The 55706-nt window shown below is 73.4% G+C and carries 48 protein-coding genes, 5 tRNA genes and 1 other RNA gene (1 of these 54 only partly in view); 25 read left to right on the forward strand and 29 right to left on the reverse strand.

The window, feature by feature from the left end:
• Positions 1-1462: the 5' portion of a glycosyltransferase family 2 protein gene (locus ACI2LW_RS12175; RefSeq protein ID WP_404731099.1), read on the reverse strand. Its footprint begins 533 nt before the window's first position; only the first 1462 of its 1995 coding nucleotides appear in the window; the start codon lies at positions 1460-1462; the stop codon falls past the left edge of the window.
• 611 nt (positions 1463-2073) lie between these two features.
• Here ACI2LW_RS12175 and ACI2LW_RS12180 point away from each other — a divergent pair.
• The 7 genes from ACI2LW_RS12180 (at position 2074) to ACI2LW_RS12210 (ending at position 11621) form a co-directional block, all read left to right on the forward strand.
• Positions 2074-2913 (forward strand): calcium-binding protein, encoded by an 840-nt coding sequence (locus ACI2LW_RS12180; RefSeq protein WP_404731100.1) that lies wholly within the window; start codon positions 2074-2076, stop codon positions 2911-2913.
• Between the two features lie 115 nt (positions 2914-3028).
• Positions 3029-3967: a DUF2797 domain-containing protein gene (locus ACI2LW_RS12185; protein ID WP_404731101.1), complete on the forward strand. Its 939-nt coding sequence runs from the start codon at positions 3029-3031 to the stop codon at positions 3965-3967.
• Between the two features lie 200 nt (positions 3968-4167).
• The gene (locus ACI2LW_RS12190; RefSeq protein ID WP_404731102.1) at positions 4168-5058 is read left to right on the forward strand and encodes an amidohydrolase family protein; all 891 of its coding nucleotides are present in this window, start codon (positions 4168-4170) and stop codon (positions 5056-5058) included.
• A 275-nt stretch (positions 5059-5333) separates the two neighbouring features.
• Positions 5334-6074, forward strand: coding sequence for a response regulator transcription factor (locus ACI2LW_RS12195; protein ID WP_404731103.1), 741 nt, complete (start codon positions 5334-5336; stop codon positions 6072-6074).
• On the forward strand, positions 6071-7873 hold the full coding sequence (locus ACI2LW_RS12200) for an ATP-binding protein (RefSeq protein WP_404731104.1): 1803 nt from the start codon (positions 6071-6073) through the stop codon (positions 7871-7873). Before ACI2LW_RS12195 ends, ACI2LW_RS12200 begins: the two co-directional genes overlap by 4 nt.
• Positions 7874-7887: 14 nt before the next feature.
• A complete protein-coding gene (locus ACI2LW_RS12205; RefSeq protein WP_404731105.1) occupies positions 7888-9300 on the forward strand; it encodes a glycosyltransferase in 1413 nt (470 codons plus the stop codon).
• Positions 9297-11621: a glycosyltransferase family 39 protein gene (locus ACI2LW_RS12210; RefSeq protein ID WP_404731106.1), complete on the forward strand. Its 2325-nt coding sequence runs from the start codon at positions 9297-9299 to the stop codon at positions 11619-11621. Before ACI2LW_RS12205 ends, ACI2LW_RS12210 begins: the two co-directional genes overlap by 4 nt.
• Positions 11622-11708: 87 nt before the next feature.
• On the opposite strand, the gene ACI2LW_RS12215 is transcribed toward ACI2LW_RS12210, so the two are convergent.
• Entirely contained in the window at positions 11709-12173 is a 465-nt protein-coding gene (locus ACI2LW_RS12215) for a PPOX class F420-dependent oxidoreductase (RefSeq protein ID WP_404731174.1), read from the reverse strand.
• Positions 12174-12249: 76 nt separating this feature from the next.
• Positions 12250-12606 (reverse strand): STAS domain-containing protein, encoded by a 357-nt coding sequence (locus ACI2LW_RS12220; RefSeq protein ID WP_404731107.1) that lies wholly within the window; start codon positions 12604-12606, stop codon positions 12250-12252.
• 226 nt (positions 12607-12832) lie between these two features.
• Here ACI2LW_RS12220 and ACI2LW_RS12225 point away from each other — a divergent pair, with 226 nt between their 5' ends.
• Positions 12833-13570 (forward strand): GAF and ANTAR domain-containing protein, encoded by a 738-nt coding sequence (locus ACI2LW_RS12225; protein WP_404731108.1) that lies wholly within the window; start codon positions 12833-12835, stop codon positions 13568-13570.
• A 75-nt stretch (positions 13571-13645) separates the two neighbouring features.
• Here the strand turns inward: ACI2LW_RS12225 and ACI2LW_RS12230 are convergent, their stop codons facing one another.
• The 3 genes from ACI2LW_RS12230 to ACI2LW_RS12240 all read right to left on the reverse strand — a co-directional run bounded on the left by ACI2LW_RS12230 (position 13646) and on the right by ACI2LW_RS12240 (position 17747).
• Complete coding sequence (locus tag ACI2LW_RS12230; RefSeq protein WP_404731109.1) at positions 13646-14467, reverse strand: YceI family protein; 822 nt, start codon at positions 14465-14467, stop codon at positions 13646-13648.
• A gap of 174 nt (positions 14468-14641) precedes the next feature.
• Positions 14642-17221 carry an MFS transporter gene (locus tag ACI2LW_RS12235; protein WP_404731110.1) on the reverse strand — a complete coding sequence of 860 codons (2580 nt, stop codon included), beginning with the start codon at positions 17219-17221 and terminating at the stop codon, positions 14642-14644.
• 13 nt (positions 17222-17234) lie between these two features.
• The gene (locus ACI2LW_RS12240) at positions 17235-17747 is read right to left on the reverse strand and encodes a MarR family winged helix-turn-helix transcriptional regulator (protein ID WP_404731111.1); all 513 of its coding nucleotides are present in this window, start codon (positions 17745-17747) and stop codon (positions 17235-17237) included.
• Between the two features lie 193 nt (positions 17748-17940).
• On the opposite strand from ACI2LW_RS12240, the gene ACI2LW_RS12245 reads away from it, so the two are divergent.
• Complete coding sequence (locus ACI2LW_RS12245) at positions 17941-18138, forward strand: hypothetical protein (protein WP_404731112.1); 198 nt, start codon at positions 17941-17943, stop codon at positions 18136-18138.
• A gap of 324 nt (positions 18139-18462) precedes the next feature.
• Here ACI2LW_RS12245 and ACI2LW_RS12250 read toward each other — a convergent pair whose 3' ends face one another.
• From ACI2LW_RS12250 to ACI2LW_RS12280, 7 genes are all read right to left on the reverse strand, one after another.
• Complete coding sequence (locus ACI2LW_RS12250) at positions 18463-19389, reverse strand: RNA polymerase sigma factor SigF (RefSeq protein ID WP_404731113.1); 927 nt, start codon at positions 19387-19389, stop codon at positions 18463-18465.
• A 247-nt stretch (positions 19390-19636) separates the two neighbouring features.
• Positions 19637-20509: an RNA polymerase sigma factor SigF gene (locus tag ACI2LW_RS12255; protein ID WP_404731114.1), complete on the reverse strand. Its 873-nt coding sequence runs from the start codon at positions 20507-20509 to the stop codon at positions 19637-19639.
• Between the two features lie 252 nt (positions 20510-20761).
• A complete protein-coding gene (locus tag ACI2LW_RS12260; protein WP_404731175.1) occupies positions 20762-21055 on the reverse strand; it encodes a Dabb family protein in 294 nt (97 codons plus the stop codon).
• Positions 21055-21231, reverse strand: a complete 177-nt coding sequence (locus ACI2LW_RS12265; RefSeq protein WP_404731115.1) for a hypothetical protein — start codon at positions 21229-21231, stop codon at positions 21055-21057. Before ACI2LW_RS12265 ends, ACI2LW_RS12260 begins: the two co-directional genes overlap by 1 nt.
• Positions 21232-21327: 96 nt before the next feature.
• Positions 21328-21412, reverse strand: a tRNA-Ser gene (locus tag ACI2LW_RS12270).
• 126 nt (positions 21413-21538) lie between these two features.
• Positions 21539-21970: a tRNA adenosine(34) deaminase TadA gene (gene tadA, locus ACI2LW_RS12275; RefSeq protein WP_404731176.1), complete on the reverse strand. Its 432-nt coding sequence runs from the start codon at positions 21968-21970 to the stop codon at positions 21539-21541.
• 245 nt (positions 21971-22215) lie between these two features.
• Positions 22216-22752, reverse strand: coding sequence for a hypothetical protein (locus tag ACI2LW_RS12280; protein WP_404731177.1), 537 nt, complete (start codon positions 22750-22752; stop codon positions 22216-22218).
• Between the two features lie 1055 nt (positions 22753-23807).
• On the opposite strand from ACI2LW_RS12280, the gene upp reads away from it, so the two are divergent.
• A complete protein-coding gene (gene upp / locus ACI2LW_RS12285) occupies positions 23808-24443 on the forward strand; it encodes a uracil phosphoribosyltransferase (RefSeq protein ID WP_404731116.1) in 636 nt (211 codons plus the stop codon).
• Between the two features lie 122 nt (positions 24444-24565).
• Here the strand turns inward: upp and ACI2LW_RS12290 are convergent, their stop codons facing one another.
• The 4 genes from ACI2LW_RS12290 to ACI2LW_RS12305 form a co-directional block, all read right to left on the reverse strand.
• Positions 24566-25213, reverse strand: coding sequence for a LytR C-terminal domain-containing protein (locus tag ACI2LW_RS12290; protein ID WP_404731178.1), 648 nt, complete (start codon positions 25211-25213; stop codon positions 24566-24568).
• 135 nt (positions 25214-25348) lie between these two features.
• On the reverse strand, positions 25349-25645 hold the full coding sequence (locus ACI2LW_RS12295) for a type II toxin-antitoxin system VapB family antitoxin (RefSeq protein WP_004943146.1): 297 nt from the start codon (positions 25643-25645) through the stop codon (positions 25349-25351).
• A 745-nt stretch (positions 25646-26390) separates the two neighbouring features.
• On the reverse strand, positions 26391-26753 hold the full coding sequence (locus tag ACI2LW_RS12300) for a hypothetical protein (protein ID WP_404731117.1): 363 nt from the start codon (positions 26751-26753) through the stop codon (positions 26391-26393).
• Positions 26754-26908: 155 nt separating this feature from the next.
• The gene (locus tag ACI2LW_RS12305; RefSeq protein WP_404731118.1) at positions 26909-27571 is read right to left on the reverse strand and encodes an HhH-GPD-type base excision DNA repair protein; all 663 of its coding nucleotides are present in this window, start codon (positions 27569-27571) and stop codon (positions 26909-26911) included.
• A gap of 115 nt (positions 27572-27686) precedes the next feature.
• On the opposite strand from ACI2LW_RS12305, the gene ACI2LW_RS12310 reads away from it, so the two are divergent.
• From ACI2LW_RS12310 to ACI2LW_RS12320, 3 genes are all read left to right on the forward strand, one after another.
• The gene (locus ACI2LW_RS12310; protein WP_404731119.1) at positions 27687-29909 is read left to right on the forward strand and encodes a penicillin acylase family protein; all 2223 of its coding nucleotides are present in this window, start codon (positions 27687-27689) and stop codon (positions 29907-29909) included.
• Positions 29910-30094: 185 nt separating this feature from the next.
• Positions 30095-30673 carry a GNAT family N-acetyltransferase gene (locus tag ACI2LW_RS12315; protein ID WP_404731120.1) on the forward strand — a complete coding sequence of 193 codons (579 nt, stop codon included), beginning with the start codon at positions 30095-30097 and terminating at the stop codon, positions 30671-30673.
• A 297-nt stretch (positions 30674-30970) separates the two neighbouring features.
• Positions 30971-33241: a copper resistance protein CopC gene (locus ACI2LW_RS12320; protein WP_404731121.1), complete on the forward strand. Its 2271-nt coding sequence runs from the start codon at positions 30971-30973 to the stop codon at positions 33239-33241.
• A gap of 156 nt (positions 33242-33397) precedes the next feature.
• Here the strand turns inward: ACI2LW_RS12320 and ACI2LW_RS12325 are convergent, their stop codons facing one another.
• Complete coding sequence (locus ACI2LW_RS12325; RefSeq protein ID WP_404731122.1) at positions 33398-34279, reverse strand: DUF72 domain-containing protein; 882 nt, start codon at positions 34277-34279, stop codon at positions 33398-33400.
• Between the two features lie 315 nt (positions 34280-34594).
• Between ACI2LW_RS12325 and ACI2LW_RS12330 the strand changes: the two genes are divergently transcribed.
• The 3 genes from ACI2LW_RS12330 (at position 34595) to ACI2LW_RS12340 (ending at position 37127) form a co-directional block, all read left to right on the forward strand.
• A complete protein-coding gene (locus tag ACI2LW_RS12330) occupies positions 34595-34807 on the forward strand; it encodes a hypothetical protein (protein ID WP_404731123.1) in 213 nt (70 codons plus the stop codon).
• A gap of 11 nt (positions 34808-34818) precedes the next feature.
• A complete protein-coding gene (locus ACI2LW_RS12335; RefSeq protein ID WP_404731124.1) occupies positions 34819-36060 on the forward strand; it encodes a hypothetical protein in 1242 nt (413 codons plus the stop codon).
• 182 nt (positions 36061-36242) lie between these two features.
• The gene (locus tag ACI2LW_RS12340) at positions 36243-37127 is read left to right on the forward strand and encodes a universal stress protein (protein WP_404731179.1); all 885 of its coding nucleotides are present in this window, start codon (positions 36243-36245) and stop codon (positions 37125-37127) included.
• Positions 37128-37266: 139 nt separating this feature from the next.
• On the opposite strand, the gene ACI2LW_RS12345 is transcribed toward ACI2LW_RS12340, so the two are convergent.
• Entirely contained in the window at positions 37267-38124 is an 858-nt protein-coding gene (locus ACI2LW_RS12345; RefSeq protein ID WP_404731125.1) for an aldo/keto reductase, read from the reverse strand.
• A gap of 74 nt (positions 38125-38198) precedes the next feature.
• Between ACI2LW_RS12345 and ACI2LW_RS12350 the strand changes: the two genes are divergently transcribed.
• Positions 38199-38861: a DNA-binding response regulator gene (locus tag ACI2LW_RS12350; protein WP_404731126.1), complete on the forward strand. Its 663-nt coding sequence runs from the start codon at positions 38199-38201 to the stop codon at positions 38859-38861.
• 403 nt (positions 38862-39264) lie between these two features.
• Here ACI2LW_RS12350 and ACI2LW_RS12355 read toward each other — a convergent pair whose 3' ends face one another.
• The 4 genes from ACI2LW_RS12355 to ACI2LW_RS12370 all read right to left on the reverse strand — a co-directional run bounded on the left by ACI2LW_RS12355 (position 39265) and on the right by ACI2LW_RS12370 (position 41223).
• Complete coding sequence (locus tag ACI2LW_RS12355) at positions 39265-39486, reverse strand: hypothetical protein (RefSeq protein WP_404731127.1); 222 nt, start codon at positions 39484-39486, stop codon at positions 39265-39267.
• Positions 39487-39673: 187 nt separating this feature from the next.
• Positions 39674-39758 (reverse strand) — tRNA-Ser (locus ACI2LW_RS12360).
• A 305-nt stretch (positions 39759-40063) separates the two neighbouring features.
• The gene (locus ACI2LW_RS12365; RefSeq protein ID WP_404731128.1) at positions 40064-40336 is read right to left on the reverse strand and encodes a hypothetical protein; all 273 of its coding nucleotides are present in this window, start codon (positions 40334-40336) and stop codon (positions 40064-40066) included.
• Between the two features lie 302 nt (positions 40337-40638).
• The gene (locus ACI2LW_RS12370) at positions 40639-41223 is read right to left on the reverse strand and encodes an AAA family ATPase (protein WP_404731129.1); all 585 of its coding nucleotides are present in this window, start codon (positions 41221-41223) and stop codon (positions 40639-40641) included.
• Between the two features lie 142 nt (positions 41224-41365).
• On the opposite strand from ACI2LW_RS12370, the gene ACI2LW_RS12375 reads away from it, so the two are divergent.
• Positions 41366-42037 carry a uracil-DNA glycosylase gene (locus ACI2LW_RS12375; RefSeq protein ID WP_404731130.1) on the forward strand — a complete coding sequence of 224 codons (672 nt, stop codon included), beginning with the start codon at positions 41366-41368 and terminating at the stop codon, positions 42035-42037.
• Between the two features lie 73 nt (positions 42038-42110).
• Here the strand turns inward: ACI2LW_RS12375 and ACI2LW_RS12380 are convergent, their stop codons facing one another.
• Complete coding sequence (locus ACI2LW_RS12380) at positions 42111-42431, reverse strand: hypothetical protein (protein WP_404731131.1); 321 nt, start codon at positions 42429-42431, stop codon at positions 42111-42113.
• Positions 42428-42598, reverse strand: a complete 171-nt coding sequence (locus tag ACI2LW_RS12385) for a hypothetical protein (RefSeq protein ID WP_404731132.1) — start codon at positions 42596-42598, stop codon at positions 42428-42430. Before ACI2LW_RS12385 ends, ACI2LW_RS12380 begins: the two co-directional genes overlap by 4 nt.
• A gap of 325 nt (positions 42599-42923) precedes the next feature.
• On the opposite strand from ACI2LW_RS12385, the gene ACI2LW_RS12390 reads away from it, so the two are divergent.
• Entirely contained in the window at positions 42924-43154 is a 231-nt protein-coding gene (locus tag ACI2LW_RS12390; RefSeq protein ID WP_404731133.1) for a GntR family transcriptional regulator, read from the forward strand.
• Positions 43155-43216: 62 nt separating this feature from the next.
• Here ACI2LW_RS12390 and ACI2LW_RS12395 read toward each other — a convergent pair whose 3' ends face one another.
• Complete coding sequence (locus ACI2LW_RS12395; protein ID WP_404731134.1) at positions 43217-44365, reverse strand: tyrosine-type recombinase/integrase; 1149 nt, start codon at positions 44363-44365, stop codon at positions 43217-43219.
• A gap of 290 nt (positions 44366-44655) precedes the next feature.
• On the opposite strand from ACI2LW_RS12395, the gene ffs reads away from it, so the two are divergent.
• The 6 genes from ffs to ACI2LW_RS12425 all read left to right on the forward strand — a co-directional run bounded on the left by ffs (position 44656) and on the right by ACI2LW_RS12425 (position 55139).
• An RNA gene (ffs, locus tag ACI2LW_RS12400) (signal recognition particle sRNA small type) lies at positions 44656-44754 on the forward strand.
• Between the two features lie 45 nt (positions 44755-44799).
• Positions 44800-47271: a DNA polymerase III subunit gamma and tau gene (locus tag ACI2LW_RS12405; protein ID WP_404731135.1), complete on the forward strand. Its 2472-nt coding sequence runs from the start codon at positions 44800-44802 to the stop codon at positions 47269-47271.
• 121 nt (positions 47272-47392) lie between these two features.
• On the forward strand, positions 47393-48649 hold the full coding sequence (purD, locus tag ACI2LW_RS12410; RefSeq protein ID WP_404731136.1) for a phosphoribosylamine--glycine ligase: 1257 nt from the start codon (positions 47393-47395) through the stop codon (positions 48647-48649).
• A 1101-nt stretch (positions 48650-49750) separates the two neighbouring features.
• A complete protein-coding gene (locus tag ACI2LW_RS12415; protein WP_404731180.1) occupies positions 49751-51940 on the forward strand; it encodes a hypothetical protein in 2190 nt (729 codons plus the stop codon).
• A gap of 358 nt (positions 51941-52298) precedes the next feature.
• Positions 52299-53816, forward strand: coding sequence for a N,N-dimethylformamidase beta subunit family domain-containing protein (locus ACI2LW_RS12420; protein ID WP_404731137.1), 1518 nt, complete (start codon positions 52299-52301; stop codon positions 53814-53816).
• 423 nt (positions 53817-54239) lie between these two features.
• Positions 54240-55139, forward strand: a complete 900-nt coding sequence (locus ACI2LW_RS12425; protein WP_404731138.1) for a phosphoribosylaminoimidazolesuccinocarboxamide synthase — start codon at positions 54240-54242, stop codon at positions 55137-55139.
• 47 nt (positions 55140-55186) lie between these two features.
• Here ACI2LW_RS12425 and ACI2LW_RS12430 read toward each other — a convergent pair.
• The 3 genes from ACI2LW_RS12430 to ACI2LW_RS12440 all read right to left on the reverse strand — a co-directional run bounded on the left by ACI2LW_RS12430 (position 55187) and on the right by ACI2LW_RS12440 (position 55638).
• A tRNA-Gly gene (locus ACI2LW_RS12430) sits at positions 55187-55262 on the reverse strand.
• A gap of 150 nt (positions 55263-55412) precedes the next feature.
• A tRNA-Gly gene (locus tag ACI2LW_RS12435) sits at positions 55413-55485 on the reverse strand.
• Between the two features lie 81 nt (positions 55486-55566).
• A tRNA-Gly gene (locus ACI2LW_RS12440) sits at positions 55567-55638 on the reverse strand.
• Positions 55639-55706 lie beyond the last annotated feature (68 nt).

Below are 55706 nucleotides of genomic sequence, written 5' to 3' on the forward strand. Positions count from 1 at the left end.
CCGTCACGATGGACTGCGGCGGTGTCCACTCGTCCCCGGGGCTCTTCACCCGGACCGTACGGCTGACACCCTGCGACCGTACGTCGAGGAAGAGGTTCCACCGTCCCCGGCCCAGAGGGGCGCCGGCCGCCGCCGTGGCCGGCGCGATGTCGGCGGTGAAGCCCGCGTTCGCGTAGCGGTCGTCGTCCGGGAGTCCGGCGACGGCGTGCACCCGCGTGGGCACGCGGACTTCCGGACGGTCGGCGTCGTAGCAGCGCAGCACCAGCTCGGTGGCCACGTCCTCGGTGGGTACGTTCTCGATGTAGGCGTGGCCGGTCAGCCGCAGCAAGCCGCCTTCCCGCCAGCTCGCCGACTCGGTCCGGTGGCGTACCGGCAGCCGGTCGGTGACGTCGAACGCGCTGTCCGGCACTCCCACCGCCGGGTCGCGGAAGAGCGGATGCGCCCAGTAGACCCGGCCCTTGTCGATGACGTGACCGCGCTCGGCGTCCTTGTCGATGTCGCGGATGACAGTGATCAGTTCCTCGAACCGGTCGGCTCGCAGCAGGTGCAGCAGCAGCCTGTCGCGCGGCTGGAGTTTCTCGATGACGGGATCGGTGACCCAGTTCTCCACCCAGTCACGTATCTCCGGGTAGATGCGCTCACGGATGTCCTCGTCGTCCTCCCGGAGGAGCAGCCACCACAGCGGGCCGCACAGCTCCCACTCGACATGCCGGCGCATGATCTGGTCGCGTCGCGGTCCGGGCTCCAGATGGCGGGCCACCGTCTCGAAGCACATCCGGGTGCCCTGGAGCCGGTGGCTCAGGTTCTGCGCGGTGAGGGTGAGGTTGTTTCCGTTCGCGCGGTCGCGGTGGTAATAGCAGTCGTAGTCCGCGACCACGGAAATACCGTTCGCATTGAGGTACGCGGCCGCGGTGAAAGGCTTGTCCTCGGTGTTGCGGAACGGCGGGAAACGAAGGTTGAGCTTTTCCAGCAGCGAGCGCCGGAACAACTTCCAGCAACCGAGGGTCCGGTAGGCGGCGGAAGAGAATATGTCCGTACGCGGCTGGGTGGTCTTGAAGACCGCGGTGGGTACGGGCCGGCCGCCCACCGACACCATTTTGCCCAGGACGATATCGGTGTTGTTCTCGTCCGCCATGGCCACCATGCGGCGCAGCGCGTCAGGGCCCAGGTAGTCGTCCGAGTCGAGGAAGAAGACGTAGTCGCCCTGGGCGAGGTCCAGGGCGACGTTGCGCGGGACGGCCGCGGTGCCCGAATTCTCCTGGTGGATAACGCGCATTGAGGGGCACATCGCGGCCAGCCGGTCGAGTTCCTCGCCCGTGCCGTCGGTCGATCCGTCGTTCACCGCGATGATCTCGAGCCGGTCCAGGCCGATGGTCTGCTCCATCGCCGAAGTGATGCAGTCGGTCAGCTCGGGCATCGCATTGTATGCGGGGACGATAACGCTGACTCGGGGGCGGGGCATCGATTTCCTCGGAACTAGGCGGCGGTGACACGCACTCGTCTCACTCACACAGCGGCACACCCGGCCGCCGGCACACCGGGTCCCGCGGAACGCCCGGGAGCGGTGGCCCGCAGGCGGCGCATGCCAATGATTCGACGAGTACGCAGAGTTGGATGCACAACAACCGCCGAAGGTTGCACGCGATATCGAACTGGCTCCTTTGACCGGCGCCGGTGCCCGCTCGTCGCCCGTCCGCACGCATTCCGTTTCCTGCCGCGTTTCGGCCGTTTTCCAGCGCGAACAGCTCGTGAGTTCCCAGTCCGGTGCAGGGGGGACGAGGAGCAAGCAGGGCCGCGACCCGGCGCCGGCCCGGCCGTCCGGCAGATGGACCGGCCTGGCCGTCCGGCAGGCGGACCGGGCGGCGGCCTGCCGGCGCGCCCGCGTCCCTGCCCGGAGGCGGTCGTACCGGCCGGTTGTGCCGGGGTGTCATGACGAGTTCAAAGAGATGCTGTTTTCCGTACAACCTTGCGAGGGTGGCGCGGGTCTCCGTGTGCGAGTCAACAGACTCCTCAGACCCTTGAGACCCACGTGACCCCCTTGAACGTGAGGTCGATCTCCACTTGGGGACCATCATGCGCATTCGTGCCAGCCTGGCCGCCGTGACCGTGTCCGGTGCCGTGGCCCTCACTGCCCTTGTCGCTCCCGCCGCGCAGGCGGTCGACAACCCGGCGGGTGCCGCCTCGAAGCTGTCGTCGATCGGGAACCTTCCCGCCGACGAGGCCGAGGGCGACACCACCATCACCAAAGTTACCGTCAACGCCAACAAGGACGTGGTCGTCGGCGTCGGCAAGAAGAGCTTCAACGTCTACGTGACGGCCACCGACCCGTCCGGCATCTACTCGGCCGGCGCCTACCTGTGGCACGGCACCAGCCTGGACGAGGACCACGTCGACGGCGTCCTCTTCACGGACGAAGACGCCACCTGCGACAACTGGAGCGCCACCTCCGCCACCTGCAAGATCACCATCACGGCCGAGGCCGGGACGGACCTGTACGACAGCGCGCTCAACGGCAAGTGGAACGTCTCCGCCTGGGCCGTCGGCAATGACGCCGACTACGTCCAGAAGGACCTCTACAAGAACCACTGGGTGAAGCGCGCCGCCAGCTTCAGTGGCTTCAACGCCGGCCCCGAGCCGGTGTCGAAGGGCAAGACCATCACCGTCACCGGCACCCTGAAGCGTGCCAGCTGGAGCTACCTGAAGTACTACGGCTACGGCAGCCAGTCCGTCCAGCTGCAGTTCAAGAAGGCCGGCAGCAGCACCTACAGCACCGTCAAGACGATCAAGAGCTCGTCGAGCGGTTACCTGAAGACCACGGTCACCGCCTCCGCGGACGGCACGTGGCGCTTCCACTACGCGGGCAACGGCACCTCGTCCGCCGCCGACGCCTACGACTACGTCGACGTGCGCTGACCAGCTGTTCCTCCCGGCGGCGGCCGTCCCCCTTCCGAAGTGACCCGGAAGCGCGGGGCGGCCGCCGTCGCCGTGTCCCGGCCGTTGTCAGTGGCGGCCCGTAGGGTCGGGAGGGATGGCTGCGGAATGGGAGTGCGCGGGGCTGCGGTGGGACCGGGGCGGGCCCGTGCTGGTCTGGCGGGGCGGGGCGGTGAGCCCGCTGCGGTGGGGGAAGCGGGTGGCCTTCCAGGTCGTGGAAGGGGGAGTGCGGACGTGCGTGGGGGCGCGGGGGAACGCCTGTCCGGGCCGGGCGGCGGTGCCGGGGCGGAGCACGGGGGCGCGGTGCGAGGAGTGCGCGCGGCTGGACCGCGCGCACTCGGTGGCCGCCGACACGATCGCGGACGACCCGCGGCCGTACCACGTGTACCTGGCCTGGTTCGGGCCCGGCATGGTCAAGGTGGGGATCACCGCGGTCGAGCGGGGCCCGGCGCGGCTGCTCGAACAGGGCGCCGTCTGCTTCAGCCTGCTCGGCGCCGGCCCGCTGATGGCCGCGCGCCGCACCGAGCAGCTGCTGCGCTCCGCACTCGGCGTCCCGGACCGGATCCCGTACTCCGCGAAGCGGGCCGTGCGGTCCGGGCTGCCCGCCTCGGCGGCGGAGCGGACGGCGGAGATCGCGGACGTGCACGCGCGGGCCGGCGCGCTCGGCGGCCTGCCGGAGTCGCTGGAGCGGCTGCCGTTCCGGCCCGTCGACCACGCCCAGGTGTTCGGGCTCGAGGGCCTGCCGGCCGCCGTGGGCGAGGTGAGCGAGCTGGTCGCGGGCGGGGTGGTCAGCGGTGAGCTGGTCGCGGCCGCCGGACCCGATCTGCACCTGGCGTCCGGGCCCGATCCGCATCTCGCGGCCGGGGACGGCGGGGCCGGCGCCGGTGCCGACGGGGTCGTCGTGCTGGACACCCGGCTGCTGGCCGGGTGGCGGCTGCGGCCCACGGCGAGCGGTGGACTCACCGTGCCGGTGCGGGAGTTGTGTGGGGCGAGGACGGGGGTGGCGGGGGCCGGTGTGCAGGACGGGCTGTTCTGAGACGGGGGAGGCCGGCCGGAGGGGGTGGACGGGCGGTGCGTCGGGGGCTGATCGTAGGGCCCATGAGTGAGAGTGATCAGTCACGGCCCACGGGTCTCCCGGCGCACGGCACGGGACCGGGGGCGGAGCCCCGGGTGCCCGCGGAGGCGGAGTCCCTTGCTCCTGCGGAGTCCCTTGCTCCTGCGGAGCCGCAGGAGCGGATGCGCGGCGAGGTGGAGGCCGTGCGGCGGTTCCGGGAGCGCACCGGGCTGCCCGGGCTCGTGGACGTGCACACCCACTTCATGCCCGAGCGGGTGCTGCGCAAGGTGTGGGAGTACTTCGACGGCCTCGGCCCGCTCACCGGCGGCATCGAGTGGCCGATCACCTACCGGGAGGAGGAGGACCAGCGCCTCGCACGGCTGCGCTCCTTCGGCGTGCGTGCCTTCACCGCCATGCTCTATCCGCACAAGCCGGGCATGGCCCGGTGGCTGAACGGCTGGGCGGCCGACTTCGCCCGCCGTACGCCCGACTGCCTGCACACCGCGACGCTCTTCCCGGAGGAGGGCGTGGCCGGGTACGTCCAGGAGGCCGTCGAGGCCGGCGCGCGGGTTTTCAAGGCGCACGTGCAGGTCGGGGCGTACGATCCGGCCGACGAACTCCTGGACGCGGCATGGGGGTTGCTCGCCGAGGCCGCGGTGCCCGTCGTGATCCACTGCGGGTCGGGTCCCGCCCCCGGCAAGCACACCGGGCCGGAGCCGGTGGGCCGGGTGCTCGCCCGGCACCCCCGGCTGCGCCTCGTGGTCGCGCACATGGGCATGCCGGAGTACGAGGACTTCCTCGGCCTCGCCGAGCGGTACGGGGAGGTGCGGCTGGACACGACGATGGCGTTCACCGACTTCAGCGAGCGGCTCGCCCCGTTCCCCCGGCGCGCCCTGCCCCGGCTGGCCGCGCTCGGCGACCGGGTGCTGCTCGGCTCCGACTTCCCCAACATCCCCTACCCGTACGTCCACCAGCTCCAGGCCCTGGAACGCCTCGGCCTCGGCGACGACTGGCTGCGCGCGGTCTGCCACGACAACGCGGCCCGGCTCTTCGGCCTGAACCGCACTCCATGAGGCCCGGGGCCGGCCGCACCGGCAGGACGGGGACCTCCCGCACTCCCTGAGCCCGTCGTGCTCCCCAGGTACTCCCGGTACGGCCTTCCCAGGTACTCCCGGTACGGCCTTCCCCGGTGTTCCCGGTACGGCCTTCCCCGGTACTCCCGGTACGGCCTTCCCCGGTGTTCCCCAGGGCCCTCCCAGGTGTTCCCTGTACGGCGCCTGTGCGTTTCTCAGAGAAATCACAGACGCGTGCAAGGGCGCTCTCAGCGGGTCCCGACAGGGTGTGCGCCATGACCACGACCTCGCCCCAGGGGCGCACCGAACTGCTCAGGCCGGACGGGAGCCCCGTCCGGGTGCTTGTGGTGGACGACGAGCAGTCGATCACCGAACTGCTGTCCATGGCCCTGCGCTACGAGGGCTGGCGGATCCGCGGCGCGGGCGACGGGCAGGGCGCCCTCCGGGCCGCGCGCGAGTTCCGGCCCGACGCCGTCGTCCTCGACATGATGCTGCCCGACATGGACGGACTCACCGTCCTCGGACGGCTGCGCCGCGAGCTGCCCGACGTGCCCGTGCTGTTCCTGACCGCCAAGGACGCCGTGGAGGACAGGATCGCCGGACTCACCGCGGGCGGCGACGACTACGTCACCAAGCCGTTCAGTCTGGAGGAGGTCGTGGCGCGGCTGCGCGGGCTGATCCGGCGTTCGGGCGCGGCCGACCGGCGCTCGGACTCGGTGCTGGTGGTCGGTGACCTCACCCTCGACGAGGACAGCCACGAGGTCTTCCGGGCCGGGCAGAGCATCCATCTCACCGCGACCGAGTTCGAGTTGCTGCGCTTCCTCATGCGCAACCCCCGGCGCGTGCTCAGCAAGGCGCAGATCCTGGACCGCGTGTGGTCGTACGACTTCGGCGGCCAGGCCAACGTCGTCGAGCTGTACATCTCCTATCTCCGCCGGAAGATAGACGCCGGCCGGGAGCCGATGATCCACACCCGGCGCGGCGCCGGCTACCTGATCAAGCCCGCCGCCTCATGAGCGGACGGCGACGGCCGCGGACGCGGACGCGGAGGCGATGGACCGGGCAGCCGCGCACCCTGCGGACGCGGCTTGTCGTCGCCTCGGTGGTGCTGATCGCCGTGGTCTGCGCGGTGATCGGCACGGTGACCACGCTGGCGCTGCGGTCCCACCTCTACCAGCAGCTCGACGGCCGGCTCGACGAGGTCGGCGCGCGGGCCTCGGGCCAGTTCCGCCCTCCCGGCCGGCCCGGCGCGGAGGGCGCCGGCACGGGCACGGGCACCGGCACAGGCACAGGCACAGGCACAGGCGCGGGCACAGGCGCGGACGGGGGCACGGGAGCGGGAGCGGACGCGGGAGCGGGCGGGGACGGCGCTCGGCACTGGGAGCCCCAGCGGGTCGACCTGACCGACTTCGTCACCAAGGGACCCCAGCCGAGCGCGAGCGGTACCACGGTCGCGGCCCGGGTCGTGGACGGGCGGATCACCGAGTCCCGCCGCGGCCGGAAGTCCCCGTCCGACCTCCGGATGAGCGCCGAGCCGCTGACCCCGGCCCAGCTCGCCGCGCTCTCCACCGTGCCCCGGACCGACCGCACCGTCCGGACCGTGGACCTGCCCGGCCTCGGCGACTTCCGCGTCGCCTACCGGACCGGTCCCAACGGCAGCTTCTACGTCGCCCTGCCGACCAGTGACGTCGACGGCACCGTCAACACGCTCGTCCTGGTGGAGGCGAGCGTCACCGGCGCCGCCCTGGTCGCCGCGTGCCTGGCCGGATCGGTCCTGGTCGGCGTGGCCACCCGCCCCCTGCGCCGGGTCGCCGCCACCGCCACCCGGGTGTCCGAACTCCCCCTGCACACCGGCGAGGTGCGGCTGAGCGAGCGCGTGCCCGAGTCCGAGACCGACCCGCACACCGAGGTCGGGCAGGTCGGCGCGGCCCTCAACCGCATGCTCGACCACATCCACGGCGCGCTGCACGCCCGGCAGCGGAGCGAGATGCGGGTACGGCAGTTCGTCGCGGACGCCAGCCACGAGCTGCGCACCCCCCTGGCCTCGATACGCGGCTACGCCGAGCTCACCCGCCGCGGCGGGGAACAGGCCGGCCCCGACACCCGGCACGCCCTCGCCCGCATCGAGTCCGAGGCCGGGCGGATGACCCTGCTGGTGGAGGACCTGCTCCTGCTCGCCCGGCTGGACGCGGGCCGCCCGCTGCGCTTCGAGCGGACCGATCTCGTCCCGCTCGTCGTGGACACCGTCAGCGACGCGCGGGCGGCCGGCCGCGACCACGACTGGCGGCTGGACCTGCCCGGCGAACCGGCCCCGGTGCCGGCGGACGCGGCCCGGCTGCAGCAGGTCCTGGTCAACCTGTTGGCCAACGCCCGTACCCACACCCCGCCCGGCACGACCGTCACCGCGCGGGTGCGGCGCAGCGGCCCGTGGCTGTGCGTGGACGTGGAGGACGACGGGCCGGGCATCCCGCCGGAGCTGCTGCCGCACGTGTTCCAACGGTTCGCGCGCGGCGACTCCGCCCGTTCCCGGGCCACCGGTTCCACGGGGCTCGGTCTGGCCATCGTGCAGGCCGTGGCGACCGCGCACGGCGGTGTCGTGACCGTGGACAGCGCGCCGGGGCGGACCGTGTTCACCGTCCACCTGCCCGCGCCGGAGTCCGCCGCACCCCACCCGCGTCCGCACCCGGAGCCACATCGGGAACGACACCCGCATCCGCACCCGGAGCCACATCGGGAACGACACCCGCATCCGCACCCGGATCCGCACTCACAGGGCCGGCACAGCGTCGGCACATGGGCACGACAGGGCGGTTGAGAACAGTCGGTGCCATGCGAACCGACTCTTCTCCCGGCACCCTGCCGGCGCGGGAGCACCTCCCGGCCGGGGACGCCGGCACGCCTGTCCTGGACGTAGTGATACCCGTCCACAACGAGGAGAAGGACCTTGAACCCTGTGTGCTCAGACTCCACGAGCACCTCACCCGCACCTTCCCGTACGCGTTCCGTATCACCATCGCGGACAACGCCTCCACGGACGACACCCCGCGGATCGCGGCACGGCTGGCGGCGGAACTCGACGAGGTCGGCGCCTTCCGGCTGGAGCTGAAGGGCCGCGGCCGCGCCCTGCGCTCGGTGTGGTCGGCGTCCGGCGCGCCGGTCCTCGCCTACATGGACGTGGACCTGTCCACCGACCTCAACGCCCTGCTGCCGCTCGTGGCCCCGCTCATCTCCGGCCACTCCGACCTGGCGATCGGCTCTCGGCTGGCGCACAGCTCGCGCGTGGTGCGGGGCGCCAAGCGGGAGTTCGTCTCGCGTACCTACAACCTGATCCTGCGCGGCTCGCTGCAGGCCCGGTTCTCCGACGCGCAGTGCGGCTTCAAGGCGATCCGGCGCGATGTCGCCCAGGTGCTGCTGCCGCTGGTGGAGGACAGCGGCTGGTTCTTCGACACCGAGATGCTGGTGCTGGCCGAGCGGGCCGGCCTGCGCATCCACGAAGTGCCGGTCGACTGGGTCGACGACCCCGACTCCACGGTGCACATCGCGCGGACCGCCACCGAGGACCTGAAGGGGGTGTGGCGCGTGGGCAGAGCCCTGGCCACCGGTTCGCTGCCGCTGGACCGGCTCACCCGACCCTTCGGCGACGACCCGCGCGACCGCGACCTGGCCGGCGTCCCGCGCGGACTGGCCCGCCAGCTCGTCGGGTTCTGTGTCGTGGGCGGTCTGTCCACCCTCTTCTACCTGCTGCTCTACAGCGTCTTCCGGCAGTTCGCGGGCGCCCAGACCGCCAACGCCCTGGCCCTGCTGGTCTCGGCGGTCGCCAACACGGCCGCGAACCGGCGGCTGACCTTCGGGGTGCGCGGCGGCGGAGCGGTCCGCCACCAGGCGCAGGGCCTGGTCGTCCTCGGCATCGGTCTGGCCCTCACCAGCGGCTCGCTGGCCGCCCTGCACGCCGCGACCGGCAGCCCGGCGCACTCCACGGAGCTCGGGGTGCTCGTCGCCGCCAACCTCGCGGCCACCGTGCTGCGCTTCCTGCTGTTCCGCGCCTGGGTCTTCCCGGACCGCGAGCACCGGGCCCGGCCCACCGTGGCCACCGCGCCGCCCGAGCCCCGCGGCGCGCACTTCGGCCCCGGCCCCTACGGCGGCCGCTTCGGCCACGACCCCCACGGCGCCCCCGGGTGGGACGCCACCACGCGGCTGCGGCCCGTGCGTCCGTACGACACCGATCCGAGGGACCCCCGATGACCACCGAGTACGACCGGACGAGCGGGCCGCAGGGCGTGGAGCCGTCCTCCTGGGAGCCGCCCCGGCCCGCCCCGCCGGCGGCCACCCCGCATCCGGCACCCCGTCCGATTCCGCCGGCGCCCTCCGCGTCCTCCGAGCCTTCCCTCTCCGCTCCCGCGGGCGGGCAGCCCGGGCAGCCGTTCGCGCGCCGGCTGTGGCGCGGCCGGCCCGAGGACCCGCGCTGGGCGCGCCCCGCCCTCCTCGGTCTGCTGCTCGCGACCGCCCTGCTGTACCTCTACGACCTGAGCGCCTCCGGCTACGCCAACTCCTTCTACTCGGCGGCCGTCCAGGCGGGCAGCACCTCGTGGAAGGCGTTCTTCTTCGGCTCGCTGGACGCGGGCGACGCGATCACCGTCGACAAGCCCCCGGCCGCGCTGTGGCCGATGGCGCTGTCGGTGAGGGTCTTCGGACTCGGCTCCTGGGCGGTCCTGGTGCCCGAGGCCGTCATGGGCGTCCTCACGGTCGCCGTCGTCTACGCGGCCGTGCGCCGCCGCTTCAGCCCCGCCGCCGGCCTGATCGCGGGCGCGGTGCTCGCGCTCACCCCGGTCGCGGCGCTGATGTTCCGCTTCAACAACCCGGACGCGCTGCTGGCCCTGCTGATGGCGCTCACCGTGTACCTCGTGATCCGCGGGCTGGAGGACGGCCGCACCAAGTGGCTGGTGTGGGCGGGCGTCGCGGTGGGCTTCGCCTTCCTGGCCAAGACCCTCCAGGCCTTCCTGATCCTGCCCGCCCTCGCCCTCGTCTACGGCGTCTGCGCGCCCGTGGGGCTCGGGAAGCGGCTTCGGCAGCTGGCCCTCGCCACGGTGGCGATCGTCGTCTCCGGCGGCTGGTGGGTCGCGATCGTCGAGCTGTGGCCGGCCTCCTCCCGGCCGTACATCGGCGGCTCGCAGAACAACAGCTTCCTGGAGCTGACCTTCGGCTACAACGGCCTCGGCCGGATCAACGGCGACGAGACCGGCAGCGTGGGCGGCGGGGGCGGGCCGGGCGGCGGTGGCGCCGGCCGCTGGGGCGAGACCGGCTGGGACCGGATGTTCGACGCCGAGATCGGCGGCCAGATCTCCTGGCTGCTGCCGGCCGCGCTGATCCTGCTCGTCGCGGGACTCGTCCTCACCCGGCGGAACCCGCGCACCGACCCGGCCCGCACGGCCTTCCTCGCCTGGGGCGGCTCGCTGCTGACGACCATGGCCGTCTTCAGCTGGATGGCGGGCATCTTCCACCAGTACTACACCGTCGCCCTCGCGCCGTACGCCGCCGCCCTCGTCGGCATGGGCGTGACGGTCCTGTGGGAGGAGCGCTCCCGGCCCTGGGCGTCGCTCGCCCTGGCCGCCGCCGTGACGGCGACCGCGGCCTGGGGCTACGTCCTGCTCCACCGCACCCCCGCCTACCTGCCCTGGCTGAAGTGGCTGGTCCTGGTGGGCGGCCTGGCCGCGGCCCTCGGACTGGTCTTCGCCACCCGGCTCGGCCGCCGGCTCGCGCTCGCGGTGGTCGCGGCGGCCGCGGTGACCTGCCTGGCCGGTCCGGCGGCGTACACGCTGAGCACGGTGAACTCCCCGCACACCGGCTCCATCCCGACCGCCGGCCCGGCGGGCGCGAGCACGATGGGCTTCGGCGGCCGCGGTCGCGGCGGCGGCCCCGGCGGCGGGATGCCGGGCCCGAACGGCCGGAACCAGCAGAACGGCAACGGGAACGGCTTCCCGGGCGGCGGCGCGATGCCCGGCCAGAACGGCCAGAACGGCCAGGGCGGCCAGAACGGCCCGAACGGCCCGAACGGCCAGGGCGGCCCGAACGGCCAGGGCGGCCGGAACGGCAACGGCTTCCCCGGCGCCGGCGCCGGCGCGCTCTGGGGCGAGGGCGGTGGCACAGGCGCCCCCGGTGGCGGCACCGGTGGCGGCACGGGCGGCCTGCTCAACGGCGCCGCCGTGCCGGCCGAGGCCAGGAAGCTGCTGGAGGCGGACGCCTCCCGGTACACCTGGGTCGCCGCGTCCGTCGGCTCCCAGAACGCGGCCGGCTACCAGCTCGCCACCGGCCGCCCGGTCATGGCGATCGGCGGCTTCAACGGCACGGACCCGTCCCCGACACTGACCCAGTTCCAGAAGTACGTCGCGCAGGGCCGGATCCACTACTTCGTCGCGGGCGGCGGCATGGGGCGTGGCATGGGCGGCGGCATGGGCGGCAGGGGCACCGCGTCGCAGATCACCTCCTGGGTGGAGGAGAACTTCACGAAGGTGACGGCCGGTTCGGCCACCTTCTACGACCTCACCCGGAAGGCGGACGCCGGCTGACGGACCGTCGGTGGCCCCGGACCTGCTGATCGTGGGCATCGAGGCCGTGGTCGCCCGGTCCCGGCCCTGACCGCGCCGGCCCGGGTGCTACGGCTGCCTGCCCTCCACCAGCCGGGCCGGGAAGCCGCCGGTGGCCACCGGGCCCCAGCGGGTCGGGGTGATCCGGATGAGGGACTTGCCCTGGCGGACCATGGCCTCGCGGTACTCGTCCCAGTCCGGGTGCTCCCCGGCGATGGTGCGGTAGTACTCCACGAGCGGCTCCACCGAGTCGGGCGTGTCGATGACCTCGGCCGTGCCGTCGATCTGCACCCACGGTCCGTTCCACTCGTCGCTCAGCACCACGACGCTCACCCGCGGGTCCCGCCTGGCGTTGCGGGTCTTGGCCCGCTCGGGGTAGGTGGAGACGACGATCCGCCCCGAGTCGTCCACCCCGCAGGTCAGCGGGGAGGCCTGCGGGCCGCCGTCGGACCTGCGGGTGAGCAGCAGGGCGCGGTGCCGGGGACGTACGAAGTCCAGCAGCTCGTCCCGCGAGACGCGGGTGCTGGTCGCGATGTTCGGTGCCGTGTCCGCAGCCTGGAGGCCGCGACTCCCCGGGCGGCCGACGCCGCGGTGCCCCGCGCCGCGCGGCTCACCCGTTCCTGAGCGCCCGGTCCGGGTCCTCGTGGACGGGCACGTCCCGGCGCACGCCGGTCAGCGACAGCACGCGGTAGGGCACTCCGTCCGGCGCCGCCGCCACCCGGAGCCGGATGTGCGGGGGCAGCCCGCGCCGTACGTCCTCGACGAGACGGGCGCCCTGGGAGTCCATGAACCGGGTGCGGGTGAGGTCGAGGACCAGCACCCCCGGCGACTCGGCGCGCGCCGCGGCGTAGGACAGGACGCCGGCGCACAGTGCGGGCGCGTTGCACAGGTCGATCTCCGGGGGCAGGACGAGCAGGACGCGCCCGGGCAGGTCGCGCACCCGGCACGGGATGGGGAAATGGGTCATGGCACTCACCTGGCAGAAGGCAGACGTCCATCCGGTCTCAGGGGAGGCCGCTTCCTGACCCGTCCGGCTCCATTGCACCACTCCCGCCGCCGGGTTCCTAGGGGGTGCGGCCCGGCGTCGACCTGGCGGTACCCCCGCGCGGGGACGATATAAGGTTCTGTTCGTCCTGTGCTCGCAGTCGGGAATGTGCTGCGGAGCTCTCCTGCGCATGGCCGTGGTGCCGTGCATGCCGAAGAGGTTCGTGGTGCCTGCGTCCGACTTTTCTGAATTGCCCCGTTTTCCGGGGGGCTTCGAGCTGGCCGAAGCCCTGGCGCTGGCCGCCCGCCACCTGCACGAGACGGACACCGCGCACAGCGCGATGCACACCGCCGTCCGGCTCGCGGTGCGTCTGCTGCCGGGCGCCGAGCAGGCGGGCATCTTTGTCCTCGAACCCGGCGGCGGCCGCCGCGCGATCGCCTGGACCGACGAGACCGTGCGCGCCGCCGAGAGCGCGGGAGCGGGCCGGGCCGGGCCGTCGTACTGGGAGCACCTGTGGCAGGAGCCCGTGGTGCGGATGGCGGACAGCGAGGCCGAGGACGGCGGTGAGCCGCTGGCCGGCCTGGGCCTGCGCTCGGCCCTCGCGCTGCGGCTGCGCGCCGAGAAGCGGCGGCTGACGGTGCTCACCGCCTACGCCCGCGCGCCCCGCGCCTTCGGCGAGGAGGCCACGCGGGTCGGCCGGCTGTTCACCGCGCACGTCAGCCTCGCCCTGGAATCGGCGACCGTGCGCGAGCAGCTGACCGAGGCGATGCGCACCCGGGACCTGATCGGGCAGGCCACCGGCATCCTCATGGAGCGCATGAACATCGACGCGGCGGAGGCCTTCGACAGCCTGGTGCGCGCCTCGCAGCGGGAGAACGTCAAGCTGCGCGACCTGGCCCGCCGTATCGTCGACGCCAACAACCCCGGCCGGGAGGCGGGGAGTTGAGCGGGAGCCCGGCGGGCGCGGCCCCCGTGTCCCCCGCGTCCCCCGCGTCCCCCGTGTCCCTGGGCCCCCTTCCCGTCAGACCGCGGGCAGTGAGTCCCCGTGGACCGCCTGGACGTCCAGCTCCACCCTGAGGGTCGTGCCGATGGCGGCGATGCCCGCCTGGAGGACCTGGTTGTAGTTCATCGCGAAGTCCTCGCGGCGCAGTTGCGTGGTCGCGCGGAACGCGGCCCGGGTGCCGCCCCAGGGGTCGGGGCCGGTGCCGAGGTAGGCGAGGTCCAGGTCGACCGGGCGCAGCACGCCGTGCATGCCCAGCTCGCCGTGGACCGTCCACCGGTCGGCGCCGGCGGCGCTCACCCCGCTGGAGCGGTAGGTGATCTCGGGGAAGCGCTCCACGTCGAGGAAGTCCGCGGACCTCAGATGGCCGTCGCGCATGCCGTTGCCGGTGTCGATCGAGCCGGCCCGGACGACGGCCTCGACACGGGACTTGGTGACGTCGTCCGGGGCGATCTCGATCGTGCCGGAGAAGTCGGTGAACCGGCCGTGCACGCTGGAGATGCCCAGGTGCTGGGCGACGGCGGCGACGGAGGAGTGCGCCGGGTCGATCGTCCACGGCCCGGGCGGCGGCAGCTCGGTGCCGCCCAGCCTGGCCAGGGTGACCGTGCCGATCTCGGCCCGGCCGCTCGCGGTGACGAGCGCGCCGGCCGCGGCGGGTGCGTAGCCGACGGCGGTGACGACGACGGTGTAGGCCCCCGGCGCCAGCCCCGTCGTGTCCCGTACCGCGCCCTCGGGGTCGGCCTCGGCGCGCAGCACCTGCGTGCCGGTCGTGTCGGTCACCGTGACGACCGCGTGCGACACGGCCCATCCGTCCCGGGTGCGGATCCTCGCGGTCAGTCCCATCCCGTTTCTTCCCCTTCCGAGTGCTCGTCCGCCTCCGGGCCGCGGCCGGTGGTGCCGGCCCGCTCCCGCGTGGCTCACTCGCGAGCAGAGCAATGCAAATCGGTCGCATGAGGCCGGCCCGTGGCGGGGCGCTCCGCCGCTCAGGGAGCGCCCCGCGCACGGGCCGGGGTCTGATCACTCGCCGGGGTGGGCGAGTTCGATGTCGTGGCCGTCGACTCCGCGGCCGGTGACCGTCAGGGCCGTCGCCACCGGCGGGTAGCCCGTCGCGATGACGGTGTACTCGCCGCTGTTCAGATCGGTGAAGGCGTACGCCCCGTCGGGACCGGTCGTGGCGGTGCCGACCACGTTGCCGGCCGCGTCGACCAGCGTCACCCGGGCGTCCGCGAGCGGTCCGTGCGGGGCGCGGACCACACCCTGGAGCTGGGCGCCGGAGTCGAGGGCGACCTCGATCCGGGTGACCCCGGTGCCGCCCACCTCGACGGGCAGCGCCCGCGGCCGGTGGCCGGCGGCGTTCACCGCGACGGTCACCGGGCCGGGCACCAGCTCGGCGAAGCAGAACGCGCCGTCCTCCCCGGTGGTGCCGGTGGCCAGCAGGTCACCGCGCACATCGGTGACGATCACCATCGCGTCCTTCACCGGCAGCCCGGACTCGCTCGCCCGGACCACACCGCTGAGCCCGCTGGTGCCGCTGAGCAGGATGTCGAACGCGACCGGCTCGCCGTTCACGACGACGGTGGACGCCTGCGGCTGGTACCCGTCGGCGGCCGCGATCAGGACGTACGAGCCCGCGCCCGGCGCGTCCACCGCGTAGGAGCCGTCGGCCTGCGCGACCGACCGGCCCAGCTGACGGCCCGCCAGGGAGATCAGCGTGACCGCGGCCTGCGGCACCGGCGCGCTCTCGGCACCCCGGACGAAGCCGCGCACCGGGATCCCGCCGGCCGGGCCGGCCGGCTCGCCGTGCGCCACCGTGGCGACCGCGGCCAGTGGCCGCGTGCCCTCGGCGGCGGGCTCGGCGGAGGCGGTCACCGCCCAGGCGGGCACCTTCTCCGCGGCCGGGACGGCCGGGGTCCCGGCGTCGGCGGCGGTGGCCGGGGCCTGCGCCTCGGCGACGGCCGGGCCGGCGGCCGGGTCCACCGGCGCGCCCGCGCCCTGCTCGCCCTCGGCGGCCTGCGCCAGCCCGCCCTTGGTGCGCAGCGGCACCTCCTTGATGAACAGGCTGATCAGCAGGGCCACCGCCGCCAGCGCGGCGGCGATCAGGAAGATGTCGGCGATGCCGTGCCCGTAGGCGCTCTCCATGACCGTGCGCAGCGGCCTGGGCAGCTTGTCCATGTCCGGGATCGTGTCGGTGCCGGAACCGGCGCCGGCCGCGAGCCGGGCGTACTTCGGGCCGAGGTCGGCCAGGCCGTCCTTGACGTAGCCGGTGATGCGGTCGGCCATCACGGCGCCGAGCGCCGAGACGCCCACCGCGCCGCCCAGGGAGCGGAAGAAGGTGACGGTGGAGCTCGCCGAGCCGAGGTCGGAGGGCTCGACCTGGTTCTGCGTGCACAGCACCAGGTTCTGCATCATCATGCCGATGCCCAGGCCCAGCAGGGCCATGAAGACCGCCATCCTCCAGTACGCGGTGTCGTACCGGATGGTGCCGAGCAGACCGAGGCCGGCCGTGACCAGCACGCCGCCGCTGACCAGCCACGCCTTCCAGCGGCCGGTGCGGGTGATGAACTGGCCGGAGACGGTGGAGGAGACGAACAGGCCGCCGATCATCGGGATCGTCAGCACACCCGACATCGTCGGGGACTTGTCGCGGGCCAGCTGGAAGTACTGGCTGAAGAACACCGTGCCGGTGAACATCGCGATGCCGACGAACAGCGAGGCGAGCGAGGCCAGCGTGATGGTGCGGTTGCGGAACAGCCGCAGCGGGATGATCGGCTCCGCCGCCCTGGCCTCGACCAGGACGAACAGCAGGCCGAGCACCACCGAGCCGCCGACCATGGCATACGTCTGCCACGACACCCAGTCGTACTTGTCACCGGCGAAGGTGACCCAGATCAGCAGCAGCGAGACGGCCGCGGAGATGAGGAACGCGCCGCCCCAGTCGACCTTCACGTCCCGCTTGACCACGGGCAGGTGCAGGGTCTTCTGCAGCACGATCAGCGCGATCACCGCGAACGGCACACCGACGTAGAAGCACCAGCGCCAGCCCAGCCAGGAGGTGTCGGTGATGACACCGCCGAGCAGCGGGCCGCCGACGGTGGCGACGGCGAAGGTGGCGCCCAGGTAGCCGGAGTAGCGGCCGCGCTCACGCGGCGAGATCATCGCGGCCATGACGATCTGCGCCAGGGCGGACAGGCCGCCGACGCCGATGCCCTGGACCACGCGGCAGACGATCAGCATGCCGGGGTTCTGCGAGAGTCCGGCGGCCATCGACGCGACGACGTAGACGACCAGCGCTATCTGGACGAGCGCCTTCTTGCTGTAGAGGTCGGCGAGCTTGCCCCACAGGGGAGTGGCCGCGGTCATGGACAGCAGGGCGGCCGTGACCACCCAGGTGTAGGCGGACTGGCCGCCGCCGAGGTCACCGATGATCTCCGGCAGCGCGTTGGAGACGATCGTGGACGACAGGATCGCCACGAACATGCCGAGCAGCAGCCCGGACAGGGCCTCCATGATCTGCCGGTGTGTCATCGGAGCGCCGTCCGGGGCGCCTCCCCCGTGCTTGGCGTGAGCCCGCACACCGGCTGGTGTGGTCGTTGCCATGGGCTTCCTTTGCTTACGTGCTTGCGGGTGTACGGGTGGTCTCATCGACTACGGGTGCGGAGGGCCGGCCGTCCCCGGGCGCGCGGGCCGGCGCGGAGCGGCAGTCGCCGAAGCTCGCGCGCAGGCGGGTCATCAGGTGGATGAGCTGGGCGACCTCTTCGTCGGTCCAGTCGTTCAGGCGCTCCGCGAACAGCCGGGTGGTCCGCCGGTACAGGTCGTCGAGCCGGTCCAGGCCCGCGGGCGTCAGGCGCAGGATGCGCGAGCGCTTGTCCGCGGGGTCCGGCAGCCGGTCGATCCAGCCGCGCGCGGCGACGTGCGCGACATGCCGGCTGGTGACGGACATGTCCACGGCGAGCAGCTCCGCGAGCTTGCTCATGCGCATGTCGCCGTGGCGGCCGAGCAGGGTCAGCACGGCGGCCGAGCCGGCCGGACAGTCGGACGGGAGTATCCGTCCCATGTCGCGCTTCACGGCGCCGACGGCACTGAGCTGACGCGCCAGCTCCTCGAACTGCGCCTGCTCGGCCATCACACCTCCCGTATTCGTTGCTTAGGGCAACCATAGATACGTTGGTTGCTGCAGGCAAACAAATCCGGCCGCCGCGCCGCAAAAAGTTGGCAAAGGCAAGTATTGCGGCTGTAAAGGTGCAGGTGGAGGTGGTGATCGGAGGGGACGGGCCCCCACTTGGGTCCCACCCCGGGATTCGCTAGTGTCTCGGGCCATGGCTAACACCCAGGGCCCCCAGGGCAACTACGACCCCGCCGGCAGCACCCAGATGTTCCGCGCGTTCGTCGACGAGGGCGCGGCTCCGGGCAGGCAGCAGGAGGCCGCCTCCTCCGGTCCGCGGATCGGCCTGATCGTCGGTGTGGTGGTCGCCGTGGTGATCGTCGCGGCGGTCGCCTGGCTCGCGCTCAAGTAGACGGTCCCGTTCGAGGAGCCGGCTCGCGCTCGGGCGGAGCGGGGCCGGCTCCCCTCCTTGGTGCCTTTGCCGCCTTGCCGCCTTGCCGCCTTGCCGCCTTGCCGCCTTGCCGCCTTGCCGCGGTGTCGCCCTTGGTGACCGCGGCCGGAGAGGTGCGTCCGCTACGGCCCGGCCGGGCTGAACACCCGTCACCCCACCGGGGTACGGAGGTCGCCCCGGCCGGGCTGAACACCCGTCACCCCACCGGGGCACGGAGGTCGCCCCGGCCGGGCTGGACGCCCGTCACCCGGCGGGGGATCCCGGCGGGCGCACGGGCGGAGCCGGTCAGTCCGAGATGAGGCCCTCGCGCAGCTGGGCCAGGGTGCGGGTCAGCAGCCGGGAGACGTGCATCTGCGAGATGCCGACCTCCTCGCCGATCTGCGACTGGGTCATGTTGGCGAAGAAGCGCAGCATGATGATGCGCCGCTCGCGCGGCGGCAGCTTGGCCAGCAGGGGCTTGAGCGACTCGCGGTACTCCACGCCCTCCAGCGCCGCGTCCTCGTAGCCGAGGCGGTCGGCCAGCGAGCCCTCTCCGCCGTCGTCCTCGGGCGCCGGGGAGTCGAGGGAGGAGGCGGTGTAGGCGTTGCCGACCGCGAGGCCGTCGACCACGTCCTCCTCCGACACACCGAGCACCGCGGCCAGTTCGCCGACCGTCGGCGAGCGGTCCAGCCTCTGCGACAGCTCGTCGCTGGCCTTGGTGAGGGCCAGCCGCAGCTCCTGCAGCCGCCGGGGCACCCGCACCGACCACGAGGTGTCCCGGAAGAAGCGCTTGATCTCGCCCACGACCGTCGGCATGGCGAAGGTCGGGAACTCCACGCCCCGCTCGCAGTCGAAGCGGTCGATCGCCTTGATCAGGCCGATGGTGCCGACCTGGACGATGTCCTCCATCGGCTCGTTGCGGGAGCGGAAACGGGCGGCCGCGTAGCGGACCAGGGGGAGGTTGAGCTCGATCAGGGTGTCCCGGACGTAGGCACGTTCGGGGCTGTCCTCGTCCAGCGCGGCGAGCCGCAGGAACAGGGAGCGGGACAGGGTGCGGGTGTCGATGCTCTCCGGGGCCGGCAGCGCCGGCGCGGACTCGGCCGGGAGAGCCGGGGCCTCGGCGGCCTCGAGGGTCACGACGTCGTCGAGGGCGCCGAGCGCCTCGAGCTCCTTGGCAGGGGTCTCGCTCTTGCTGAGCGTCAGCACCTCGGAGCTGCCCTGGTCTGCGGACATGCCACCCCCTCTGGGTCGCGGGACGGTCGCGGCCGATGCTCTCCGGGGAGGAGAACTCAGCCTTCACCTGAATACCGGAGCCGAAGCCGCGGCAAACGCGCTTGAGGAAGAATGTCACATGTCGGCAACACGCTGTAGTGACATGTCGACATGCAAGACGCGAATCCGCCCTGGAAAGACGGGGTCTGACGGCCTTTCACCCCGGAGGTGTCGGCATCTTCCCTGGTGAGCGATTCGCTCGTGCTGGTTACGCCTCGATCCTGTTTGCGGATCTCAGCCGCTGGAAGCTACGCGCGAGTAGCCGGGAGACGTGCATCTGCGAGACGCCGAGTTCCGCGCTGATCTGCGACTGGGTGAGATTGCTGTAGTAGCGCAGCAACAGGATTCTCTGTTCCCGCTCGGGGAGTTGGACGAGGAGGTGGCGGACGAGGTCGCGGTGCTCCACGCCGTCGAGGGCCGGGTCCTCGTAGCCGAGGCGGTCGAGCAGCCCGGGGAGCCCGTCGCCCTCCTGGGCGGCCTCCAGGGAGGTCGCGTGGTACGACCGCCCGGCCTCGATGCAGGAGAGCACCTCCTCCTCGGTGATGCGCAGCCGCTCGGCGATCTCGGCGGTGGTCGGGGAGCGGCCGAAGGCGGTAGTCAGGTCCTCGGTGGCGCTGTTCACCTGCACCCACAACTCGTGCAGCCGGCGCGGGACATGGACGGTGCGGACGTTGTCGCGGAAGTAGCGCTTGATCTCGCCGACGACCGTCGGCATGGCGAAGGTGGGGAACTGCACGCCCCGGTCGGGGTCGAACCGGTCGATGGCGTTGATCAGGCCGATGGTGCCGACCTGGACCACGTCCTCCATGGGCTCGTTGCGGGACCGGAAGCGGGCGGCGGCGTAGCGCACAAGGGGCAGGTTCGCCTCGATGAGCGCCCCGCGTACGCGGGTGTGTTCGGGCGTGCCCGGCTCGAGCTCCTTCAGCTGGGCGAAGAGCACCTGGGTGAGCGCGCGGGTGTCGGCACCGCGGCGCTTCGGGTCCGGTTCTGCGGCCGGGCTCGAGGCGGCTTCCTCCTGGGGCGGCGCAGTACTGGCCGACACGGTCAACGCCACCTCTTCGTCGATCAACTCATCCGGCAAAAGCGGTCATAGCATCACAAGACAGGTGCATCGTGTTCAAGCACCGCAAAAGTACGTGTTGAGGGGCGAACTGTCCCATAAGACATGCCCTCTACGGCATGGCGAAGCCCGGCACTCCGCGGTGCGGGGCCGGGCGTACGGCCGTACGGCGCCAAGCGCATACGGCCGTACGGCGCCGGGGAGCCGGGCGAGGGAAGGGGCCGGTCCGCGGGGAACGCGGAGGGGGTGGCCGCCGGGGCGGGGGCGAACGCCTCAGAACTCGTAGTCGGCGATCACCCACGTGGCGAACTCCCGCCACAGGGCGACACCCGCCTGGTGGGCCGGGTGCTCCAGATAGCGCCGCAGGGCGTCCGCGTCCTCGACCGCCGAGTTGATCGCGAAGTCGTGGGCGACGGGCCGGTCGCTGATGTTCCAGCCGCACTCCCAGAAGCGCAGCTCCTCGATCTGCCCGCCGAGGGCGCGGAAGGCCCGGACGCCCTCGACCACGCGCGGGTCGTCGCGCCGCACGCCCTCGTCGAGCTTGAAGAGGACCAGGTGGCGGATCATCATTTCCCTCCGTTGGCGACCCAGGTCATGAAGTCGCCGATGGCCTTGGCGGCGTCCGATATGCCCTCGAAGGCTATCTGGACGTAGTCGGCCGCCTTGGCCGGGTCCGTGATGATCACGTACAGCGCGAAGACCACGAGCGCGTAGACGGCGATCTTCTTGGCGTTCACCGCCACAGCGGCCTCCCCCTGTCGCTTGTCGATGTTCGCCCACGATGATCGCACGACCCTCGCACGAAGGGCCCCGTCCGTCGGACGGGGCCCTTCTCCAAGCGGTAGCGGAGGGATTTGAACCCTCGGTGACTTGCGCCACACTCGCTTTCGAGGCGAGCTCCTTCGGCCGCTCGGACACGCTACCGAGGGAGACCTTACAGCACAGTGCCCCGTGGTCCGAAATCCGTTTCCGGGCCCCGCGGGGGTGCGGCGACCGGAGCGTTCACCAGGACGTTCACCAGGATCATCACCCGGCCGTTCGCAGCAGCGTTCAGCGGGTGCGGAAGAAGTCGGTGAGCAGGCCCGCGCACTCGTCGGCGAGCACGCCCTCGATCACCTCGGGCCGGTGGTTGAGCCGCCGGTCCCGTACCACGTCCCACAGGGATCCGACGGCGCCGGCCTTGGCGTCCCGGGCGCCGTAGACGACCCGGTCCAGCCGGGACAGGACGACGGCGCCCGCGCACATGGTGCAGGGCTCCAGCGTGACGACGAGGGTGCAGCCGGTCAGCCGCCACTCGCCGGTGCGGGCGGCGGCCCGGCGGATGGCGAGGACCTCCGCGTGGGCGGTCGGGTCGCCGGTGGCCTCGCGCTCGTTGTGCCCGGCTCCGAGCACGGTCGTGCCGTCGGCGGCCAGCACGACGGCCCCGACCGGCACGTCGCCGCCCGGCAGGGCCCGGCCGGCCTCCCGGAGCGCCAGCCGCATGGCGTCCCGCCAGGGATCGCGCACAGGATCCCGCACGCGATCGTGTGCGATCCCGTCCGCATTGTGTGCGATCCCGTCCGCGTCGTGCGCGGGCCCGTCATCGGGCGCGGGCCCGTCCGCGCGAGCGCGAACGGAACCGCGGCCGTGGCCGCCCACGGCGTACGGCCGCCCGCCCGGGCGGTCCGGTGCGCGCGGTATGTCCGGGGCGTGCGGGCGGTCCGGGTTCTCGGGGGTGTGCGGCGGGGTCAGCGGACGGTCTCCAGCACCTCCGAGGCGCCCAGGGCCTCGGCGATCGCGCTCAGCGCGTCCTCCGCGTCCAGGGCACGCAGCTCCTTGGCGCTGACACCCAGGTCGTCGAGGATCTCGCCGTCGCCCAGCGGGCTGTGCGTGATGGCCTCGGCGGCGGGCGGCTCGTCCTCGTCGTCCTCGTCGGACGCGGGTTCACCGTCCTCCGTGCCGTCGAGGTCGAGGGAGTCCAGGTCGGGGCCGTCGTCACCGGGTTCCCGGCCGAGCAGTTCGTCGGTGAGCAGGATCTCGCCGTACGAACTGCGGGCGGCGGCGGCGGCGTCGGAGACGTAGATACGAGGGTCGTCCTCGCCGTCCACGCGGACGACGCCGAACCACGCGTCCTCCTGCTCGAGGAGGACGAGCACCGTGTCGTCGTCGGTCGAGGCTTCCCGGGCCAGGTCGGCCAGGTCCGACAGCGTCTCCACGTCGTCGAGCTCTGTGTCGCTCGCTTCCCACCCGTCTTCGGTGCGCGCGAGCAGTGCGGCGAAGTACACCGTGACTCTCCCACTGGTCATAGGCGTGCCGGTTGGGGATCCCCCCGGCGGAGGTGTGGGCGGGAAGAGCTGGGCTCCGAGCCCCACCCACTCGGAATCGTGGCAGAAACAAGGCGTTGAGGGGACGTCTTCGGCTCCCTGTGTCCGGCAGTTTTGATCGCACGTCCGTAAAGGACTCACCAGCACACTCGTTGCCGCCACCTGCGGATCGTACGCGGCTACCAGCGGAACGTGCGCATGCGCATCGCGTGCCGCAGGCGCGCGGCCTTGGCGCGGCGGGGCTGGACGCGGTTGCGCAGCTCGCGGGCCTCGGCGAGTTCCCGCAGGAACAGGGCGCGGCGCCGGCGGCGCGCGGCGTCGGACTCCGGTCCGTCCGGCGCCCCGGCCGCGGCGTCCGGCGGCGGATCCGCCGCCGTGTCCGCGGCCGTGTCCGCCGCCGTGTCCGACGCTCTCTCCGCCGCTGTGTCCGACGAGGGCTTCGGTGCCGTGTGCGGCGCGGGAGCAGGTGCCGTGTCCGTTCCGGCGTTCTGGGCCGTTCCCGTCCTGGCGGCGCGGGCCGTGTCCGTCCGGGGGCCGGGTGCGGGCCTTGGTGCGGGTGCGGACTTTGGTGCGGGTGCGGGTGCGGGTGCGGGTGCGGGTGCGGGCACCGGTGCCGTGCCCGGCCGGGTGTTCCGGGCCTCCTGCGCCGTCCGCGTCCGGGGGCCGAGTGCCGTCCGCCTCGCGGAGTCCGGCGGCGTGTCCGGTGCGGCGGGCCGCGCCGGCTCCCGCCGCCCGCGCGGCGACGGCACCTCTCTCGGGGAGAGCGACGCGCTGCTCGCACGGGATCCGCGGGAAGCGCGGGACTTTCGGTCAGGCATTGGTTCACCACCCCGGTCGCGTCCCTCCCACTTTCCCCCCGACGGCGGGTTCGATGCCAGATCAGGGCGTGCTCGCGGGCCGCCGGACGCCGCCCGGTGGGGAGGACGGCGGGAGAGGGACCGGCGAGGGTACGGGGGAGGTCCCGGGGAGGGGTGGGAGGCGGGCGGCGGGGATCGGGGCCCGGCTACTGTGGGCACATGCGTCTCCACGTCGTCGACCACCCCCTGGTCGCCCACAAGCTCACCACGCTGCGCGACCGGCGCACGGACTCCGCGACCTTCCGTCGGCTCGCCGACGAGCTGGTCACCCTGCTCGCCTACGAGGCGACCCGGGACGTGCGCACGGAGCAGGTCGACATCAGCACGCCGGTCGCGCGGACCACCGGCGTGAAGCTCTCCCACCCGCGCCCGCTGGTGGTGCCGATCCTGCGCGCCGGGCTCGGCATGCTCGACGGCATGGTGCGGCTGCTGCCGACCGCCGAGGTGGGCTTCCTGGGCATGATCCGCAACGAGGAGACGCTCCAGGCCTCGACGTACGCCACCCGGATGCCCGAGGACCTCTCCGGCCGCCAGGTGTACGTCCTGGACCCGATGCTGGCCACCGGCGGCACGCTGGTCGCGGCGATCCAGGAGCTGATCAAGCGCGGCGCCGACGACGTGACCGCGGTCGTGCTGCTGGCCGCGCCCGAGGGCGTCGAGGTGATGGAGCGCCATCTGGCCGGCACCCCGGTGACCGTCGTGACGGCGTCGGTGGACGAGCGCCTCAACGAGCACGGCTACATCGTCCCCGGCCTCGGGGACGCGGGCGACCGGATGTACGGGGCCGCCGAGTAGTACCGCGCGGGGCCGCCCCGGACGGGGGGCCCGTGGCTCTCAGCGGTCCTCGGAATCTCAGCGGTCCTCGGAATCTCGGCGGTCCTCGGAATCTACGGCGGTCGGATCTCGGTCGTCGGCCCTCAGCAGTCCTTCTTGGTGGTGGCGGTGGGCCGGGGCGCGCTCAGGGCGGCCAGGGCCTCGTCGGCGGCCGGCCGCTGGGTCAGCTGCTTGAAGCCGTCGCCGATGATCAGGTCGATGTCGGCGCCCTTGCGGACGTCCGTGCGCCGCTCGGCGCCGGCGAGCTGGGTGGCGAGCACGGGCAGCGAGGTGTTCAGGGACGAGGCCGGTCCGAGGAGCACCCCGGTGCCCTTGACCTTCTTGTCGAACTCCTTGGTCGCGTTGCCCACCTGGCCGATGTGGAAGCCGCGCTTCTTCAGCTCGTCCGCCGTCTGCTGGGCCAGACCCTTGCGGGTGGTGGCGTTCAGGACGTTGACGGTGATCTGAGCCGGCTTGGGCACCGCCCGGGTCGTGGGCGTCGGCGACGGGCTCGTCCGGGCGATCCCGTCGGCCTCGGCGCCCTTGGCCGCCTTGGTCGAGCAGTCGTCCCCGGCGCCGGCCGCCGAGGCCTTCTTGCCGCCGGTGAAGACATCGATGAGCTGCAGCGTTCCCCAGCCGGCCACCCCGAGCACGGCGACGGACGCGACGGCCAGGAAGAGGAGTCGGCCCCGGCGGCGGGGCCTGCGCATCCGCGGGTACCTGTTCCCCGTGATCCGGTACTGCCCGCCCATGCCGGGGGGAGTCAGCATGCTCATGAGCGCAGCGTAGTGCGCACGGGCGGTGATTCCTACTAGATGATCATTGGATACGGCTCAGCGGAACCCGAAAGGTCCAAGCCGTCACGGAAGGCCCGTTTCCCGCGGCTCTCAGTCCAGTTCGAGCACGCGCGCGTGCAGCACCTGCCGCTGCTGGAGCGCCGCACGCACCGCACGGTGCAGGCCGTCCTCCAGGTACAGGTCGCCCTGCCACTTCACGACATGCGCGAAGAGGTCGCCGTAGAAGGTCGAGTCCTCCGCGAGCAGGGTCTCGAGGTCGAGTTGCTGCTTGGTGGTGACGAGTTGATCGAGGCGGACCGGGCGCGGTGCGACGTCCGCCCACTGCCGGGTGCTTTCCCGGCCGTGGTCGGGGTACGGCCGGCCGTTTCCGATGCGCTTGAAGATCACACGGAAAGCCTACCGGCCCAGACCTTCCGGGCGCAGCCTCGCCGCCCGAGTGCGGCGCGGGAAATGCCGAGCAAACCAGGGCGAATGGGAACCATGGGCCGAGCGCGAGGCCGGAATGCCGGCGGCGGGACCACGTTCCGAGGGGGCGAGGGCGGCCGAGGGCGGCCGAGGGCGGGCTGGGGCGTGACGGCAAGCGGCGGCGGGCCGGCTCCCGGCCCGGTGGACGCGGACGGGCTCCCGGCGGCGGCCGTTGTGCACAGCCTGTGGACCGCGTGTCGCCCTCCGGGCGGGAGCCGATGCTCGTTTCGTCGGTACGGGTGGTCGCCGGCGGTGCCTTGACGCCACCGGTGGGTGGGCCGGACGCCGCCGTCCCGGCGTCCGGCCTCGTGGAGACGTCAGCGGTGTCCCGGCTGTCCCGGCCGTCCGGGCCGTAGGGGCGGTCCCGGCTGTGCGGGCTGTGCGGGCTGTGCGGGCCGTCCGATGGGTCCGGGCTGTAGGGGCGGGGGTCCCGGCTCCGTGGACATCGGAGGCCGGTCGCCGGCCGGCTCCGGCCTCGGGGGGTGCTCGGGGGAGCGGTGCGGTTCCGGGTCGGGTGAGGCGTGGGTGGCGCTGCGGCGGGCGGCCTCGGCGCGCAGGAGAGCGCGCAGGGCCGCGTAGGGGTCGCTGGGCATGGCTGTGCTACCTCGCTCGCTTGCTTCGCGTGTCGTGCTGGTCGGCGGACCGGTGGCGCGGGGGCAGGGGCCGGTCAGCAGCGCAGGACCACGCGGCGAAGGGTGTGCACGGGCTGGGGAAGGTGCGGCGGCGGCACGGGATCGGCGGGAGCGGGCCGAGCAGCGGGTGCCGTCCGGTGAGGGGGCGCGGGCCGCGGGGTCGTACGGGCGGGTCCGGCGGTGCGGCCCGAGGGATCCGGCGCCGTGTCGAGGGGGTCCTGCTCGGCGGGCGCGTTGCCGGTTCCGCCGGCGAGCGCCGTGGCCGTGGCGGTCGGGGCGGTGGGCGCCTGGGCGGCGACGCCGGGCACGAGCAGGGCGAGCAGGACGAGCAGCGGCACGAGCAGCCGCGGGCGGACGCTCCGGCGCGGGGTGCGGCGGGCGTACGGTGCGGTGCTCACACGGGTCCTCTCCCCGCGGCACGCGCACCCCCCACCGCTCCGGACCCGCAAACCGCCCGCACGGCGTACGAACCGGCCCGCAGGGCGTACGGCCCGGGCGCGCGGTTGACGGCGGGCGGCGTCCTTGGGCGCCGGGCGCCGCCACGGGCCACCGGCTACCGACCGGAGGAACCCGCCCCGGCGGCCTTGGAGGCCTCGGACGCCTTGGCAACCCCTGCGGACTTCGCGGACTTCGCGGACTTCGCCGCCTTCGCCGCCGCCTTCATCTCCTGTTTGTGCGTCCGTACCTTGGCCAGGGAATCGGGTCCGGTGATGTCGGCGACGGAGCGGTAGGACCCGGGCTCGCCGTACTCCCCGGCGGCCTCGCGCCAGCCTTCGGGGCGTACGCCGAACTGCTTGCCGAGCAGTGCGAGGAAGATCTGCGCCTTCTGCCGGCCGAACCCGGGCAGTTCCTCCAGCCGCCGCAGCAGCTCATGCCCGCTGTCGACGTCCCGCCAGATGGCCTCGGGGTCGCCGTCGTAGTGCTCGACCAGGTAGCGGCACAGCTGCTGGATGCGCTTGGCCATCGATCCGGGGTAGCGGTGCACGGCCGGCTTGTCCGACAGCAGCCGGGCGAAGGTCTCCGGCTCGAAGGCCACGATCTCGTGGGCGTCGAGGTCGTCGGTGCCCATCCGGTGGGCGATGGTCGCCGGCCCCTTGAACGCCCACTCCATCGGGATCTGCTGGTCCAGCAGCATCCCGATCAGCGCGGCGAGCGGACTGCGGGCGAGCAGCGCGTCGGCGTCAGGGTCCTGGGCGAGGTGCAGTGTGACGTCCATGTTCCCGATGGTCGCCCGCCGGGCGCTGCCCCGCAGCCGGGCGGAGACCGGGCGGAGCCAGTGACGGGCGCTGAGTTAGGTTAGCCTAACCTGAATCGGAGATGGGGTGGGATGGATGACGGCCGAGGTCCACCGCGACGCCTGGGGAGTACCGCACCTGCGGGCCGGCGACGTGCTCGCGCTGGCCCGCGCCCAGGGCCGCGTCACGGCACTGGACCGCGCCTGGCAACTGGAGGTCGAGCGGCACCGGTCGCAGGGCACCACCGCCGCCTTCCTCGGCGCCCCCGCCCTCGCATGGGACCTCTTCGCGCGCCGCGCCCGCCTCGACGACACCGCCCGACGCTGCTCCGCCGCCCTGGAGGAACGGGACCCGGAGACGGCGCGGTGGGTCCGGGCGTACACCGAGGGCGTCAACGAGGGTCTGGCGGAGGGCGCCCGCCGCGCCCCCGAGTTCGCCGCGACCGGCCTCGCGCCCGGCCACTGGGAGCCCTGGCACCCGCTGGGCGTCTGGCTCGGCACGCACATCCTCTTCGCCGGCTTCCCCGCCAAGCTCTGGCGCGAGCAGGTGGTGCGCCATCTCGGCGCGGCGGCCGTGGGACTGTTCGCGACCGACGGTCCCGGCACCTCGGGCAGCAACGGCTGGCTGGTGAGCGGCGGACGCACCGCCGACGGAGGGGCGCTGATCGCGGGTGACCCGCACCGCTTCGTCGAGGACCCGGGCGTCTACCAGCAGATCCGTCTCGCCTGCCCGGAGTTCGACGTCGTCGGCCTCGCCGTCCCCGGTGTCCCGGGCATCGCCCACTTCGGCCACACCGGCACGGTCGCCTGGGCCATCACCAATGCCATGGCCGACTACCAGGACGTGTACCGCGAGCGACTGCGCCGCACCGGCGCCGGCGTCGAGGCCCTCGGCCCCGACGGCGCCTGGCACCGCGCCGCCCGCCACACCGAGACCGTCGAGGTGGCGGGCGAGGACCCGGTCGAGGTCGAGATCGTCGAGACCGACCGCGGCCCGGTGATCGCCGGCGGCCCGGACGGCCTCGGCGGCCTCGGCGGCCCGGACGGCCCGCTCGTGCAGGTGGGGCTGGCGGGACCGGACGTCCCGTACGAGCCCTACGGCCCGGACGGCCCGGACGGCCCGGACGGCCCGGACGACCCGGACGACCCGGACGGCCCGGCCGGTCCGCCAGACCCGCCCCTCGCCGTCAGCCTCCGCCACCCGCCCCGCGTGACCGCCGACCTCGGCTTCGGTGCCCTGCTGCCGCTGCTGCGCGCCCGCACCGCCGGGGACGTCGACCGCGCCTTCGACGCCTGGGCCGAACCGGTCAACGTTGTCCTGGCCGCCGACACCGACGGCGGCGTACTGCACCGGGTCGCCGGCCGGGTGCCGCTGCGCGCGGAGGACAACCGCGTGCGCCTCGTACCCGCCTGGGAGCCCGGCCACGAGTGGCGGGGCTGGCACCAGCCGCCGCGGGGCGGGCTGACCGACGGCGTCGCGGTGATGGCGAACCAGCGCGGCCTCGCGGCGCCCCTCGGCGTCGAGTTCGCCCCGCCGCACCGCGCCGACCGCATCCGCGCCCTCCTCGCCGGGCGCGCCGAGTGGTCCGCGGACGACATGCCCGCCCTGCACACCGACACCCACTTGGCCTCCGCCGCCCCCCTGCTCGACCGGCTCGCGGCCCTGGACGGCGCGGAGCTGACCCCCGGCGCGGCCCGGCTGCGCGACCGCCTGCTGCGCTGGAACCGCCGTATGGACGCGGGCAGCCGCGACGCGGGCGCGTTCGCGGCGGTGCGCGCCGCCGTCGTGGCCCGGCTCGCCGCCCACCCGGTGTTCGCCCCGCTCGCCGAACCGCCCGGCTACCCGGAGGTGCTCCTGCCCTGGCTGGCCCTGCTGCCCCGGATCGGCTACGCCCTGGAGAACCTGCTCCGGGCCGACGACCTGTACGGCATCGACCGGGCCGCGATCGTCCGCGCGGCCCTGGAGGAGGTGGCGGGCCGCCCCGGACGGACCTGGGGCGAACGGCACCGCCTCGCCCCCTGGCGCGCGCTGCCCGGGGCGGCGGCGCCGTACGACGGGCCCGGCCTGTCCGGCGACCACGACTGCGTGCTGTGCACCTCGTCCGTGCCCGGGGTGACCGACCTCGCCGCACGCGGTCCGGTGGCCCGTTACGTCTGGGACGTGGCCCACCGGGAGAACAGCCGCTGGGTGGTGCCGTTCGGCGCCGACGGGGTGCCCGGCGCGCCCCACCACCGCGATCAGCTCCCCCTGTGGGTGGCGGGAGACCTCGTCCCGGTCGTCACCGACTGGGCCCGCCTGGAGAAGGAGACCGACGTCTGATGCCCGCTCCCGCCAGTGACCCCGCTCCCGCCAGTGCCCCCGCTTCCGCCGGTGGCTCTGCTTTCGCCGGTGGCCCCGCTTCCGCCGGTGGCTCTGTTTCCGCCGGTGGCTCCGCTGCGGCCGCCGGCAGCACTTCCGACGGTTCCGCGGCGACCTCCCGCGCGGCCGGCCGTGACCGCGAGCCGGTGCACGAGGAGACCGTCGACGGCTTCGGCACCGTCCGTGTCCTGCCCCTGGACCCGCGCGCCGACGCGGCCACGGTCCACCGCTGGGCCGGCGAGGAACGCGCCGCCTTCTGGGGCATGCGCGGTCTGACAAAGGACCAGGTGGCCGGGATCTACGCCCACATGGCCGGCCTCGACACCCATCACGCCTACCTGGTGCTCCGGGACGGCGAACCGGCCGCCCTGCTGCAGACCTACGAGCCGGATGCCGACCGGGTCGGCGAGTGCTACGCCGTGCGCCCCGGCGACATCGGCGTGCACCTGCTGCTCGCGCCGCCCGGCCCGGACGGCCGCCGGCCCGGCTGGACGTCCGCGCTGCTGCGCGCCGTGCTGTCGTACGTGCTGCTGGGGCTGGACCGGCGACGGATCGTGGTGGACCCGGACGTGCGCAACGAGAAGGCGGTCGCCCGTTTCCTGCGGGAGGGCTTCGAGCGGGGGCCGGTCGTCGTCCTCCCGGAGGTCGACCTGCCCGACGTGTACCTGCCCGAGAAACACGCCCAACTGGCCTTCCTGCCCCGCCGGGCGGCCTTCCCGGAGTGACCGCCGAGCGTTCGCCCGGCGTGCGTGACGCCATCCCGGCCGTGCGAGGCTTCCGTCCGCCGGTGCGCTGAGCGCCGCGCGGCCCGCTTCCGTACGTATCGGGAAGCCGGCGAGTCCCCGGGACGGAGAAGTGACGTGAGCCGACGGCGGAGCGAACGCTGTGATCGCGAACGCTGTAACTGCGAACGCTGTGACCGCGAGCGCTGTGACCGCGATGCGCGGGGCGGGCCGTACGACGGACGCGGGGGCCTGCCGGCCGGGCGCCTGCGGGCCGGGCGCCTGCGGGCACGGGTGCCGGTGCTGCTGGGCGCCCTGCTGGTCCTGCTCGTCCTCGGTGGTGCCGGACCCGCATCCGCGCACGCGGCGCTGCGTTCCGGCGACCCCGCCGACGGGACCGTGCTCAAGTCCGCGCCCCGTGCGATCACCCTGACGTTCACCGAGTCCGTCGGCCTGCTCGACGACTCCTTCCGCGTGTTCTCCCCCGACGGCCACCGGGTGCACACCGGTGAGGCGGGGCCCGTGCCGGGCCGTCCCGACACGGCCCGGGTGGCGTTCCCGGCCGGCCTCGGCGAGGGCACGTTCACCGTGGCATGGCGGGTGGTGTCCGCGGACAGCCACCCGGTCTCCGGGGCGTTCACCTTCGCGGTCGGCCAGCCCTCCCCGACCCAGGCCGCGGTCGACACCGGGCCGGTCGAGGACCCCGCGACCGGCGGCCTGTACGACCTGGCCAGGTACGCCGGCTACGGCGCCGTCGCCCTGCTCGTCGGCACCGCCGCGTTCGTGCTGCTCTGCCGCCCGCCGGATCCCGCTCCGCTGCGCCGGCCGCTGGTGGCGGGCTGGTGGGCGCTGCTGGCGTCCACGGTGGCCCTGCTGGTGCTGCGCGCGCCGTACGAGGCGGGCACGGGACCGGCCTCGGCGTTCGACGCTGGGGCGCTGTCCCGCACCCTGACCGGCCGCCCGGGCCTGGTCCTGCTGGCCCGTCTGGTCCTGCTCGCGCCGGCGGCCTTCCTCCTCGTACGGCCGTCCCGGCGCCGCACGGGGACGGGGGCGCCGGCGGAGGGGAGCACGGCGGCGGAGGCGAGTACGGCGGCGGAGGCGAGCGCCTCGGTGATGGCGGGCGCGTCGGTGGCCGTGGCACCGGAGGGCGGCCGCCGGCCCTCGCGGCCGGTCCTGGTGGCGGCAGGGGCCCTGTCCCTCGCCCTGGCCACGACCTGGGCCGCGTCCGAACACGCGTCGGCCGGTCTCCAGGTGCCGCTCGCGATGACGTCCACGGTGCTCCACCTGCTCGCGATGGCGGTGTGGCTGGGCGGTCTGACGGCCCTGCTGACCCTGCTGCACGCGGCGACGGCGGCGAGTGGCGGCGGGAGCGGCGAGGCGGCGGTTCGCCCCGGCGGCACGGGGGGCCAGGCCGGCAAGGGCGGCAGTGAGTACACCGACGCCGGCGATCGCAGCGAGGGCGGTGACCCGAACGCCGGCGGCTTGAAGGACGGCGACCGGGACCACGGCGACCGGGACCACGGCGACCCGGACGACGGCGAAGTCGGCGAAAGCGACGCCGACGACCGCGAGCCGAACGACGGCAGAACCCGCCGCCACGACGCCGACGCCCCGTTCGACGGACCCGGACTGACGGCCGCGGCGGCCCGTTTCTCCCGGGTCGCCTTCGCCGCCGTCACCGTCCTCGCCCTCACGGGCGTCTACCAGTCGTGGCGCGGGCTCGGCTCCTGGGCCGCGCTCGCGGAGACGGCGTACGGGCGGCTCCTGCTGGTCAAACTGGCGGGCGTGGCGCTGCTGCTGACGGCCGCGGGCCTCTCGCGGCGCTGGACCGTACGGCTGCTGACGGCGGACGCGGAGGCCACCGTGCGCAAGGGCGTACGGGCGGCGGACACACGGGCCGCGGCACGGGAAGGCGTGCGGGCGGGGGCCGGGGCGCGGGTGGGCACCGCGGACCCGGCCGGCGGCACGGGACCGGTCGGCGGAACGAGCCCGGACGGCGGAACGCCGCCGCGGGACCCCGGACCGGCCGGCGGACGACCGTCGTCCCCCGGGGAGGAACCCGCCTGGTCGGCCGCGCCGGACGCGTACCGCCGCCGGCTGCGCCGCTCGGTCCTGGCCGAGGTCGCCCTGGGCGTCGCGGTGCTGGTGATCAGCACGGTGCTGGCCGGGACCGTGCCGGGCCGGGCGGAGGCCGAGGCGGCCGGGGCCGCGCCCGCGGCCGGGGCGCCGGGAGCCTCCGTCACGGTGATCCCCTTCGACGTGGGCACCCCGGGCGGCCGGGGCAAGGTGCAGATCACCCTGGAGCCGGGCCGCGTCGGCCAGAACGCGGTGGAGGCCGTCGTCTACGGTCCCGACGGCGGCCTGGCGACCGTTCCCGAGCTGCGGCTCTCCCTGTCCCTGCCCGCCCGCGGGATCGGGGCGATCGACGCCCGGCTCACCGACCGCGGCGGCTACTGGGGTACCGACACCCTCAACCTCCCGCTGCCCGGCACCTGGACGCTGAAGGCGACCGTGCGGATCTCCGAACTCGACCAGACCAGCGTCTCCAGGACGATCCGCGTCCAGCGCTGACCGTCCTGCACCGGCTGTCCGGCGCCGACCGTCCTGCACGGGCTGTCCGGCGCCGACCGTCCTTCACGGGCTGTCCGGCGCTGACCGTCCGGCCGACCGTCCGGCTGTCCGTCCGGCTGTCCGGTGCCGGCCGCCCCGCGCTCACCGCCGCTCCGGTCAGCCCGGGGTGGCGCCGCCGCGGGCGGTGGTGCCGTCGAGCAGCGCGCGCATCCGCTCGGCGGCGCGGACCGCCGCGTCGGCGCAGCAGTTGTTGAACAGCACATGCAGCCGTTCCACCCGGCCGGCGAGCGAGCGCAGCCGCGGCACCCATTCCGCCAGCTCCTCGTCGGCGTACTCGTACCGGAACCGGTCCTCCTTGCTCCCCGTGCCCCACGCCGTGCTGCGGCCGTGGAAGCGGACGACGGACAGCCGGGGCGAGGTCACGGGCGTCACCGGCGGGACGGAGGCGTCCAGACCCTGCGCCATGTCGACGGCGACGGCGGCGAAGCCGTACCGGCGCAGCAACCGGGCGGTCGCGTCCGCCTGTTCCTCCCGCCACCAGGCGGGATGCCGGAACTCCACGGCGACCGGCCACTTCTCGGTGCGCCGGGCGCAGTCCTCGAGGAACGCCCCGGACCGCGCGCCCGGCCGGAACCACGGCGGGAACTGGAACAGCACACTGCCCAGCCGCCCGGCGCGGCGCAGCGGCCCGATGGCCTCCGCGAAACGCCTCCACACCTCGTCCAGCAGCTCCGGCGCACGCGTGTCGGCGGCCCGGCGCAGATCCGCGGGCAGCGCGGTGCGCCGGGTGGGGTGCCCGGTGAGCAGCGAGAAGGCCTTCACGTCGAAGACGAAGCCGTCCGGCGTCCGCTCCACCCACAGCCGGCTGTTCCGCTCGGCGGGCAGGGCGTAGTACGCGGAGTCCACCTCCACGACCGGCAACCGGCCGGCGTAGTGCCGCAGACGGCCCTCGGCGCTCCGCGACCCCGCGGGGTACCACCCGCTGCGCACCAGCGCCGGATCCGTCCAGGAACACGCACCCACCAGGATCTCCGCCATGGCAGCGCGGTTACCCCGGCGGGTGCCGCGCCATGACCCCGGCGGGCGCCGCGCCCGCCATGGCCTCGGCGGGTGCCGCGCCGAGCGGATGACCGGTGCTCGCCGATCGGTGGCGCCGGAGGATCGTACGGCCCGGCGAGGCATTCGATCACACATATAGGTCTATCCAGGGAATTCCTTCACCCGTTTGCCGCGCATCCGGGGAAGTGGGGCGGCGTTAGTCGGGATATGACTAACGCATCCAGGGAAGGGTACTTGCGGCTGACGGTGGGTCAGGAGCGGGGGGCCCTGGGGGAGTCGAGGGCCGCGGGCGCGGTGGCATCGGTTCCCTCCACCTGCCCGCCCGCCCCGGTGCACCCGCCGGTCACGGCCGACGGCACCCTGAGGAGGGGCTGTTCGGCGGCCTCGCCCAAGGTGTCCGAGCCGCTGCTGCGCGATTTCCTGGACGCGATGAGCGCGCTGGAGGCCGACCTGGCCCGCCGCTGGGTCGGCGCCCAGGGGCGCCCGGCCTTGTGCGGGGCCGAATAGTCGGGCGGGTCATGTACGACGAACGTATTGGCCGTCGCTCCGGTCATTCCGATGATTATCCCGGCGCCTATCCGGATTACACGGGCGCCTACCCCGACAATTCCAGCGACTTCTCCAGCGACTTCTCCGGTGACTTCCCGCGCGGGTACGGCGAGGCCGGCACCGGCCGGCACCGCGCCCCCGGCCCGCTCTTCTCCACGCCACTGGTGCCACCGGACTCGGCCTGGGACCCCGCCGAGGAACTGGCCTTCATGCTCCAGGACGCGCTGGAGGAAGAGGCCCACAGGCCGAGGACCCCCGCCGCCCGGGAGGAGCCCCCGGTCACCGCGGCCGAACCGGGCCCGCCACCGGCGGACCCCGAGGAGATCACCGCGGATCCGCCGCCGGCGAGGGACGGCTCGCGGGGCCACGGCCACCGCAAGGTCCGCCGGCGCAGGCCCCTGGCCACCGTGCGCACCGCCAGCCAGGTCATCGCCGCGCTGGCGGCGGTGATCGCCTCCACGGTCAGCTTCTTCGGCGGACTGGTGGCCTACGACCCCCTGCGGATCGTGGCCGTCGCCCGTATGGAGAGCGACGTCGCCTCCTGGTGGCCGCTGCTGGTCTACGGCCCCTGGCTGGTGGCGTCCCTGTCCGTGCTGCGGGCCGCGCTGCACCAGCGGCGGGCGGTCCACTCCTGGTGCGTGGTGCTGTTCTTCTCCTCCGTCGCGATGCTCCTGTGCGTGCTGCAGGCGCCCAGGACCATCGTCGACATCTCGGCGGCGGCACTGCCGGGCCTGGCCTCCCTCGCCTGCTTCCAGCAGCTCGTACGCCAGATCACCCTCACCCGCCCGCCCCGCCGCACCGCACCCCGCCACCGCCTGCACCGGGCCGCGTCACCCGACGCGCCCGCGGAGGAGGGCGGCCCGGCGTCGTCGGCACCGCTCGCGTCCCCGCCCAAGGCCGCCTCGGGCGGGACGGGCACGGCGGGCGGCACGGGTGCCACGGGTGCCACGGGCGCCGCGGGAACGGGGAGTTCGATGGGCGCGGTGGGCGCGGCGGGTACGGCGGGTGCGGCGCGTTCGCCGGGCGCACCCGACGTGGCGCACCCGGCACGCACGACGCAGACGGCACGCGCCACGGGCGTACCGGGCGCGCCCCGCGCGACGGGCATCGCCCAAGGCGCGGGCGCCCCGCGCGCCGTCGGGAACCCGGCAGGGGCACGCACCCCGGCCGCAGGGACCACCGGGGTCTCGGGCTCGGCACGGCCCCGGTGACAGCGGGAGGCACCCGCCGCGGGGCGGGGGCCTCCCGCCGGACGGCCCCGCGGCAGTGGCCCTCCGGCCCCGTGGCAGCCCGGCGCCGGTGAAGGGACCCTGGAGAGGAGAGCCGGCCGGGGGCGAGCGGCAGAGCGGGCGGAGCGTACGGCTCCGGCGCGGGCGCGGGCGTGGGAGGCATCGTGGGCGGTCTGGTGGTCGTGGGCGCGGACGGGTCGGCGTCGAGTCTCGAGGCCGTCGAGGTCGCGGCGCGCGAGGCGCGGTTGCGTGCGGCGGGCCTGCGGGTGGTGCACGCCTTCATCTGGCCCGCGATGCACGTGCCGCTCGGTCCCTCCGCGCTGGGCCCGCCGCAGGGCGGGATCCGCGGCATGGTCGACCGCCTGGTCGCCGAGGCAGTGGAGCGGGCGCGCGCGGTGGCGCCGGAGATCGACGTCAGCCACGCGGTGGTGACCGGCGAGCCGCTGACCGTGCTGGAGGCCCAGTCGCGCGGTGCCGAACTGGTGGTGGTCGGATCCCGGGGCATGGGCGGGTTCGTCGGGCTGATGGTGGGGTCGACGGCGGTGCACCTGGCCGCGCACGGGCGGTGTCCGGTGCTGGTGGTGCGCGGGCGGGTACGGGCCGAGGGTCCGGTCGTGGTCGGCGTGGACGGCTCGGCGGCGAACGCCCCGGCGGTGGACTTCGCCTTCGCCGAGGCGGCGCTGCGCGAGGCGCCCCTGGTGGCGCTGCACGCCTGGACGCCGTGGAACGCGCAGTTGCCCCCACCGCAGGACGAGACGGCCCCGTACGCCAATCCGTCCGGCGCGCTGGCCGTGGAGGAGTCCCGGCTGCTGTCCGAGGCGCTGGCCGGCCGCCAGGAGCGCTACCCCGGTGTCACGGTGGAGCACCGGGTCGTGCGTGGCAGGACCCGGGAGACGCTGATCGAGGCCGGCGACTCGGCACAGCTGACGGTGGTCGGGGCTCGGGGCCGCGGCGGCTTCACCGGCCTGCTCCTGGGCTCGGTCAGCCAGGCCCTCCTCCACCACGCCCGCTGCCCGGTCGCGGTGGTACGGGGCCGGGCAGCGGACTGACGCGCCCGCCCCGGCTCCGGCCCGGCCCAGACGTCCGGCCGTCCTCCCCCGGCCCCGGCCCAGGCGTCCGGCCGACCTCCGCGTCTTTGCCGTCCGTCCCCTCCCTTTTTGTCGCCGGACCGCCGTCCCTCGTCCGCCGTCAGGCGAGGTCCGCCAGGTCCTCCTCGGTGAGGGTGATCGACCCGGCCGCGGTGTTCTCCTCCAGGTGGGCGAGCGAGCCGGTGCCCGGGATGGCCAGGGTCACGGGGGAGGAAGCGAGCAGCCAGGCCAGGGCGATCTGCGGGACGGTGGCCCCGTGCCGCTCCGCGACCTTGGCCATCCGGTCACCGGTGACATCGCTCAGGCCGCCGCCCAGCGGGAAGAACGGCACATAGGCGATGCCGGCCCGCTCGCACTCCGCGAGGAGTCCGGCGTCGTCGCGCTTGGCGGCGTGGAAGTGGTTCTGGACGGCCGCCACGGGGGCGATCGCCCGCGCCTCGGCGAGGTGGCCCGCGTCCACGTTGCTCAGGCCGAGGTGGCGGATCAGGCCCTCCTCGCGCAGGGCGGCCAGCGCCTCGAAGCGCGCGGCGACGGACTCGCCGCGCGGCGGCGGCTGCGGACCCCCGATGCGCAGGTAGACCAGATCGAGGCGGTCCACACCGAGGGTCCGGAGGTTCTCCTCGACCAGCGGCCGCAGCCGCACGGGATCGGTGGTCGCGGCGAGGCCGCCGTCGGGGGTGCGCAGCGGTCCGACCTTGGTGGCGATCACCAGGCCGGCCGGATACGGGTGCAGCGCCTCGCGGATGAGGTCGTTGGCCCGTACGGTGCCGTCGCCGCTGGTGTAGAAGGCGGCGGTGTCGATGTGGTCGACGCCGAGCTCCACGGCGCGGCGCAGGACGGCGCGCCCGGTGCCGGGGTCGCGGGCCGGGCCGTGGAAGGTGTTCGTGGGCAGGCGCATCGCGCCGAAGCCGATCCGGCCGACCGTGAGGTCGCCGCCGAGACGGAAGTCATCGCTCATGGCCTCAGCCTCGCCCCCGGGCCGCGCGGCCCGCGAGCCCATGGCAGTTTGCTGCCATCGGGCACAATGGCGGCGTGGCGGAGACGGTGGTGACGATCCACGGCGATCTGGAACTCGTCGCTCGTACCGAGCACTTGTTCGCCTCGGGGCGGGAGGAGTTCGTCTGCGCCGCCCGGGACCTCGACACCTGGTCGCGCCCCGAGGCCCGGCAGGCCGCCCGCCACGGGGTGCGGGCGAGCGGAACCCGGCGGGTCCGCAAGCTGTTCAGCCCGGCCGTCCTGGCCGACGAGCACAGCCGCAGGCATCTGAACGAGCTGGTCGACGAGGGCGTGCGGGTACGGATCGCCGCGACCGCCCTTCCGCACGAGACGATCGTCGTCGACCGGCGGTTGGCGATCCTGGCCGGCCTGGACGAGCCCGGGGGCCGCGGCCGCGAGTACACCGTGATGACGGCGCCGAACCTGGTCGGCGGGGTGTACGCGCTGTTCGAGGCCGCCTGGGAGACGGCCACCGACCTGAAGGCGTTGCTGAGCGGCGACCGGCCGCGGCTCGACGCCGAGAGCCGTACGATCCTGCGCGCGCTGGGCTCCGGCGCCACCGACGAGACGGCAGCCCGGCAGCTGGGGATCTCCCTGCGCACCTACCGCCGCCGGGTGGCCCGGCTGCTGGACACGCTCGACGCGGGCTCCCGCTTCCAGGCCGGACTGCGCGCGGGCGAGCTGGGCCTGAACGGCTGAGAACGCCGCGCGGGTTCACGCATCGGCGCATCAGCGCATCAAGGGCATTGGCGCGGCGGAAGCCGGGGACGGTCCGCGGCCGGTCACCATGGCTGGTCGCTGCGGCCCGTCGTCGCGGCCGGTCGCCGCGCCCGCCGCCGTCAGCGGCGCCGGGCCGCCCGGGGCCGCGCCGCACGGGTGTCCGAGGGGAGCGGAGACTCCTGCGCGTCCTCGAACGATGAGGTTTCGACTTCCCCGAAGTCGGGGGCCTGGAAGGGGTTGGTCGCCGGAGGCGGCGACACCGCGCCGGAGCGGCGGGGCTGCCCTTCCAGGGCGGAGAACAATGACGTCAGTTCGATGAGAGCACTCTCTTTCCTTGCAGGTCCCTCAGGGACCTGGTGTGCCATGACCGGGCACAGCGGTGCTACAGCTTGGTCATCTTGGCGTAGGGGCTCAAGATCCGCCTTTGCGACGGGCCGAAGTCCACGAGGGCCGCGATGCCGTCCTCGATGCCGATCACCCGCCCGAGGCCGTACACGTCGTGGGTGACCTGGTCGCCGACGGCGAAGTGCTTGGGGGCCGGTACGACGGGTGCCTTGAAGGGGCTGGTGGGCAGGTGGCGCCTTGGCGCGGCGGGCTTCGTCATGGCTCAGTATGCGCCCACGCGCATCCCGTTTGCTGTGGCCGTCGGCACAGATCCACACCGGAACGCTCGCGCCACCTCGCTGACCTGGGGTTTCCCCAGGACCGGCAAGGCGAAACCGGCTCGCAACGAGGAAGGGCCCCGGCCGGCGAACCGGTCGGGACCCTTCGTCCGCCCTGCTGGGCGGCTGCGGAGGATACGAGATTCGAACTCGTGAGGGGTTGCCCCCAACACGCTTTCCAAGCGTGCGCCCTAGGCCTCTAGGCGAATCCTCCGAGAGATACTGTACCCGACTCTGTGACGTGCGATGACACGGCCAGTCTTGGACCCACGACTACTGTGGGTCAAGTCACACCAGGCACAAAGCGTCTCGCCTATCTCGCAGGTCAGGGCCCTGATCACGGCCACTCTCCGTGTCGCGCACATGCGAATCGGGGGCCAACGCACGAGCGGCTGGCCTGGTCTCCTGGTGGTTGTGAGCCGGACACACGCGCCCCTCACGCCTCATGTCCCACACCACCCACGTCGTCTCGCTCACGCACCCCTCACACGAGACCCGCGCTCTGTCGCCCCCGAACGCCTACCGACGCGCTCTCTCCCTCTCCCGCTTATTCCTCTCCCTGATCTCCTCCGGCGTCATCTCCGCCAGGCTCACTTCCTCCGCTTCTGCGATCCCCGCGAAGGTGCCGACGATGTTGGCCCGGAACAGCGTGCCCTCCTCGTACCCGACGATCAGCGCGTGTCCCTCGTCGCTCCAGGCGACGACCGGCTCATAGCTGAACTCCTCCTCTCCTGCTATCTCTCCATCTCCCTTGAACCGCGCGAACCACTTACCATGCGGCGCTGCGATCATTCCCATATCTCCCACACCAGCCCTTCAATCTCGCGCATTCCGGCGCTTTCTAATCTCTCCCGCTCATTCTCTCGGCGAATGTGCGGGCTCAATTCCCCGTACTACCTATCGAGAGTCGTAGCTGTAGAACGAGCGCAGCTCTAAGAGCTGCGCGCTCTACATACAAGCTCAGACCGATCTATCTACAGAGTTCTACAAAGCTCTGATCTGCGGAAACGTCGTTCGGTTCTACAGTTCTACAGTCCTCTACATACAGAGCTTTGTAGAACCGACGTGGCTTCGAGTTCTACAAACGCGATTCCCTACGCGGGCTTGTACCTCTTCGGGCGCCCCTGGCCGGTGATCTTGTCCAGCTTCTCCAGGTCGGTCAGGTAGTTCCGCGCGTTCTTGATGTTGACCCCCTCGGCGATCTGGTCAGCAGTCGGCGGCACCTCGGCGTCACGGATGTACCTGAACACGCGCTCGATCGTGGTCAGCTCAGACTTTGCGATGGCCCCGACATCGGGGTTCACGAGCACCACAGACGTGCGCCGCTTGCCCTTCTCGTCCACTCCCAGGTCAATGACCTTGGGCGAGAACTGGAGCTTCAGGCCGTCCGCCTCGTCCTTTTGCTTCTCGTTCTCCAGGGTCACTACGCAATCCCCGGTGGAGACTTTGCCTTTCTTCTCCACCCACAGTTCGGTGTCGAGACCACCGATCCACACGCTTCCGCCGCGCCCTCCCTTGCCGTCCTTCGGCGGGTGGTGCAGGAGAAGGACGCACGCGCCCGTAACTTTGCGGATGTCATCCACGCGGTTGAACGCGGTCGAGTCGTTCGAGTTCTCGTCCACGCCAGCGGAGATACGGGACTGAGTGTCGAGAACCACGAGCACCGATCCCCCACCCATTGCCGCGCGTTCCCCAGCACGCTCGCGGCGCTACGCCGCGCTTGATGCGAGGAGAGTAACGGCCTCTGGCACGTCCGTGTACTCCTGTGAGTAGGAGCACCGACTGGGACTGGAACCGGCGTTTGCTGACACACTGCGGCCTATGTCTCGTGAAGATGCCTTCCGCACCGCGGCCCCTCGGGCGCTGCGTGACCCTGACACCCTTCAAGCTCGGCTGAGTGCAGTGCGTACCGAGCCCACGGTGAAGCCCCTAAACGACTGGGTGGAAACCCTGCGTGAGCGTCTGGGTGACGGCGAGTCTGTGCCGTGGTTCGACCCGGCTTCGGGCGGCATACACGCGCGGAGCCTGTTCCTCCTTGAGGCCCCTGGGCAGAAGTCCATGGGGGAAGAGGCCGCGCTACGCCGTACCGGGAGCGGAATCATCTCGGTCGACAACGACGACCAGACGGCACAGAACTGCTGGACACTTCGCGCGGAGGCCGGGCTCCCCTACCGGGAGTCCCTGCACTGGAACGTCGTGCCGTGGTATCTCGGCACCGCCGACCGTATCGCCGCTCCCGGGCGGACAGAGATACAACGCGCGGCACCGTTCCTGCACGAGGTGATCTCCATGCTTCCGGCGCTGGAGGTGGTCGTGCCGATGGGGCGCAAAGCCCAGGCCGGCTGGGAGGCTTACCAGGAGCGGTACGCGCCGAAGGTGCACACTCTTCCCACCTGGCACCCCAGCCCCCGTGTGTTCGCCTCTCGCCCCGCCGCGCGCCAAGAGGTCCTGCAAGTCCTTAAGGAAGCCGCCAGGCTTCTTGGCACTGCCTGACGCGGAGCAGACCAAACGCGAGAGCCCCACCTCGGTTTTGCTGAGGTGGGGCTCTCTGCTGTGCGCGCTGCCGCTACTTCTCGTCAGCGGGGTCGGGTGTCTCGTCGTACGGCGGGATACGTCCCGCTCGGCTCTCGCAGACGCGTAGGACGTCGCCGAGGCTCTCGATGAGCCGCGTAGCGATCCACCGGAGCTCGGGAGCCGTGAGGTTCGCCGTGTCCTCAACCATCGGCTTGGCCAGAGACCTGATCACGGCTGCCGTCTCGATCTGCTGTGCCTCCATGTTGTCGGCGAGCCGGGAGAGGAACGTCTCGGTGCCGTCCGTCACGAGGTGCGCGGGCTTGCCGTCGTGGCTCCACGGCAGGAGGCGGAGGTGCGAGGGGGAGGAAGTCATGCCGTCACTCCTGCCGTGTAGTCCTGTCCGAGCGTCGCCAGCACGGCGGCACGTCGCCTGTCCTTCTGCCGCTGCCGTTCCTGCTCTCGCTCCCAGGCGATGAGGTAGGGCCTGATCAATGGGGTGTCCTCGCCGCGCAGGTACGCGGGCGGGTTGGGAAGTCCCACACCCCCCGTCGAGATGATCAGCCGCTGTGTCGGCGTGTCCGTGGGGGTGTGCTCTGTCGGCACAGCCTGTGAGGCAGCTCGCCGCTTGCCGGTCGATGGCATGAGCCACGAGAGGATGAGGGCCAGTAGAGTTCGCACGTCGGTCACTCCTTGGGTGATCGGCCATGCCCCCGGACAGTTCGCCCTGTCGCGGGGGTCTTCTGTTGTGGTGGTGCTGGGTGGTTCTGTCGTTGTGTCCTACGTCACGAGCTTACGCGCTATCGCGAAACCGCACTACCGCACTAGCGCGATAGCTGGATGACGCGTAACCGCGCAGGCTGAGGGTATGGACCTTGATCGCTCCGTTCCCGTCTGGCCTCAGGTAGCGGCCGAACTTCGGAAGAGGCTCGACGCTGGGAAGTGGAAGGCTGGCGAGCGGTTCCCCGGCACGGTGGACATCGCCGCCGAGTTCGACGTGAGCCAGTCCACGGCACAGAAGGCCGTGGCTGCCTTGAGGGCAGAGGGACGGCTCTACACGATCCTGGGTCAAGGCTCGTTCGTGAAGGGCGACGAGTAGCAGCAGCGCCGTAGGCGAGGTGGGCGAGCCGACGACTGACGGGGTGGTGTGGAACATGGCGCTCAGTACCTGTCGCCCAGGGCGTGCACCGCGTCTACTGCTCGGCGGCTCGCCTGGTCGGCTCCGTACCGCCTGAGCATGGATGCGCTCTTCCATCCTCGGATCGCCATGACGTTCTCACCACTGACCCCGTTGGACAGCAGGTCGTCACACCACGTGTGGCACCACGAGTGTGGAGAGACGTGCTCCGGCTCGTAGCCCGCCTGTTCCGCACGGCGCTTGGTCATCCTGTGCAGTCCCGCGTACAGGAGACGTGAGCGGTTGCGCGTGCCCAGCCACAGCCAGTCAGTCTTGTGGGCCAGCTTGTGTTGCTCGGCCCGTGCTCGTAGGTAGCGCTGGAGAGCCTTCACCGTCTTGGGCTGCAAGGGGATGAGCCTGCCGTCCTGGGTGTTCCTCCCGTCCTTGAGAGGGACGACGACCAGCGTGGCGTTCGGGAGATCCAGGTCTTGAACGCGGAGGTTCAAGATCTCCTCGGCTCGTAGGCCCTCCGTGAGCACACGCAAGAGCGCGTGGTCCCGCACGGTCTCAAAGTCACGGATGCGCGGAGAGCCATTGCCCGTGATCCGTAGCGTGTCCTCGATGAACTCCGCGGACAGGGTCTTGGGCTTGCCGAGGTGCGGAGCCGCGTAGTTGTGCAGCTTGGGGTCCTGGTACGGGTTCGGGTGCTCGTACTCCTCAGCCAGGTACGCGAACAGTGCGCGGAGGTTACGAGACTGTGTGTTCGTGCCTCCGGTGTATCCGCCTTTGCCGTCCTGGGACTTGGGGATATCGAACGACTCGTACCACCAACGAAAGTGGCGGTTCAGCGTGGCTGTATCGACAGCCAGGAACGACAGCTCTGCCACACCCGCCGTCTGTCGTCGTGCGCTCGTGCCGTTCAGCGCCTTGACGTGCTCCGGTGTGGTCAGCCAGCGGTCGAGTGATCGGGCGGCGTTGACGTACGCCTGGATCGTCTTCCGCTGGTAGGGACGCCCCCGCCTGTTGTTCGTCGTGCTGAGGTGTAGCTCTAGCTCGGCGATGAGGGACGCTCCAGACACGCCCTGAACAGCGCTTAGGGACGTTGCTGCGCTGAGCGCTCGTGTCTGTGCGTCGGCGTCTGTGCTCGTGCTCCGAGTGCGCCTCTGAGCGCGTAGCGGGCTCTTGCTAGCCATGGCCTGTGACTCTCTGTGTGGCCGCTGGGCAAGTCGGTGTAGCTCAGTCGTCTTGTCCAGCGGCGCCGGGCAGTGAAGTCACCGCCGACACAGAGAAGCCCCGAGCTGCATAAGTGCAGATCGGGGCAGTAGTCGCGGGGCTCGCCTCGTGCTCTGTGTGCGTTGCTTGGGCTAACTCTTTTCCAAGCGTGCGCCCTAGGCCTCTAGGCGAATCCTCCGCCGGAAACATTACATGACCGAGAGGAGTGCTCGCGAACTCGTTCCCGGCCCCCGGGATCAGGTAGTCTTTCGGCAGCCCCCCACGCGGCGCTATCTGACTGAACTCCCCCAGGGCCGGAAGGCAGCAAGGGTAGGTCGGCTCTGGCGGGTGCGTGGGGGGCGCTCGCGTTCCCGGGCCGGGCCGGTTGTCGGTGGGCGCCTATAACCTCGTAAGCGTGTCGTCTCTCGCGCTGTACCGCCGCTACCGCCCGGAGTCCTTCGCCGAGGTCATCGGGCAGGAGCATGTCACCGACCCGCTGCAGCAGGCGCTGCGGAACAACCGGGTCAATCACGCGTACCTGTTCAGCGGTCCGCGCGGCTGCGGCAAGACGACCAGCGCCCGCATCCTGGCCCGCTGCCTGAACTGCGAGCAGGGGCCCACGCCGACCCCGTGCGGCGCCTGCGACTCCTGCCGCGACCTCGCACGCAACGGACCGGGCTCGATCGATGTCATCGAAATCGACGCGGCGTCGCACGGCGGCGTGGACGACGCCCGTGACCTGCGGGAAAAGGCGTTCTTCGGGCCCGCCCGGAGCCGGTACAAGATCTACATCATCGACGAGGCCCACATGGTCACGTCGGCCGGTTTCAACGCGCTGCTCAAGGTCGTCGAGGAGCCGCCGGAGCATCTGAAGTTCATCTTCGCCACCACCGAGCCCGAGAAGGTCATCGGCACCATCCGGTCGCGGACCCACCACTACCCCTTCCGCCTGGTCCCGCCGGGAACCCTGCGGGACTACCTCGGCGAGGTGTGCCGGAAGGAGGACATCCCCGTCGAGGAGGGGGTGCTGCCGCTCGTCGTGCGCGCCGGCGCCGGCTCCGTGCGCGACTCCATGTCCGTCATGGACCAGCTGCTGGCCGGCGCGGGAGCGGACGGTGTGACCTATGCCATGGCCACCTCGCTCCTCGGGTACACCGACGGCTCCCTGCTCGACTCCGTCGTCGAGTCCTTCGCCTCCGGGGACGGCGCCGGCGCCTTCGAGGTCGTCGACCGGGTGATCGAGGGCGGTCACGACCCCCGGCGGTTCGTGGCCGACCTGCTGGAGCGGCTGCGGGACCTCGTGATCCTCGCCGCCGTGCCGGACGCCGCCGAGAAGGGGCTCATCGACGCCCCCGCCGACGTCCTGGAGCGGATGCAGGCCCAGGCCCGCTCCTTCGGCGCGGCCGAGCTCAGCCGCGCCGCCGACCTCGTCAACGAGGGACTGACCGAGATGCGGGGCGCCACCTCGCCCCGTCTCCAGCTCGAGCTGATCTGCGCCCGGGTCCTGCTGCCCGCCGCCTACGCCGACGAGCGCTCCCTGATGGCCCGCCTCGACCGGCTCGAACGGGGCGTGAGCTTCTCCACGGGGGCGGGGACGCCCGCGCTGGGCTATGTGCCGGCCGCCGGGACGCACGGTGCGCCGGCGGCGCCGGCCGCCGACGGGGGCGTCGCCGGTCCGGCCGCGGCACCCGGTCCGGCCGTCGCTCCGGGGGGCGGCGCCGCCGCGGCCCGGGCCGCCGTACGGGGTCCGGGCGCGCCCGCGGCCGCCGGACCGGCGGGCGTCTCCGGGGCCGCCGCCGCGCAGGCCCAGCCCGCTCCGGCCGCCCCGCCCGCCGCGGGGCAGGGGTACGGCGGTGCGCCCGGGCACACGGGTCCCTCCGCCCCCTCCGCACCCCCAGGGGCACCCGGTCCTGCTGGTCCTGCTGGTTCCGCCGGTGGCGAGCGTGTCCAGGAGCCGTCCGGCTCCCCCGCGTCGTCCCCCGCGCCCGCCGCCGCCTCCCCCTCCGCCGGCGCGCCGGGTGCCTGGCCCACCGCCACCCCCGCGGGCGGCGGGCGGCGGCCCGGCGGCTGGCCCACCGCGACGGCGCCGGGCGGTGCCCCGGGCGGTGCTCCGGGCCCGGGCGGGCCCGCCTCCGCTTCCCGGCCGGCCGACCGGGCGGCCGTCGCGGGCGGTCCGGCGGCGCCGCCCGCCGCACCGGCACCGGCACCGGCACCCGCTCCCGCCGCCGGCGGGCTCGACCCGCGCACGCTCTGGCCGAACATCCTCGAGGCGGTGAAGAACCGCCGCCGCTTCACCTGGATCCTGCTCAGCCAGAACGCGCAGGTCACCGGCTTCGACGGGACCACCCTCCAGATCGGCTTCGTCAACGCGGGCGCCCGCGACAACTTCGCGAGCAGCGGCAGCGAGGACGTACTGCGCCAGGCGCTGGGGGAGCAGTTCGGCGTCCAGTGGAAGATCGAGGCGGTCGTCGACCCCTCGGGCGGCGGCGCGGCTCCCCCGGCCCCAGGCGGATACGGGACGGGCGGCGGGTACGGCCACGGCGCCGGAGGCCCGGCCGGTCCCGGCGGTGCGGGCGGTCCCGGCGGCGGTGGCTACGGCGGTACGGGCGCCACGGCGACGCGCGCGGCGGTCCAGGCCCCCGGCTCCTCCCCCGCGCCCACCGCGGCCCCGGCCCGCCCGGCGCCGGGAGCGTCGGCGAACCCGGCAGGAGCGGGCGGCGCCGCCCCGTCCGCCCGCCCCGCGGCACCCGAGGCGGCCCCCGTCGCCCCCGAGGACGACATCCCCGAGGACGACGACCCCGACCTCGACGAGTCGGCCCTGTCCGGGCACGAGCTGATCGTGCGGGAGCTGGGCGCGACGGTGGTCGAGGAGTACACCACCGAGTGACCGGCCGGGGCGGCCACGGGGCGCGTCGCACGGGGGTTCGGATATTCGTACGAATGCCCCGCCCGCGCCCCCTCGGCAACCCGCACAAACCCGGCCGCCCCGCTGCCGTTAGGCTGACCCCGTGAAGGTCCTCGTCATCGGCAGCGGCGCTCGTGAGCACGCCCTGTGCCGTTCCCTGTCCCTCGACCCCGACGTCACCGCGCTGTACTGCGCGCCCGGCAACGCCGGGATCGCCGAGGTCGCCGAGCTGCACCAGGTCGACGCGCTCGACGGTGCGGCCGTCGCCGCGCTGGCCGGCCGGCTCGGCGCCGACCTCGTGGTCGTCGGCCCCGAGGCCCCGCTGGTGGCCGGGGTCGCCGACGCCGTGCGCGAGGCGGGCATGCCGGTCTTCGGCCCGTCCAGGGAGGCCGCACGGCTGGAGGGCTCCAAGGCCTTCGCCAAGGACGTGATGGCCCGGGCCGGCGTGCCCACCGCCCGCTCCTACGTCTGCACGACGCCGGACGAGGTCGCCGCCGCCCTCACCGCCTTCGGCGCGCCGTACGTCGTCAAGGACGACGGCCTCGCCGCCGGCAAGGGCGTCGTCGTCACCGACGACGCCGAGGCGGCCAAGGCGCACGCGGCCGGCTGCGAGCGCGTGGTCGTGGAGGAGTACCTGGACGGCCCCGAGGTGTCCCTCTTCGCCGTCACCGACGGCGAGACGGTACTGCCGCTCCAGCCCGCCCAGGACTTCAAGCGCGCCCTGGACGGCGACTTGGGGCCGAACACCGGCGGCATGGGCGCCTACTCCCCGCTGCCCTGGGCCGACCCCAAGCTGGTCGACGAGGTGGTGGGGACCGTGCTGCAGCCCACCGTCGACGAGATGCGCCGCCGGGGCACCCCGTTCTCCGGGCTGCTCTACGCGGGACTGGCGATCACCGGGCGGGGCGTGCGCGTCATCGAGTTCAACGCCCGCTTCGGCGACCCGGAGACCCAGGTGGTCCTGGCCCGCCTCAAGACCCCCCTGGCGGGTGTCCTGATGGCCGCGGCCACCGGCGGCCTGGCCGACCTGGAGCCGCTGCGCTGGAGCGACGACGCGGCCGTCACCGTCGTCGTCGCCTCGCACAACTACCCCGGCACCCCGCGCACCGGCGACCCGATCACCGGCCTGGACGAGGTGGCCGCCCAGGACGCCCCGCACGCGTACGTCCTGCACGCCGGCACCCGGCAGGAGGACGGCCGCGTGGTGAGCGCGGGCGGCCGCGTGCTGTCCGTCACGGCCACCGGCAAGGACCTGGCCGAGGCCCGCGACCGCGCGTACACGGCGGTGTCCCGCATCCGGCTCGAGGGCTCCCAGCACCGCACGGACATCGCCGCGAAGGCAGCGGCGGGCGAGGCGTAGCACCCCTGGCGGGCGCCGCCTTCCGCGTCGCCCGCACACGGCCCGCGGCCCACGCCTGCTTCCGGGGCGGCCGGCCTGGCCGTGGCCGGCCTGCGATCCGCGCCCGCTTCCGGCGCGGCTGCCTTGGCCGTGGTCGGCCTGCGATGCGCGCCTGCTTCCGGTGCGGCTGCCCTGGCCGTGGCCAGCTTCCGGTCCGCGCCTGTTTCCGGCCGCGGTTGGTTCCGGTCCGCGCCCGTGCCCGCTTCCGTCGCCCGGGGCCGTGATCGTCCCGTGGACCGTGCCCGCTTCCGGTGCGGCTGCCCCGGCAGCAGTCGGCCGACGCCCGCTTCCGGCCGAGCCGGCCCGTTGCCCGCGCGCTTCCGGTGCGGCTGCCCTGGCCGTGGTCGGCCTGCGGTCCGTGCCCGCTTCCGGTGCGGCTGCCTCGGCCGTGGTCGGCTTCCGGTCCGCGCCTGCTTCCGGCCGTGGGCGGTCCGCGTCCGCAGTCGGCCGCCGTTCTGTGCACGCTTCCGCTGCTCTGGGCCGTGGTCGGCGGCTGTCGGCCCGTGTCTGCACCCGCTGCGCCTGCCCCGGCCGCAGTCGGCTGCGGTCGGCCTCCGGCCCGCGCCCGTATCCGCTGCGGTTGCCCGGCCGTGGTCGGCCTCCGGCCGTGCCCGTTTCCTGCGCAGCCGCCCCCGGCCGTAGCCGGCCCGCGGTCCGTGCCCACTTCCGCTGCTCCGGGCCGTAGCTGGCGCCCGTTTCCGGCGCAGCCGGCCCCTGGGCCGCGCCCGCCTCCGCTGCAGCCGCCCGGACCGCAGCCGGCCCGCGGCCCGTTCCCGCTTCCGGCCGTGGCCGCCCCCTCCCGCCGCGGCCGCTTCCCCGTCGGGCCCCGGGCCTGATCCGGGGCCTGATCGTTGCTGTCCGTCGTCCAGCTCTGACCAAAGCCATTCCATCGAGTGAGCAATGCCCCAACCGGCTGACGTGGGCCGGAGCCCCAACTAGGGTGCGGCGCAAGCGTTCCGGCACTTGGCCCACCGGCATTGCGATGTCAGCGACGGGTGCCACAGTGGGGGAGTGAGCATCGCCAGGACAGTCGGGAGGGGGTGACGTCCGGTCGTGACCGGTATGGGTGCGGAGATCGGGGCGCAGTCCGCGCGCTCCCGGGCCCTCGCCGTGCTGCGGGTGCGCAGCCGCGCGGTGGCCGTCGCCCTGCTGCCCGCCGCGCTGGCCGTGATCCTGCTGGCCGGCGGCACCACCGGCCACCTCGTGGGCCGGGGCTGGGACCTGGCCCGCTGGGTGGTGGGCGCCGTGGCGGTCGTCGTCCTGCTGCTGGCCGCCGGCATCGCCCTGGTCGTGGCCCGGGCCCGCCCCGCCATGAGCCCCACGGTCCCCATAGCCGAGGAGTCCGCCCCGGACCTGTACCGGATGGTGCGCGACCTCGCCGACCGTCTCGGCGTGCCCGCCCCGTCCGCCATAGCGCTCACCCCGGACTGCGACAGCTGGCTGGAGGACCGTACGCACCCCGCCCACGGCCCGCCCCCGCGGACCGATGCGGACGAGCCGGACCTCCCGCGCGGTGTGCCCCGGCCGCGCCGTACGGCGGCGGCACCGGTCCTCGTCATCGGCTCCCCGTTCCTGTGGTGGATGCGCGTCGCCGAGCTCCGCGCCGTCCTCGCCCCGGTCGTCGCCGGTACGGGACCCTCGGCGCACCCGGACATAGCGGCGGCCCGCCGCTTCGTACGGGGGCTGGACGCCGCGGTGGCCGTCGCCTCCTCCTCCGGCCGCCGCGCCCTGTCCCGCTCGGTGTGCGCGGTCCTCGGCTGGGCCGCCAGGCTGCTGCTGCGCGGCTGCCGGGAGCACGCCGCCGTGATGGAACGCGGAGTGGCCTCCGCCGCCGCCGAGCGCGCCCAGGCCGTGGACTACGGGCTGCGAATCGTGGCCCAGGAGCAGGTGGGCCTGGCGTACGCGGGCTGGGACCGGCTGCTGACCAGGGTCGCGCTGCCCGCCTGGCGGATGGGCCGCTGGCCGTCCCGGCTGGACGCGGGAGTCGTCGCCGCCCTCACCGAACTGTCCCGGCGGGACCGCCTGGCCGAGGGCTTCGCCTCCCGGCTCGGTGAGCGGCCCGCCTGCGATCTGCTCGAGGAGCCCGGCGCGGTGGACGAGGCCGCCTCGCTGCTCGCCGCCCGCCTCTTCCACGGCGGACCGGCCGAGCGGAGCCCGGACTGGGCTCCGGTCGACTGGCACGAGTACCCGGAGGAGGTCGTCGACCGCAAGTGGCGTACGGACGCGGCCCGGCTCCACCGGGTCCTGGACTCCCTGGGCGTGCGCCCCCTCTTCGGCGCCACGGGCCCCGGCCCGACCCTGGCCCGGGTCCTCGACCACCTCTCCGCGCCCCCGCACCCCGCCGGCACCTCCCGGCCGTCCCCGACGACCACCACCGAGCCCACCCGCCCCACCGGCCCCACAGAGGCCACCGGTTTCACCGGTCCCACGGCCCACGACGAGCTCCACGACGCCACCGGCGGCACCCGACCGGACGGCGATGCCCCGCGCGCCACCGGCCCCACCATCCCCGAGCACCCCGCCACGCCACCCACCGCGACGACTGGCACGAGGGACGCGACCGGCACGGCAGGCGGGACCGGTACGGCAGGCATGACGGACGCGACCGATACGGCAGGCGGGACCGGTACGCCCGACACGACCGGTGTGAGCGACACGACCGGTGGGCACGGCAACGCCGACAGCCCCGGCGGCACCGGCAAGCCGGGCGGGCACGAAGACGCCGACGCCGACGCCGACGCCGCCGACGCCGCCGACTCCGGCGACTCCGGCGAGGCCGGTGAGGCCGGCGAGGCCGACGACGCCGACGAGGCCGAGCTCGAGAACCAGCGCGCCGCCGCGCTCGCGGCGGGCCTGAGTGCCGAGCTGGCGCGCGAGGAGGCGACCGCACCCGTGAAGGGCGCGGGTCCCGCGCAGTCCGCCGCCCGCCGTGGCGACACCGGACAGGATCCCGGGCCGTTGCCCTGGGACCAGGGCACGCTGCCCCTGTTCCCGCTCCAGCCGCCCCGCACCGGCCGTGACCTGCTCGCCGACCACGTCACCGCGATGGTCTGCTGCGCCGCGATGGACACCGCGGGCGCCACTCCGGGGCTCGACTGGCTCGACGGGCCCTCCCTGCTGATCAACGGCGCCAGAGCCGCCGACCTCGGCCCCAAGGTCCTCGCTCTGGTCGAGGACGGGGACCCGGAGCCGCTGCGGGCCTGGCTGATCGATTCGGGCATACGTCCGGAGAAGCCGGTACGCCTCGTCTGACCTCGGCCGATACCGGAACCCCGACCGCGCTACCGGACTCCCCGCTTCCACTTTCGGCCAATTCACAACGAATAGTGACAGCGTGCGTGCGTAATGTGATGTGCTGGGACCGATCGCGCGTCTGGCAAGCGCGTGCGACATACGACAGCCGCCGGGCGAGCCGAAGGGCCCGGGCCGAGCCGAGAGGCAAGCCCAGAGCCACCGGACGCGACCGGCGGACCGCGAAAGGCACCGGGGGACACCGAGAGGCACCCAAAAGCACTGAAAGGCACGAAAGGCACCAGGGGCACTGAGAGGTACCGAGAGACACCCGCACCGCCGCACGACCGACCACGGGGGCACGAGGGAGGGGACGGCCATGGGTACGGAGCACATCCGCCGCTGGGAGTCGGGAGCACTCGCACACGCCGTGACGGACCCCTTCGGGCAGGGACCCGTCCCCTGGCTGCGCGGCAGCGAGACCTACTTCGACGACACCGGGCAGGTCGTCCCGTGGTACGTCGACCCGCCCCCGCAGCCCGCCGGCGGCGGGGCCGCCGCCGCGACCGCCACCGCGCCCCGCGTCCCGGCGCCCCGCGCCTCCGGCGGCGGCCCGCGCTCGGCCGACGACGTCCACCGCCAGATCAAGGGCTTCACCTCGACCGGGGCCGTCGCGCCCGGCGAGGCCATCGACTTCCGGATCACGGTCGACCCGCCGCAGCAGTTCGGCATCGACGTCTACCGCATCGGCCACTACGGCGGCGACGGCGCGGCGAAGATCACCACCAGCCCGCGGCTGTCCGGCATCGTCCAGCCCCCTCCGCTGACCGCCGACCGCACGGTCTCCTGCCACCACTGGTGGCTGTCCTGGCGGCTCCAGATCCCCTCGTACTGGAGCATCGGCGCCTACGTGGCCGTACTGACCACGGACGACGGCTACCGCTCCCACGTGCCGTTCACCGTCCGCGACGACCGTCCCGCCGATCTCCTGCTGCTCCTGCCCGACATCACCTGGCAGGCCTACAACCTCTACCCCGAGGACGGCCGCACCGGCGCCAGCCTCTACCACGCCTGGGACGAGCACGGCCGGCTGCTGGGCGAGGCCGACGCGGCCACCACCGTCTCCTTCGACCGGCCGTACGCGGGTGCGGGCCTGCCCCTGCACGTCGGCCACGCCTACGACTTCATCCGCTGGGCCGAGCGCTACGGCTACGACCTCGCCTACGCCGACGCCCGCGACCTGCACGCCGGCCGGGTCGACCCCACCCGCTACCGCGGCCTGGTCTTCCCCGGCCACGACGAGTACTGGTCCACCGCCATGCGCCGCACCGTCGAACTCGCCCGTGAGCACGGCACCTCCCTGGTGTTCCTCTCCGCCAACACCATGTACTGGCAGGTGGAGCTGGGACCCTCCCCCTCCGGCGTCCCGGACCGCCTGCTGACCTGCCGCAAACGCAAGGGGCCGGGCCGCCCGGTGCTGTGGCGGGAGATCGACCGCCCCGAGCAGCAGCTCGTCGGCATCCAGTACGCGGGCCGGGTGCCCGAGCCGCACCCGCTCGTCGTCCGCAACGCCGGCCACTGGCTGTGGGAGGCCACCGGCGCCGGGGAGGGCGAGGAGATCGACGGCCTGGTCGCGGGAGAGGCCGACCGCTACTTCCCGCGCACCCCGCTGCCCGAGCACGAGGAACGCATCCTGCTCGCACACTCGCCCTACACCGACGGCGAGGGCGTCCTGCGCCACCAGGAGACGTCGCTGTACCGGGCGCCCTCGGGCGCGCTGGTCTTCGCCGCGGGGACCTTCGCCTGGTCCCCGGCCCTGGACCGCCCCGGCCACACCGACACCCGCATCCAGCGCGCCACGGCGAACCTCCTGGACCGCATCTGCAAGCGGGGCTGAAGCGTCATCTGCAAGCGGGGCTGAAGCGTCCACGAGCCCCGGCTCCGAGGTCCACGAGCCGCGGCTCCGAGGTCCACGAGCCCCGGCTCCGAGGGCCCACGGGGCGTCGCCCCGAGCGTCCGCCGGGCGCAGCCCCGAGCGTCCGCCCGGTGTGGCGGGCCGTGGCCCCGAGCGTCCGCCGGGCGCGGCGCCGAAGGTCCGGGGGCCGTGGCCCGAGGGTCCGCGGACCGCAGCCCCGAGCGTCCGCGGGCGCGCCCCCGAGGGTCCGCGGGGCGCAGCCCCAGGCGTCCGCCAGGCGTGGCTCCGAGGGTCCGGGGGCCGTGGCCCCGAGCGTCCGCCCGGCCCGGTCGCCGACCCGCTGTCCGGGGCTCGGGTTCCCATACGGGACAATCGAGCCATTGGACAGAACCACGGGGAGGAACCGTGTCCGGATTCGTCGAAAAGCCCGAACCGATCCAGGTTCCGGGCCTGGTGCACCTGCACACCGGCAAGGTGCGCGACCTGTACCAGAACGAGGCGGGCGACCTCGTGATGGTCGCCAGCGACCGCATGTCCGCCTATGACTGGGTGCTGCCCACCGAGATCCCGGACAAGGGCCGCATCCTCACGCAGCTGTCCCTGTGGTGGTTCGACCGGCTCGCCGACCTCGTCCCCCACCACGTCATCAGCACCGAGGTGCCCGAGGGTGCCCCCGCCGACTGGGCCGGCCGCACCCTGGTCTGCAAGTCGCTGCGGATGATCCCCGTGGAGTGCGTGGCCCGCGGCTACCTCACCGGCTCCGGCCTCGCCGAGTACGAGGAGTCCCGCACGGTCTGCGGCCTGGCGCTGCCCGAGGGCCTGGCCGACGGCTCCGAGCTGCCCGCCCCGATCTTCACCCCGGCCACCAAGGCCGAGGTCGGCGAGCACGACGAGAACGTCCCCTACGAGGAGGTGGCCCGCCGGGTCGGCGCGGAGACGGCCGCGCAGCTGCGCCAGACCACGCTGGCCGTCTACGGCCGGGCCCGCGACATCGCCCGCGACCGGGGGATCATCCTCGCCGACACCAAGTTCGAGTTCGGCTTCGACGGGGACACGCTGGTCCTCGCCGACGAGGTCCTCACCCCCGACTCCTCCCGGTTCTGGCCGGCCGACCAGTGGCAGCCGGGCCGTGCCCAGGCGTCGTACGACAAGCAGTTCGTCCGTGACTGGCTGACCTCCGCCGAGTCCGGCTGGGACCGCAAGGGCGAGCAGCCCCCGCCGCCGCTGCCCGAGCGGGTCGTCGAGGCGACCCGGGGGAAGTACGCGGAGGCGTACGAGAGGCTGACGGGCACGGCCTGGAGCTGACCCGCGGCACGACGAAGGCCCCGGTACTCGACCGGGGCCTTCGGGTGTGGAGCGGACGACGAGGCTCGAACTCGCGACCTCAACCTTGGCAAGGTTGCGCTCTACCAACTGAGCTACGTCCGCACTGCGCCGTTGCGCGAGAGCAACTATAACCCAACCTCGCCGGTGCGCGAGCCGACAGTCCGGCCGGCAGCGGGCAGTCCGGCCGGCAGCGGGGAGTCCGCGGCGGCATACGAAGAAGACCCCGGTCCAATGGACCGGGGTCTCGTCCCGAGCGGACGACGAGGCTCGAACTCGCGACCTCAACCTTGGCAAGGTTGCGCTCTACCAACTGAGCTACGTCCGCATTGCCCCCGACCGGCTCCCACCGATCGGTGCGGGCACCAGCCTACCTGATCCACATCAGTGGTCGGGACCGGCGGTGCGGAGCGGGTGACAGGAATCGCACACTGCGCCTTCCCCCTGGAAGGGGGATGTTCTGCTACTGAACTACACCCGCGTGTACTCCGGGGTCTTCGGCCTTCCGGCCTCGCCCCTCGGCGTGCTCCAGACATTAGCTGATCAACA

Origin of the sequence: Streptomyces sp. NPDC004065, from assembly GCF_044903565.1 — a bacterium.
Classification (GTDB): Bacteria; Actinomycetota; Actinomycetes; order Streptomycetales; family Streptomycetaceae; genus Streptomyces.

Coding starts and splice junctions, on each gene's coding strand:
- ACI2LW_RS12185 (WP_404731101.1), top strand. CDS start 3,029: ATGGCTGCGGAATGGGAGTGCGCGGGGCTGCGGTGGGACCGGGGCGGG.
- ACI2LW_RS12225 (WP_404731108.1), top strand. CDS start 12,833: ATGCCGAAGAGGTTCGTGGTGCCTGCGTCCGACTTTTCTGAATTGCCC.
- ACI2LW_RS12305 (WP_404731118.1), bottom strand. CDS start 27,571: ATGGACGTCACACTGCACCTCGCCCAGGACCCTGACGCCGACGCGCTG.
- ACI2LW_RS12380 (WP_404731131.1), bottom strand. CDS start 42,431: ATGACTTCCTCCCCCTCGCACCTCCGCCTCCTGCCGTGGAGCCACGAC.
- ACI2LW_RS12250 (WP_404731113.1), bottom strand. CDS start 19,389: ATGTCCGCAGACCAGGGCAGCTCCGAGGTGCTGACGCTCAGCAAGAGC.
- ACI2LW_RS12365 (WP_404731128.1), bottom strand. CDS start 40,336: ATGATCGCAGCGCCGCATGGTAAGTGGTTCGCGCGGTTCAAGGGAGAT.
- ACI2LW_RS12310 (WP_404731119.1), top strand. CDS start 27,687: ATGACGGCCGAGGTCCACCGCGACGCCTGGGGAGTACCGCACCTGCGG.
- ACI2LW_RS12240 (WP_404731111.1), bottom strand. CDS start 17,747: ATGGCCGAGCAGGCGCAGTTCGAGGAGCTGGCGCGTCAGCTCAGTGCC.
- ACI2LW_RS12180 (WP_404731100.1), top strand. CDS start 2,074: ATGCGCATTCGTGCCAGCCTGGCCGCCGTGACCGTGTCCGGTGCCGTG.
- ACI2LW_RS12345 (WP_404731125.1), bottom strand. CDS start 38,124: ATGAGCGATGACTTCCGTCTCGGCGGCGACCTCACGGTCGGCCGGATC.
- ACI2LW_RS12390 (WP_404731133.1), top strand. CDS start 42,924: ATGGACCTTGATCGCTCCGTTCCCGTCTGGCCTCAGGTAGCGGCCGAA.
- ACI2LW_RS12420 (WP_404731137.1), top strand. CDS start 52,299: ATGGGTACGGAGCACATCCGCCGCTGGGAGTCGGGAGCACTCGCACAC.
- ACI2LW_RS12195 (WP_404731103.1), top strand. CDS start 5,334: ATGACCACGACCTCGCCCCAGGGGCGCACCGAACTGCTCAGGCCGGAC.
- ACI2LW_RS12290 (WP_404731178.1), bottom strand. CDS start 25,213: ATGGGCGGGCAGTACCGGATCACGGGGAACAGGTACCCGCGGATGCGC.
- ACI2LW_RS12260 (WP_404731175.1), bottom strand. CDS start 21,055: ATGATCCGCCACCTGGTCCTCTTCAAGCTCGACGAGGGCGTGCGGCGC.
- ACI2LW_RS12325 (WP_404731122.1), bottom strand. CDS start 34,279: ATGGCGGAGATCCTGGTGGGTGCGTGTTCCTGGACGGATCCGGCGCTG.
- ACI2LW_RS12245 (WP_404731112.1), top strand. CDS start 17,941: ATGGCTAACACCCAGGGCCCCCAGGGCAACTACGACCCCGCCGGCAGC.
- ACI2LW_RS12210 (WP_404731106.1), top strand. CDS start 9,297: ATGACCACCGAGTACGACCGGACGAGCGGGCCGCAGGGCGTGGAGCCG.
- ACI2LW_RS12370 (WP_404731129.1), bottom strand. CDS start 41,223: ATGGGTGGGGGATCGGTGCTCGTGGTTCTCGACACTCAGTCCCGTATC.
- ACI2LW_RS12230 (WP_404731109.1), bottom strand. CDS start 14,467: ATGGGACTGACCGCGAGGATCCGCACCCGGGACGGATGGGCCGTGTCG.
- upp (WP_404731116.1), top strand. CDS start 23,808: ATGCGTCTCCACGTCGTCGACCACCCCCTGGTCGCCCACAAGCTCACC.
- ACI2LW_RS12375 (WP_404731130.1), top strand. CDS start 41,366: ATGTCTCGTGAAGATGCCTTCCGCACCGCGGCCCCTCGGGCGCTGCGT.
- tadA (WP_404731176.1), bottom strand. CDS start 21,970: ATGCGGCTGGCGCTCCGGGAGGCCGGCCGGGCCCTGCCGGGCGGCGAC.
- ACI2LW_RS12355 (WP_404731127.1), bottom strand. CDS start 39,486: ATGACGAAGCCCGCCGCGCCAAGGCGCCACCTGCCCACCAGCCCCTTC.
- ACI2LW_RS12415 (WP_404731180.1), top strand. CDS start 49,751: ATGGGTGCGGAGATCGGGGCGCAGTCCGCGCGCTCCCGGGCCCTCGCC.
- ACI2LW_RS12205 (WP_404731105.1), top strand. CDS start 7,888: ATGCGAACCGACTCTTCTCCCGGCACCCTGCCGGCGCGGGAGCACCTC.
- ACI2LW_RS12200 (WP_404731104.1), top strand. CDS start 6,071: ATGAGCGGACGGCGACGGCCGCGGACGCGGACGCGGAGGCGATGGACC.
- ACI2LW_RS12235 (WP_404731110.1), bottom strand. CDS start 17,221: ATGGCAACGACCACACCAGCCGGTGTGCGGGCTCACGCCAAGCACGGG.
- ACI2LW_RS12335 (WP_404731124.1), top strand. CDS start 34,819: ATGTACGACGAACGTATTGGCCGTCGCTCCGGTCATTCCGATGATTAT.
- ACI2LW_RS12395 (WP_404731134.1), bottom strand. CDS start 44,365: ATGGCTAGCAAGAGCCCGCTACGCGCTCAGAGGCGCACTCGGAGCACG.
- ACI2LW_RS12190 (WP_404731102.1), top strand. CDS start 4,168: ATGCGCGGCGAGGTGGAGGCCGTGCGGCGGTTCCGGGAGCGCACCGGG.
- ACI2LW_RS12220 (WP_404731107.1), bottom strand. CDS start 12,606: ATGACCCATTTCCCCATCCCGTGCCGGGTGCGCGACCTGCCCGGGCGC.